Genomic DNA, 57671 nt, shown 5'->3' with positions numbered 1-57671 from the left:
ACATCAAGCTCCAGCAGCCGGGGCGGTTTGCCCGCATCGTCGAACAGGTCCGAATGATCGGGCGCGAGCGTCGGCATGTCGTGTTCTGGTCCCTTGGTTCCCAGTCCTTCCGGTTCCGCAACGGTGCCCCGGCGATCCCGGCCATGTCAACGGTGGAGTGGAAGAAAAGGAGAACATTGCAGCGGTGATTCGCGAATGGAACGGCTTCCGCCCGATCTGCCGCAGCATGGAGTACTCCCATCGGCCAAGTGCGCTGAAATACTCGATGTCCACAAAGCTTCATCGCACGGTCACCGTTTTGTTAAACGATCGTTCAAAATCCATTCGGCTGGCGCAACGAAACGTAACTCAGTAGAAAGGGTTGAAGCAGAGCCGAGGAATTGATCCGGCGTCTGTTGGGAGGTCGGTCGATGTCACTTGCTGAACGCAAGCTTTTTGTCGAGCGCTGGATTCGCTCACCCCTTAAGGTCGCATCGGTAACTCCAAGCGGTCCCGAACTGTGCCGTGCCCTGGCGAAGGCCGCCCAATGCGGTCCCGACCGCCGCGTGGTTGAACTTGGCCCCGGAACCGGCCCCGTCACCTCCGCCCTGCTCGGCCATGGCGTCACTCCCGGCAATCTGCTGATGGTCGAGTTGGACCCCGCCTTCGTCGACCATCTGTCGGTGCTGCATCCGGATGCGACTGTGGTGCGCGGCGACGCGACGCGGGTGCATCGGATCGTCCAGGCCCATGGTTGGGAGACCTGCGACGCGGTGGTGTCGGGCCTGCCGCTGATCGCCATGCCGCTGTCGGTCCAGGCGCGGATCGTGCGCGGCGCCTTTTCCGTGCTGGCGCCCGACGGGGTTTTCGTGCAATTCACCTACGGCCCCTTCGCCCCGGTGAACCCGGAGTTGATCCGGCGGCTGCGGCTGAAGCCGCGGCGCCATGCCTGGATCGCCCGGAACCTGCCGCCGGCGTCGGTGTGGACCTTCCGCCGGCTGCCCCAATGAGTCATTTTGACCGCTGAACCTGTCCTGGTATCCAACCTGTTGGACGAGGCGCGCGCCCTGATCGACGCGCGCCGTTACCGCCCCGCCCTGCGCCTGTTGCGCAGCGACGCCATTCCCTACGGTCTGGAGCGGCTGCATCTGTTCGGGTTGGCCCTTCTCGGCCACCGCGACGCCCCGGCGGCCATCGCCTGCCTGCGCCGGGTGCTGGCGGACCGTCCGGGCGACGCCGAGCGCCTCGCCGCCCTGGCGCAAGCCCATCAGGCCGAAAACGCCCCCTTCCCCGCCGTCCGCTGGTTCGAGCGTGCGGTTCGAGTTTCCCCTGGCTGCCCACCCCTGACGGCGGCGCTGGCCGGCGCGCTGCGCCGCGACGCCCGTTATGACGACGCGCTCGTCCTGGCGCGCAAGGCGCTGGCAAGCGGCGATACCTCCCCGGACATCCGGTACGAGGCGGCGATGGCCGCCGCCTATCTCGGCTGCGACGGCGAATCGCTGGCCCATTTCGATGCGCTGCTGGCCGACGATCCCGAACATGCGGCCGCGTGGTTCGGCAGCCATGCACAGGCGCTGCACGGTCACGGCTCCGACGAGGCGCTACGCCGCCTGCGCCGTGCGACGCGCTGCGGCGGGGCCAATGGGAAATACTGGGGCTATCTCGCCGCCACCCTGCGGCTGCTCGGCCGCGATGCGGAGGCGGATGCGGTCCAGGCCGCGGAGATCGGCGACAACCCGAAGCGCCGGCCGCTGCCGGACGGGGCCAGGGCGCTGCTGCCGAAGCTCTCATCCGACTTCCGCCTGTTCGGCAACAGCGGCCGGCTGCTGCGCCATGCGCTGGCCTGCGCCACCACGCCCGGTCTGGTGCTGGAGTTCGGCGTGCGGCGCGGCACCTCGCTCGACCACATCGCCGACGCCGCCGGCCAGGAGGTCCACGGCTTCGATTCGTTCGAGGGGCTGCCGGAGGGCTGGGTGAATTCCCCCCGCGGCGTGCTGACCACCGGCAGCCAGCTGCCGCCGGTGCGCGACAACGCCCGCCTGCATGTGGGGTGGTTCGAGGACAGCCTGCCGCCCTTCCTGGCGGCTCATGCGGGGCCAGTGCGGTTCGTGAATGTGGACAGCGACATCTACGCGTCGGCCCGCACGGTGCTGACCGCGCTGGCGGGCCGGGTGCGGCCGGGGACCGTCATCGTGTTCGACGAGTATATCGGCAATCGCAGCTGGCGCGACGACGAGTATCGGGCGTTCCAGGAATTCGCCGCGGAGAATGCGGTGCGGTACGAGTATTTTGCGGCAAGTCCCTACACCAAGCAGGTGGCGGTGCGGGTGTTGGGGGTTGGACGCGCGGGTTAGGTGCTGCGGCGGTGGCCCCCTCCCCATCCCTCCCCCGCTTCGCGGGAGAGGGGGTAGGACGCTTGCGGAAGTGATGTAGAGGACAGCGGCAGTCCTCTCTCCCGCGATCGGATCGGCCTTCGGCCGACCGAGGGCGGGGGAGGGTTAGGGAGGGGGCAAAACCTCCCGCGCCGCTGAAATCACCTCACCCCGCCGCCTTCACCTGACGGCGGCGCGCATGCAGGACCGGCTCGGTGTAGCCGTTCGGCTGGACACGGCCCTTGAACACCAGATCGCAGGCGGCCTGGAAGGCGATGCTGCCGTCGAAGTTGCCGGCCATCGGCTTGTACAGCGGGTCGCCGGCGTTCTGCTTGTCGACGACGGCGGCCATGCGCTTCATGACCTCCATCACCTGGGCTTCGGTGCAGATGCCGTGATGCAGCCAGTTGGCGATGTGCTGGCTGGAGATACGCAGGGTGGCGCGGTCTTCCATCAGCCCGACATCGTGGATGTCCGGCACCTTGGAACAGCCGACGCCCTGGTCGATCCAGCGCACCACATAGCCGAGGATGCCCTGGGCGTTGTTCTCCAGTTCCTCCCGGATCTCGTCCTCCGACCAGTTGGGGCGGTCGGCGAGCGGGATGGTCAGGATGTCGGACAGGGCGGCGGCCTGACGCTTGGCCAACTCGTCCTGCACCTCGGCCACGTTCACCACATGATAGTGGGTGGCGTGCAGCGTGGCGGCGGTCGGCGACGGCACCCAGGCGGTGTTGGCGCCAGCCTTCGGGTGGCCGATCTTGGCGACCAGCATGTCGGCCATCTTGTCCGGCATGGCCCACATGCCCTTGCCGATCTGCGCGCGGCCCTTCAGACCCGCCTTCAGGCCGACATCGACGTTGTTGTCCTCATAGGCCGAGATCCACTTGGTGGCCTTCATCGCCGCCTTGCGGACGACCGGGCCGGCCTCCATGGAGGTGTGGATCTCGTCGCCGGTGCGGTCCAGGAAGCCGGTGTTGATGAACACCACGCGGTCCTTGGCGGCGCGGATGCATTCCTTGAGGTTGACGGTGGTGCGCCGCTCCTCGTCCATGATGCCGACCTTGAGGGTGTTGCGGGCCATGCCCAGCAGGTCCTCGACGCGGCCGAACAGCTCGTCGGTGAAGGCGACCTCTTCGGGGCCGTGCATCTTCGGCTTCACGATGTAGACCGAGCCGGCGCGGCTGTTGCGCAAGCCCCCATCGGCCTTCAGATCGTGCAGCGCGATCAGCGAGGTGAAGACACCGTCCAGGATGCCTTCCGGCGCCTCGCTGCCGTCGGACAGCTTGACCATGTCGATGGTCATCAGGTGGCCGACGTTGCGGACCAGCAGCAGGCTGCGGCCGTGCAGGGTGACGCTGCCGGTCGGCGTGGTGTAGGTGCGGTCCGGGTTCAGCTTGCGGATGACGGTCTTGTCGCCCTTGGGGAAGCTGGCCTCCAGCGTGCCCTTCATCAGGCCCAGCCAGTTGCGGTAGGCGACGACCTTGTCCTCCGCATCCACGGCGGCGACGGAATCCTCGCAATCCTGGATGGTCGACAGGGCGGCTTCCAGCACCACGTCGGCGACGCCGGCCGGATCGTCCTTGCCGATCACGCTGCCGCGGTCGATGCGGATCTCGATGTGGGTGCCGTTCTGCACCAGCAGCACGGCCGACGGCGCCGAAGCCTCGCCCTGCCAGCCGACGAAGGCGGCCTTGTCCTTCAGGCCGGTCTTGCCGCCGGTCTTCAGCGTCACCGCCAGCGCCTCGCCCTCGACCGCATAGCCGGTGGCGTCGGCATGGCTGCCCTCGGCCAGCGGAACGGCGTCGTCCAGGAACTTGCGCGCCCAGGCGATCACCTGCGCGCCGCGGGCGGCGTCATAGCCGCCGGCCGCCGGAGTGCCCGGAATGGCGTCGGTGCCGTACAGCGCGTCGTACAGGCTGCCCCAGCGCGCGTTGGCGGCGTTCAGGGCATAGCGGGCGTTGGTGATCGGCACCACCAGCTGCGGGCCGGCGAGATAGGCGATCTCCGGATCGACGTTGCCGGTGCCGACGGCGAAATCACCGCCCTCGGGCACCAGATAGCCGATCTGGCGCAGGAAGGACTCGTATTCGGCCTGATCGAAGACCTTGCCGCGACGGGCGGCGTGCCACGCGTCGATCTGCGCCTGCAGGCTGTCGCGCTTGTCCAGCAGCGCCCTGTTGCGCGGCGCCAGCTCGTGCAGGAGCTGGTCGAGGCCGGTCCAGAGACGGTCGGCGTCGACACCGGTCCCCGGCAGCGCCTCGTCATTGATGAAGTCGTACAGCGGTTGGGCGATTTCGAGGCCGCCACGGCGGATCCAGTTGCTCATCTCGTTGCGTGTCCCATTCTCTTGCGCTCGGTTCGCAGACTCCTCTCCGGGAGTCTTGGTTCATCGGTTATCGCGTCTTCCGCGCGAGCCGGTCAACACAATGTCGCACCGCAGCGTATGGAGAAATGGTAGCAGACGGCAGGTGTCCGCCGGGCCCGGTCAGGCCAGCAGATCGAGGGCCGCAGCCGGTTGGGCAATGGAGGCGACCGGCGACGACACGCCCGGGATCTCCGCCGCGTCCGCATCGCCGCCGCCCAGCAGCCCGGCCGCGCCGAGCGCCTCGCCGGACCCGAAGGCGGCGGCGCGCAGGGCGTTCACCTCCTTCTGGGCGGCTTCGACCATCTTGTCGTCCGCCTTGAAGCCTTCGCGACGCTCCCGCCGCCGCTTTTCCGATTCCTCCAGCATGTTGGCGGCCTTGGCCTCTCCGATGATGCGCTTGGAGGTGGCGAGCACGCCCTCCACCCGCTGGCCGAAAGCATCGGCCTCGCGATAGCGCGACATCTTCATGGCGTTGTCGGCCATCATCTGCTGGATCATCGGACCGTGGCCGCTGGTTGGTCTGCCGGCCGCCACGCCATTTCCGGTCATCCCACCGGCGCCGAGACCGGACAGAACATCCTCGACCAGCCGGGCAATGTCGTCGGGCAGTTCGCCGTCCTGGGACGCGGTTTGGGCAGCGGACTCGGCATCGGCCGCGGCACCGGCTGCCATAAGGTCGGCGGTTGTTTCGGCCGCGTTTTGGACGGCGCTTTGGGCCGGAACTCCCTCCCCCGCCGAAATGTCGACGGTCAGCGTCAGTTCGGTCTGCTGCAGAGTCAGGCTGGTGGTGCTGCGCGTGATGGTGGTCTCGCTGGACAGCATCGTTCCGCCGGCCGCGGCGGCGCTGTCGCCGGGCAGACCCAGTTCCGCCGCGGCCTTGATGCCGGCGCCGTACTCCTTGGCAGCGCGCCCGGCCTCACGCGCCAGCAACGCGGCTTCGCGCGCCAAGGCCGCCAGCTTCTGCGCATCGCCCTGGGCGAAGCGCATCGCCAGCTTCAATTGCTCAATTTTGCGTTCGACCTGCTCCAGCCGGGCCGCTGCGGCCTCCTTGGGCCCGCCGACACGCCGCGCCTCCTCCAAGGCGGCCCTGGCGGCGGAGTTGTCGCTCTGCCATTTGGCCGATGGCTGGGTCATGGCATGCGCACGCTCCGCCTTCTGGGCGAGCTGGCCCTTGGCGTCTTTCGCCTCCAGCTCCTTCTCCCAGGGCTTCTTCGCCTGCTGCAGCCGGAAAAGGCCGGACTGGCCGTCCGCCACCACGCTGAAGACGCTCATGCCGCCACCCTCCGGCCCGGCCGAACCAAGTTGTTCGCGGCAAAGTTTAGCACAATCGCCGCAACTGTCCATTTCGCGCAGCCCCTGCGTGGAACCCCAAGGCTTGGCTGGTGTTTCACTTCCCGACACCCGATTCCGCAACGGGCGGTGCGAAACCGCAGGCGCGGAGCCGCGGAATACCGGAATCCCGAGGAGGAAAGACACGATGCCGAACCGCGACATGACCGGCACCGGCGGAACGACCCCGACCGGCTCCACCACTGGACATTCGACCGCCGGCAGCAGCTCCACCACCGCCAACACCCCGTCGGGCGGGCGCGGCAGCGTCGAGGACATCAAGAAGACCGTCAACCGTGCCGCCGACGACGCCATGGAGACCGGCCGCGAAACGCTGGGCCAGGCCCAGGGCCGCATCCGTTCGCTGCTGGAACAGCAGACCGGCCGCGCCGCCGACCAGCTGGGCGGCGTCGCCAACGCCCTGCACAAGGCCGCCGAGCAGCTCAACCAGGAGAATGGCGGCGTGGTCGCCGATTACGCCGTGCAGGCGGCCGACCGTGTGGAGCGCGTCGCCGACATGCTGCGCGACGCCACGGTCGACGACATCGTCGGCGAGGTGGAAGGCTTCGCCCGCCGCCAGCCGGAGGTGTTCATCGGCGCCGCCTTCGCCGTCGGCTTCCTGGCCGCACGCTTCATCAAGAGCTCCGGCGAGCGCCGGATGCACCGCGCCTCCACCTCGTTGCGCGGCAATGCCCACCCGTCGCAGTCCGTGCGCAGCACCCGCGGCACCGCCTATGACGTTGGCCGCGACCGCGGCCGCGACATGAACCGGGACTCCGACCGCACGCCGAGCCGCGGCATGGCCGGCGGCATCGCCGAGTCCGTCAGCCGCGGCACGCCGTCCCACAGCGCGGACACCCCCAGCACCGGTTCCACCAGCGTCAACACCGGCAGCCTGACCGGCCGCATGGAGTCGGAGCGCGGGGCGGAGCGCCTGGGTGAGCCGAAGCCGGCTGCCGCCGGCCGCATCGGCATGCCGCTGTCCACCGCGCCGGCCTCCGTCACCGGCCGCACCGCGTCGCCGTCGGCCGACACGGCGCTCGGCACCAGCACGGTCAGCACGCCCGCCGGCGTGACGGGGACGACCGGCAGCGCCGGCAGCTCCGTGAATGCCGGCACCACCGGCGTCGGCACCACTGGCGTCGGCGGCACCGGCAACACCACCGGCACCAGCGGAACCCAGGGCGGGGCCGCCGGCACCACCTCCTCCACCTCCAAGCCGCAGGGACAGCGTCCATGAGCGCCGCCGAGAACCGCTATGACGAGCCGCGGGATCCGCGGCAGGACCGGCCGCTCGCCGGCCTGTTCGCCGATCTCGCCCGCGAATCCGCCAACCTCGCCCGATCCGAGATCGCGTTGGCGAAGGCCGAGTTGACCGACAAGGCCACCGAGGCCGCCGGCGGCGTGGCCTTCATCGCCGTCGGCGGACTGGTCGCCTTCGCCGGCGTCCTGGTCCTGCTTGCCGCTGCGGTTCTCGGCCTGTCCAACGTCCTGGCCCCATGGCTGTCAGCGCTGATCGTCGGCGTGGTGGTTCTGGCGGTGGGCGGCATCCTGGCTTACGTCGGCAAGAACCGGCTGAGCCCCGCCAACCTCCGCCCCCGCCGCACCATGAACACGCTGGAAGACGACAAGCGTTGGGCCAAGTCCCAGCTTGCCCGCTAGGGGCCGGCCGATGGCGGACGACAAACGCACTCCCGCGGCCGGGCAGGCAGCCACGCCGCAGGATCTCGACGCCCTGGAGGGCGACATCCGCGCCAGCCGCGCGCGCATCGGCGGCACCGTCGATGCGCTGCGCGACCGCACCGCACGTCTGCGCGGCAGTCTGGCGCGGTGGTCGCCCCAATCCCTGATGGAGAACACCATGAAGCACACCTATACGCCGGCGACGCCGGAAACCCCGTCCCAGCGTTCCCACCAGCATCAGTCCGACCGTTACGAGAGCGGCCAGACCGTCCACTACAAAGGGTCGCGCTCGCGCTCCGCTTCGGACGGCTCGATGCTGAGCAGCGTCACCAGCAACCCGATCCCGCTCGCCCTGGTCGGCATCGGGCTGGGCTGGCTCGCCCTGTCCAGCACCGGCTACGACCGCCGCATCGCCCGGTCCAGCACGGTTCGGTCGGCACGCCACCGCATGGGCGACGCCGTCGATTATGCCCGCGAGTCGCTGAGCAGCGCATCCGACAGCGTGCGCAGCGCCGCCAGCTCCGCCTATGATAGCGCGTCGGGCGCGGTCGGTTCTGCCTACGACAGCGCCTCGGGCACCGTCAGCGGGATGATGGGCGGTTCGGACGACGATCATGCCTCGGGCCGGGGCGACATCCATGGTCAGCGGCAATCGCAGGGCAACGCCGGCCGCGGCATGTCGCGTCTCTCCTCCATGGCGCCGTCGACCGATCATCTGCGCCACCGCGCCCATGACATGACGACCGGCTTCTGGGACCTCGTGGAGGATCACCCGATCGTCGCCGGGGTCATGGGTGTCGCACTGGGCGCGGCCATCGGCGCCGCCCTGCCGGGCACCCGCTATGAGAAGCAGTGGGTCGGCGAGTATGCGGACGAAGCGACCGAGCGCGCCAAGGCGATCGCGATGGACGCGCTCGACCGCGGCACCCGCGCCGCCCAGGCCGCGGCACAGACCGTTGTCGAGTCGGCCAAGGAGGACGTCCGCGAGGTCGTTTCGGAAGCCACCAACGCCGCCCGCGAGGAAGTCAAGAAGCCGGGCTGATCCCCGCTTCCTAACCGAACCGGACCGACCCCGCGCCCTTCCGGCGCGGGGTTTTCCGTTTCCCCACCCAGATTGCGGCAAACCGCCGCACCATCGCCAACGGGCGCCGCCTTGGCTGTAGCGTGATGGATGGAGCGACGCTATAACCAAGCAGGCTTGATGGGTATTCCCGGCGGATCAGCCATGCACAGGCGCCAAAGCCGCGGAAACCCTGCACTTTAATCGACAAACGCCCCTTGCCCCCAGGATCAATCAGGACTAAATTGGTCCTGTATTCGAAACCGGGGTGAAACGGGGTGCGGTCATGATCCGGCTGAGCAAGCTGACCGACTATGCCATCGTCGTGTTGAGCGAGATGGCGCGGCAGGTGGGTGCGGTCCATACCGTCGCCCATCTGGCCGATCGCACCGGCGTGCCCGCCCCGACCGTCGCCAAGCTGATGAAGGCGATGACCCCGGCGGGCCTCACCACCTCGCAACGCGGTGCTGCCGGCGGTTATGCGCTGAGCCGCCCGGCCGATGCAATCTCCATCGCGGAAATCATCACGGCGCTCGACGGTCCCATCGCGCTGACCGCCTGCGTCGACGGCGCCGACAGCCAATGCGGGGTGGAGCAACTTTGCCCCATGCGCGGCGGTTGGGAAAAGGTGAACCGCGCTATTCGCGGCGCGCTGGAGGAGGTGACGCTGGCCGACATGATGGCCCCCATCACCTTCCCGGCCCCGGCAGCCGCAACGAACTCCACAGCCGCCCAGCCGGCCCGCCCTGCGCACTGAACGGCGCGCACCGAACAGCATTCTTGAGAAGGACGAGGCAAAGCCATGGCCGCCCAACCGGAAACCGTCGAGCAGGTCCGCGCCGTCACGGAGCAGAAGTACAAGTACGGCTTCACGACCGACATCGAATCCGACGTCGCGCCGAAGGGCCTCAACGAGGACATCGTCCGCTTCATCTCCGCCAAGAAGGAGGAGCCGGAGTGGTTGCTGGAATGGCGCCTGAAGGCTTTCCGCGTCTGGCAGACGATGGAGGAGCCGCAATGGGCCGCCGTCAGCTTCCCGCCCATCGACTATCAGGACGCGCATTACTATGCCGCGCCGAAGAAGAAGGCCGGTCCGAAGTCGCTGGATGAGGTCGATCCCGAACTGCTGAAGACCTACGAGAAGCTGGGCATCCCCTTGCGTGAGCAGGAGATCCTGGCCGGCGTCGAAGGGTCGGAGGGCAAGAGCCCGGCCATCGCCGTGGACGCCGTGTTCGACAGCGTGTCGGTCGCCACCACCTTCAAGGCGAAGCTGGAGGAGATGGGCATCATCTTCTGCGCGATCTCCGAGGCGGTGCAGAAGCACCCGGAGCTGGTGAAGAAGTATCTCGGCTCGGTGGTGCCCTATACCGACAACTACTATGCGACGCTGAACTGCGCGGTCTTCACCGATGGCAGCTTCGTCTACATCCCCAAGGGCGTGCGCTGCCCGATGGAGCTGTCTACCTATTTCCGCATCAACCAGGCCAACACCGGCCAGTTCGAGCGGACGCTGATCATCGCCGACGAAGGCGCCTACGTCAGCTATCTGGAAGGCTGCACGGCGCCCCAGCGCGACGAGAACCAGCTGCATGCCGCGGTGGTCGAACTGGTGGCGATGGACGACGCGACCATCAAGTATTCCACCGTCCAGAACTGGTATCCCGGCAACGCCGAGGGCGTCGGCGGCATCTACAACTTCGTGACCAAGCGCGGCGCCTGCCGCGGCAGGAACTCCAAGATCTCCTGGACGCAGGTGGAAACAGGCTCCGCGATCACCTGGAAGTATCCGAGCTGCATCCTGCAGGGTGACAATTCGGTGGGCGAGTTCTATTCGGTCGCCATCACCAACAACTTCCAGCAGGCCGACACCGGCACCAAGATGATCCACATCGGCAAGAACACCCGCTCGACGATCGTGTCGAAGGGCATCTCGGCCGGCAAGGCGCAGCAGACCTACCGCGGGCTGGTGAAGATCCTGCCCAAGGCAGAGGGTGCGCGCAACCACACCCAGTGCGACAGCCTGCTGATCGGCGACAAGTGCGGCGCCCACACGGTCCCCTACATCGAGAGCCGCAACCGCTCCGCCCGCATCGAGCATGAGGCGACGACGGCGAAGATCAGCGAGGACCAGCTGTTCTACTGCCGCCAGCGCGGCATTTCGGAGGAAGACGCGGTGTCCCTGATCGTCAACGGTTTCTGCAAGGAGGTCCTGAAGGAACTCCCCATGGAATTCGCCGTGGAGGCGCAGAAGCTGGTGGGCATCAGCCTGGAAGGCAGCGTGGGGTAGGAAAGCCGCACTCCGTGGGAACGTCATCCCCGCGAAGGCGGGGATCCAGGCGTTCGCATGAAGGACCTAAGCGGAAGGCCTGGATGCCCGCCTTCGCGGGCATGACGGGAAGAGGAAAGAAGGGGTTGTCGGGATGGAGGAACGTTTCTTCGTCTACATCCTGGCTAATCGGAGAAACGGAACCTTGTACGTCGGTGTCACATCGAACCTCGGACGCCGGATGATGGAACACCGGGATGGCATCCTTCCGGGCTTTACCGACCGATACGGTGTCAAGCGCCTTGTCCATGTGGAGCCCTATGCCACCGCCGAGGAGGCCATCACACGCGAGAAGAGGCTGAAGAAGTGGAACCGGGATTGGAAGATCCGTCTGATTGAGGAACACAACCCCGACTGGGCGGATCTTTACGAGAGGCTGAACGCATAGGCGAGTTCCCCGGCAGGCCACGTCATCCCCGCGAAGGCGGGGATCCAGGCTTGGCACAAGGGGCACCCCCAGGACGCCTGGATCCCCGCCTTCGCGGGGATGACGGCCGACCAAGTGTTGATGTGGACTTAGGAAGAGAACGCGCGGAACCGGACGTGCCGGCAGCCAGAAGACGACAACGAGGCGAAGACGATGATCGAAATCAAGAACCTGCACGCCACCGTGGACGGCAAGGAAATCCTCAAGGGCGTCGACCTGACGATCCGCCCGGGCGAGGTCCATGCCATCATGGGTCCGAACGGCGCCGGCAAGAGCACCATGTCCTACGTGCTGGCCGGCCGCGACGGCTATGAGGTCACGGAAGGTTCGGTCACCTATTACGGCAAGGACCTGCTGGCGATGGAGCCGGAAGAGCGGGCGGCCGAGGGCGTCTTCCTGGCCTTCCAGTATCCGGTGGAAATCCCCGGCGTCGGCAACACCACCTTCCTGAAGACCGCGATCAACGCCATCCGCAAGCATCGCGGCGAGAAGGAACTGGACGCCATGCAGTTCCTGAAGCTGATCCGCGCCAAGACCAAGGCGCTGGGCATGTCCGACGAGATGCTGAAGCGTGCGGTCAATGTCGGCTTCTCCGGCGGCGAGAAGAAGCGCAACGAGACGCTGCAGATGGCGGTGCTGGAGCCGAAATTCGCCATTCTCGACGAGACCGACAGCGGCCTCGACATTGACGCGCTGAAGATCGTGGCGGAGGGCGTCAATGCCCTGCGGTCGCCGGAACGTTCGATGCTGGTCATCACCCACTACCAGCGCCTGCTCGACTACATCGTTCCCGATTATGTCCATGTGCTGGCCGCCGGCCGCATCGTGAAGTCGGGCGGCAAGGAACTCGCTATGGAGCTGGAGAAGAACGGCTACCGCGACTTCGGCGCGAGCGAGGCTGCCTGATGTCGGCGCAACATCCCTCCCCCCTTCATCCCATGACCTACTCGACGCGCGGTGCCGATCCGGCGACGGCGCCGGCCTTCCTGGCGCCGCTCGACCGGATGGGCTCCGGCCTGCCGGGCAGCGGCCTGTCCTGGCTGACCGACCTGCGCACCGCCGGGCGTGAGCGCTTCGCCGCCGTCGGCCTGCCGACGATCAAGAACGAAAGCTGGCGCTACACCAACCTGCGCGACCTCGCCAAGGTCAGCTTCCAGCCGGCCGCCCCGGCGGCGGCGGCCATCGACCTGCTGCCGACCGTGCGGGCCGAAGGGCAGGACGGTCCGCGTCTGGTCTTCGTCGACGGCCGTTTCCGCGCCGACCTGTCGTCCGTCGAAGGCTTGCCGCCGGGTGTGGAATTGCTGAGCCTCGCCGCCGCGCTGACCAGCCACGCGGGCCTGCTGGCCGACCACATCGGCCGCCTCGCTGCTGCGGACGACCGGCCGCTGGTGGCGCTGAACAGCGCCTACCTCGCCGACGGTGCGGTCCTGCATGTGCCGGCGGGCGTACAGGTCGAACGGCCGGTCGAGCTGGTCTTCGTCTCGGTCGGGTCGGAGGCGCAGGCGACCAGCTGCCATCCGCGCAGCCTGCTGATCGCGGAGGCCGGGTCGAAGGCGGTGGTGGTCGAACACCATGTCGGCCGCGGCGCCGGCACCACCCTGTCGAACCACGTCACCGAGGTGTTCGTCGGCGAAGGCGCCACGCTGCACCATTACAAGTCGCAACGGGAAGGCGGCGGCGCCATCCACCTGTCGCACATCGCGGCGACGGTGGCGACCCGCGGCTGCTACGACAACTTCATCCTGACGACCGGTGCCAAGCTGTCGCGCAACGAGGTGGTCAGCCGCCTGGACGGGACCGAGGCGCGGACGCATGTCAGCGGCGGCTATCTGGTCCGCGGCACCCAACATGCCGACACCACCACGGTGATCGTCCATGCCCAGCCGAACGGCACCAGCCGCGAGGTCTACAAGGGCGTCATCGACGACACGGCGCGCGCGGTGTTCCAGGGCAAGATCACCGTCTGCCCGGATGCGCAGAAGACCGACGGCTACCAGCTGAACCGGGCGCTTCTGCTGTCCGACGGGGCCGAGATCGACAGCAAGCCGGAACTGGAAATCCATGCCGACGACGTGAAGTGCAGCCACGGCTGCACCGCGGGCGAACTGGACGACGACGCGCTGTTCTACCTGCGCGCCCGCGGCATCGACCGCGACACCGCCCAGGGCCTGCTGATCGGCGCATTCCTGTCGGAATCCCTTGAGGAGATCGCCGAGGAGTCGATCCGCGACGCCTTCCAGGGGATCATCGCCGGCTGGCTGGAGGAGCAGAAGTAACCATGTCCGATGCCATCCTGAACCAAGCCTACGACGTGCAGCGGGTGCGGGAGGATTTCCCGATCCTCGCCCGCAGCGTCCACGCCAGGAAGGGAAAGCCCGGCAAGCCGCTGGTCTATCTGGACAGCGGGGCGTCCGCCCAGAAGCCGCGTCAGGTCATCCAGGCCATGACCCGCTTCCTGGAGGAGGACTATTCCAACATCCACCGCGGCGTTCATTTCCTGTCGCAGACCGCCACCGACCAGTTCGAGGCAGTGCGGACCAAGGTCGCGCGCTTCCTGAACGCGCCGAGCGACCGCTGCATCGTCTTCACCCGCAGCTCGACCGAGGCGATCAACCTCGTCGCCAGCAGCTATGGCCGCAGCTTCCTGAACGAAGGCGACGAGGTCATCCTGTCGATCATGGAGCATCACGCGAACATCGTTCCGTGGCAGTTGCTCCAGGCCGAGAAGAAGATCGTCATCAAGGTGGTGCCCTGCGACGAGGACGGCGTCCTCGACATGGATGCCTACAGGGACCTGTTGTCCGACCGCACCAAGCTGGTGGCGATCACCCACTGCTCCAACGTTCTCGGCACCGTCACCCCGGCGAAGACCATCGCCAAGCTGGCGCATGAGCGCGGCATCCCGGTGCTGTTCGACGGCAGCCAGGCGGTGGTTCATGGCACGGTGGACGTGCAGGACATCGACGCCGACTTCTACGTCTTCACCGCGCACAAGCTCTATGGCCCGACCGGTCTCGGCGTGCTGTACGGCAAGTACGACCTGTTGAAGAAGATGCCCCCCTACCAGGGCGGCGGCGACATGATCGAGAGCGTCAGCTTCGAAGGCACCACCTTCAAGGCGCCGCCGTCGCGCTTCGAGGCCGGCACACCGCCGATCACCGAGGTCATCGGGCTGGGCGCCGCCATCGACTATGTCGAAGCGCTGGGCCGCGACGCCATCGCCGCGCACGAACACGATTTGCTGCAGTACGCGACGCAGCAGCTGTCGCAGATCGACGGCCTGCGCATCGTCGGCACCGCGCCCGGCAAGGGGCCGATCATCTCCTTCGCGCTGGAGGGCGTGCACCCGCACGACGTCGGCACCATCGTCGACCAGTATGGCGTCGCCGTGCGCGTCGGCCGCCATTGCGCCGAGCCGCTGGCCGAGCGGTTCGACGTCGGGCCGACCGTCCGCGCCTCTTTCGGCCTGTACAACACGCGGGAGGAAGCCGACGCCCTCGTCCAGTCCCTCCAGGCGGTCAAGGAGTTCTTCGGAGCATGATGGACGATCTGCGCGAGCTGTATCAGGAAGTGATCCTGGACCACGGCAAGAATCCCCGCAACTTCCGCCATCCCGACGACTCCAACCGCGAGGCGAAGGGCGAGAACCCGATGTGCGGTGACCGCTTCATGGTCTACCTGACCCTGAAGGACGGGGTGGTCGACGACGTGGCCTTCCAGGGTCGCGGCTGCGCCATCTCCACCGCCAGCGCCTCGATGATGACGGAGCTGGTGCGCGGCAAGACGGCGGCGGAGGCGGAGACGCTGTTCCACGCCTTCCACGAGCTGTGCACCCAGGACGAGCCCGACATCCCCGAGGGTGTCGACGACGAGACCATGGAAAAGCTGATGGTGATGTCCGGCGTGCGCCAGTTCCCGGTGCGGGTGAAGTGCGCGACGCTGGCCTGGCACGCGATGAACGCGGCACTCCACGGCGAGGCTGCGGCCTCCAGCGACCAGTATTGAGGGAAGGGGGATCGAAATGCCCGATGAAACCCTGACGCAGCGCCCCATTGCTCCGAATCAGGCCGCTCCCAACCCGGCCGAAGCCGAGGCGCAGTTGAAGGCCGATGCGGCGACCGAGGCTTCCGAGTCCAAGGACTTCGCCCCGATGCCCCAGCCGCCCGAGGGTTACGACCCGCGGGAGGAGATCATGGATCGCGTCGTGGCGGCCATCAAGACCTGCTACGACCCCGAGATCCCGGTCGATATCTGGGAACTGGGCCTGATCTACCGTGTGGACATGGATGGCCAGCGCAATGTCGAGATTGATATGACGCTGACCAGCCCCATGTGTCCGGTGGCCGGCGAACTGCCCGAGCAGGTCCGCCAAGCCGTGCTGGGCGTCGAGGACGTCAACGAGGTCAAGATCGAACTGGTGTGGGAGCCCCCGTGGCACCAGGGCATGATGTCCGAGGAAGCCCGCCTGCAACTGGATATGTTCTGAGCCGTATTAGGAGACCGTCACCATGGCCCGCCCCCTGCCCAAGGCGCTCACGATCACCGACGCCGCCGCGGAGCGCGTCAAGGCGCTGATGTCCAAGGCCACCGACGACATGGTCGGCCTGCGCATCGGCGTGAAGGCGCGCGGCTGCTCCGGCCTCAGCTACGACGTTCAGTATGCCAAGGAAAAGATGAAGTTCGACGAGGTGGTGGAGGACAAGGGCGTCACCATCCTGATCGACCCGGCCGCCGTCATGTTCCTGATCGGCAGCGAGATGGACTATGTCGACGACAAGTTCCAGACCGGCTTCGTCTTCAAGAACCCCAACGAGAAGGGCCGCTGCGGGTGCGGCGAGAGCTTCCACGTCTGAGGTCCGGTAGAGCCTCCACCGCTGCTCGCGGCGGTGGAGGAAACATTGTTATAAATCCCCCGCAATTTTGACTCATACCCGCGCTTGCGCTATGGTGATCGCATCGCCACGCAAGGTTGGGGGTGTGAGATGGTGCAGAGCGTTTACAGCAACGCCTGGGCGACGCTGACCGGCAAGTCCACCACAACCGCAGCGACCCAGTTGTTTTCAAGCAAGACCTCACCCTCCCATTCGTCGGCCGCACCGGCGGCATCGGCCGGCGACACCGTCTCCGTCAGCAAGCTTGGCAAAGCTCTGACCGGGATGGCGGCGAAAGCCTTCGAACATCTCGACTCCGACAGCAAGAAGCAGTTGGAAAGCTTGGTGGAATCCGGCCGCGTATCGGCGGATGACGCGGTGAAGGGACTGCGAACCCTGGCGAAGAATGCGCTGTTCAACCGTTTCGCAACCGAGGGCGGCCATAGTGCTGAAGAGCAGCAGATGGCTGAACGCATGAAGGTACTGCGCGAACAGAACGCCGCCGCGGCCAAAGCGGCCGAGAATCCGGACCATTGGGCGGCGCTTGAGGATCTCGACCGGTTGGGCGAAGCCCAGAAAAGCGGATCGGTCAGCCAGGAGGAAGTGAGCGCCATGCACCGCTCGATCTCCGAGCGCCTCAAGGGATTTGGACAATCCGGTAAGCTGCGGTTCTCCCAAGAGGAGGGCACTTTGATGGGGTCGGTCTTCACAAGCAAAGCCAACCGCTTCGCCGATCTCGACCTTGGCGAAGACGATCACGAAACCAGCGCCACGACCAACAAGATCCAGAGCGACGATGAGATGGCGGCCGCTGAACGGCTCTTCGCCGCCGGCTTCAAACTCGAGAACAACGCAATGGCGCGCTTTGCCGCCGATTACGACATTCCAGGCCTGGGCAAGGGAACCATGCCGGCATGGCACAGCTTCACGCCGATCAGCCGGTGAGCGTCCCCAACTCAGTTTCTGGAAATAAGAATCGTTCGCATTCTAAGGTCAGTGCGGCTATACCGATGTAACTGGCATCCCAGGCGATGAGCCCACGGATGCCGGTTCCTTCGCATCCGCCATTCCGCGCACCCGTGACCGATACGCTCCGCCCTGCCCTAGCCAACGACCTCCTTTTCTGGCGCGCCCGATGACCGGCGCTGTCGGCACCTGGGCGCGCAGGATCGCGGAGTTGTTCGATGCACACCGGCTGCGGGTGGAGCGTGCCATCGCGCGGCGGACCGGCGATCCGCAAACGGCTGGCGATCTGGCACAGGATGCCTTCCTGCGGCTGGCCCGCCTGCCCGATGGCGAGGCGGTGCAGAACCCGGCCGGTCTGCTCTATGTGGTGGCCGACCGCATCGCGCTCGACCATTGCCGCGCCGCCAAGCGCCAGCGCCTGCGCGAGGCAGGGCCGCCCGACGACGATCTGCCCGCCGCCGGACCCGGCGCCGATGCCGTGGTGGAGCGGAACCAGACCATGGCCCGGCTGCGCGGCGCCATCGATGCCCTGCCGCCCAAAACCCGCGAGGTCTTCCTGCTGTACCATGTGGAAGGCCTGCCCTACCGCGCCATCGGCGAGCGGCTCGGCATTTCCCCGCGCACCGTGGAGTACCATCTGCGCACGGCGCTGGAACAGTGCCGCGCCCACATGAGGCGGCGCCCGCCGCGATGATCGGCAGAGCCCATTTCCCGGCAGGTCATTTTCTTTGAGGGATCGGCCTCCGCAGGTCGTCTTTCCAAACACGAGGCAACAGGAGCTTGCGGCAAGACGCGATGGATCACCGGGATGAACAGAACAGGAAACCGGCAGACGGTGAGCCGGCAGACGGCGGACCTGATGAGGACCGGCTGTTCTCGGAAGCCAACGCGTGGTTCTTCCGCCTGCAGTCGGACGACCTCAGCCCGGCAGAGCGCGTCGCCTTCGCCGAGTGGCTGGCCCGCAGCCCGGCTCATGCCCGCGCCTGGAGCGAACTGCGAACCCTCCTGCATGACCTGAAGGAACCCGCCCGCGCCGCCTATGCCGAAACCCGCATCGCGGCACCCCGACGCCCGGCGGCGGCGGTCGGTGTGCGGCGCTTCGCGGCGGCGATGGCGGTCATGCTGCTGGTCGGCGGGTTCGGCGTCTGGCGCGGACCGACGCTCTACCAGAATGCCGTTGCGGATCAGGTGACCTCGACCGGGCAGAGGCGGACATTGCCCCTGCCCGACGGCTCTACCGCCGAGATGAACGGCGACACCGCTCTGGCACTCGACTTTCAGAATGGGGCAAGGCGGGTCCGGATCCTGCGCGGGGAGGCATGGTTCCACGTCACTCGCGATCCCGACCACCCATTCGTCGTCGATGGCGGCGCGGGTGCCGCCCGCGTGCTGGGCACCCAATTCAGCGTCCGGCGCGAGGACGACCGCACCACTGTTACGGTCGGCGAAGGGCTGGTGGAGGTCGCTGCCCATCCGAACGCCGACAACCACGCACCTTGGCCCGGCAGCGTCCGCCTGCGCCCCGGTGAAAGCGCGGAGGCCGGCCCCCACGGCCTGACCGATCCACGGGCGGCGGATCCCGCCGTCGCCTTCGCATGGCGCCAAGGCCAGATCGTCTTCCGCCAGCAGTCGCTCGCCTCGGTCATCACTGCGCTGAACCGGCAATGGCCGGGCCGTGTGGTCCTGCTGAACGACGAGGCGGCGGAGCGCGTGGTCTCCGGCGTCTTCGCGCTCGACCGGCCGGACGCCGTGTTCGATGCGCTGGAGCGCGGCCTCGGCGTGCGCGCCACCCGCATCACCCCCTACCTGACACTGCTCCGCTGAAAAAAACTTGGTGGACTGAAAAATACTTCCCAGGGATCTCCGTCCGCCCATCGTCATGTCCGGGAAAGAAGAGAATGAGACGCAGTCGCAGAAAGTGGCGCGGTCTCTCACCGGATGACAGAGGCGAGCGATGGCATCGGCAAAGTTTGGAATGACGGGTGTGACGATCGGGCGCCGGGGCAGCGTCCAAGGCGGCTTGTTCGGCCGCAGGTTCCTTGGACGGCTTCTGGCGACGACGGTGCTGATCGCGCCGGGGCTTCTGCTGTCCACCGTCCCGGCGGCGATGGCGCAGACGAACCCGGCAGGTGCGGTGACCTTCGCCATCGCGCCGCAATCGGTGGACGGGGCGCTCGCCGCCTTCTCCGCCGCCACGCGCATCCAGGTGCTGAGCCCCGGCGCGGTGACGCAGGGCGTCAACTCCCCCGGCGTCAGCGGCTCGATGTCCGCGCGCGAGGGGCTGAACCGCCTGCTGTCCGGCACCGGGCTGGCCGCCCGTTTCCTCAACACCGACACCGTGACGGTCGAGCGCGTGGCCGCTGGCGGCGCCGTCCAGCTCGACCCGGTGCAGATCGAAGGCAGCCGGGCTGCGACCGGTCCCGGCGCCCTGCCCCCTGCCTATGCCGGCGGTCAGGTGGCGCGCGGCGGGCGCATCGGCGCGCTGGGCAACCAGGACGCGATGGATGTTCCGTTCTCCGTCACCGGCTACACCGCCGAGACGATCCGCAACCAGCAGGCGGATACCATCGCCGACGTGCTGGCCAACGACCCGGCGGTGCGCAGCAGCCTCGGCTACGGCAACTTCGCGGAGAGCTTCGTCATCCGCGGCTTCCAGCTGGCGGGCGAGGACCTGTCGATCGACGGACTCTACGGAACCGCACCGCGCCAGATCGTCGCCACCAACATGTTCGAACGGGTGGAGGTGCTGAAGGGTGCCAACGCCTTCCTGAACGGTGCGGCCCCCAGCGGGTCCGGCATCGGCGGCGGCGTGAATCTGGTGCCCAAGCGGGCGGAAGACGAACCGCTGACCCGGCTGACCGCCAGCTATGCCATGGACAGCCGGCTCGGCCTGTCCGCCGATGTCGGCCGCCGGTTCGGCGACGCCAACCAGTTCGGCGTGCGCGTCAACGCCGCGGTCCGCGGCGGCGACACCGCCATCGACGACGAGGAGCGGACGCTGAAGCTCGGCTCCCTGGCGCTGGACTATCGCGGCGAGCGCGCCCGCGTGACGCTCGACGTCGGCACCCAGACCCAACGGGTGGAGCAGGGCCGCCCCGTGGTCTATTTCGGCAGCTTCGTCCCGGCGGTTCCGTCGGCTTCGCAGAACTACGCGCAGCCCTGGAGCTATTCGCAGATGCGCGACACCTTCGGCCAAGTGCGCGCCGAATACGACATCCTGCCCAACCTGACCGCCTATGGCGCCTTCGGCATGCGCAGCATGCGCGAGGACGGCGACTATGCGTCCCCCACCATCACGCGGGTCGACGGCACCGGCACCGTCAGGCGCCTGACCGTCCCGCGCGAGGATTTCACCAGCACCGGTCAGGCCGGCATTCGGGCCGACCTGCACACCGGTCCGGTCAGGCACCAGTTGAATGCCGGCGCCTCCGCGCTGCGGACGACGAACAACAACGGCTTCGAATTCGGCACGATCACCGCCGTCAACCTCTACGACATGGTCGGCTTCCCGCGCCCGGCGACGACATCGGCCAGCGGCATGGTCGGCGATCCGCCGAAGGTCAGCGAGTCGGTGCTGCGCAGCGTCTATGCGTCGGACACGCTGTCGATCCTGGACGACCGGGTGATGGTGACGGTGGGCTTGCGCCAGCAGAACATCCAGGTCCGCGGCTACAACAGGGCCAACGGCGCCCGCACCTCCGATTACGACCAGTCGGCGCTGACGCCGGTGGTCGGGCTGGTGGTGAAGCCGATCAAGGAATTGTCGCTCTACGCCAACCGGATCGAGGGGCTGGCGCAGGGGCCGACCGCACCCTCCACGGCGGCCAATGCCGGAGAAATCTTCGAGCCCTACCGCTCGGTCCAGTACGAGGTCGGCGGCAAGCTGGACTTCGGCAGCTTCGGCGGCTCGCTGTCGCTGTTCCAGACCACCCAGCCCAGCGGCGTCACCGACGCGTTCACCCGCATCTACAGCGTGTCCGGCGAACAGCGCAACCGCGGCATCGAGCTGATGCTGTACGGCGAACCGGTGCAGGGCGTCCGGCTGCTGGGCGGCGCCACCTTCATCGATCCGGAGCTGAGCAACACCGGCAGCGCCGCGACCGAGGGCAAGGACGCCGTCGGCGTGCCGCGCCACCAGTTCAACGCGAACGTCGAATGGGACCTGCCCTTCCTCCCCGCGTCATTCCCCACCGTGACGCTGACCGGGCGCATGATCCACACCGGGTCTCAGTATCTCAATACCGCCAACACGCTGAAGATCCCCAGCTGGACCCGCTTCGACATCGGCGCGCGGATGATCACCGACATCCAGAACCGTCCGGTCACCATCCGGGCGGCAGTGGAGAACGTGACCGACAAGGCCTATTGGGCGTCGGCCTATGGCGGCTATCTGAGCCAGGGCGCTCCGCTCACGGCCAAGCTGTCGCTGTCGGTCGATTTCTGAACGGCGGATGTCTGATCTGCCATGGCATGACGGCGGCATGAGAGGCTCCCGATGACCAACCGAACCATCCGGATCTGGACGCTGATCCACAAATGGACCAGCCTGATCTGCACGGTCTTCATGCTGCTGCTGTGCCTGACCGGCCTGCCGCTGATCTTCCATGACGAGATCGAGGCGCTGACGGAGGAAGACAACCTTCCGCCCATGCCGGCCGATACGCCCTTGAAATCCTTGGACGACGCCGTTGCCTCGGCACTGGCCACCTATCCCGGCGAGCGCCCGTTGTTCCTCAGCTTCGATGTTGACCGGCCGGTGGTGAACGTCACGACCGGACCCGGCGCCCGCCCGCCGGTGTCGCAGATGCACATCTCCGCCATAGATCTGCGCACGACGCGGATTCTGGCCGACCTGAACGACGACCAGGGCTTCATGCATGTGATGCTGCGCCTGCATGTGGACATGTTCGCAGGCCTGCCCGGCGAGCTGTTCCTCGGTTTCATGGGGTTCCTGCTGTTCCTCGCCACCCTGTCGGGCGTGGTGATCTATGCCCCCTTCATGCGCAAGCTGTCTTTCGGCACGGTGCGGGCCGGGCGCAGCAGGCGGCTGAAATGGCTCGACCTGCACAACATGCTGGGCATCGTCACGCTGATGTGGGTGGTGGTGGTCGGGCTGACCGGCGTCATCAACACCCTGTCGGTGCCGCTGGTCGCCTATTGGCGCGCCAACGAGCTGGCGGCGATGATCGCCCCTTATCAGGGCAAGCCGGTGCCGGAACGCTTGGCCTCCGTCGACGCGGCCGTCCGCACGGCCATGGAGGCCGCGCCCGGCATGCGCCCGCAGTTCGTCGCCTTCCCCGGCGTTCGCTTCTCCAGCAACCATCATTACGCGGTGTGGCTGAAGGGAGCCACGCCGGCCACCAGCCGGATCCTGACCCCCGCCCTGATCGACGCGGAAACCGGGGCCTTCACAGACATGCGCTCCATGCCCTGGTACATGCTGGCGCTGCGGCTGTCGCAGCCGCTGCATTTCGGCGATTACGGCGGGCTGCCGATGAAGATTCTGTGGGCGGTGCTGGACGTGCTGACCATCGTCATCCTCGGCAGCGGCCTGTATCTGTGGGTCGCGCGCCGCCGCGGCGCCCAGGATCAGGCCGGCGCGGCCCACAGCCTGCGCGCCGTCGCCGGGGAGGCCGCGGAATGAAGCCGCGTACTCGCCGCCCCCTGATGGCGATCTTCGCCATTCCCACAGCAATCGCGCTCGTCACCACCGCCGGTTTGGTCACCGCCCTGCTGGACGACGGGCTGGTGGACGCCGTGTCCTGGGCGGCTCTGTCCGTCCCCGTGCTGGCCGCTGCGTGGTGCTGGCGGAGACGCGAGCGTTGAAGCGGCCATCTACGACATGGGGTTGGCGGGCGGCTTCGGTATTTCCGGCAGGGGGATGAATTCGCCACTGTCCAGGTCCGGCAGTTTCATCCGGCCGGCGCGCCAGTCGGCCTTGGCCTGCTCGATCCGCTCCTTCGACGAGGACACGAAGTTCCAGTCGATAAAGCGCTGCCCCAGTGGTTCGCCGCCGACGGCCATGACGATGGAGTGCGTGGAGGCGGTCAGCACCGCCGGATGGCCGGGCGCGAAGACGGCCATCCGTCCCGCCTCGAAGCGCTGCCCCTCGGCCTCGACGGAGCCTGCCACCACATAGGCGGCCCGTTCCCATCCATCCGCCGGCAGTTCCACCCGGGCGCCGGGGGCGAGATCCCAATGGATGTAGAACAGCGGCGAATGGGTCTTCACCCCCGCTCTGGCCCCGAACGCCTCGCCCGCCACCAGCCGGCCGCGCACGCCGCCCTGCTCGAAGACCGGCAGGTCGCCGGTGCCGTAATGGCTGAAGGCGGGGTCGGTCTCCTCATCCGATTCGGGCAGGGCGACCCAGGCCTGGATGCCGTGCATCCGTCCACCCTCCATCCGGGCGCGCTCGAAGCGTTCGGAATGGGTGATGCCGCGGCCGGCGGTCATCCAGTTCACCTCGCCCGGCCGGATCGCCTGTTCGGAGCCTACGCTGTCGCGGTGCATGATCTCGCCCTCGAACAGGTAGGTGACGGTGGACAGGCCGATATGCGGGTGGGGGCGCACGTCGACGTCGCGCGGCAGCCCGGGCTGGAAATCGACCGGCCCCATATGGTCGAAGAAGACGAAGGGGCCGACCATCCGCCGCTGAACGAAGGGCAGGACCCGCCCCACCTCGAATCCGCCCAGGCTCTTCCGGCGTTGATCGATGACCAGTTCCAGCATCGGTTTTCCTCCCGGCGAATGGTGTGGCGGCCCGATTTGCGTTCAGGCGTTCGGATTGCGTGGCACGGTCTGGATGACTTCGAATCCTTCGAATTCCGGCGGCCCGACATACAGGGGCTTGCTGGTGCCGGCCTTGCCGTGGGCGGCGCGGAAGGCCTCCGACCGCGTCCAGTCCTGGAAAGCGGCTTCCGAGTCCCAGACGGTGTGGGAGGAGTAAAGCCTGTATTCCTCCCGGTCGGGTCCGCGCAGCATGTGGAATTCCACGAATCCCGGAACCTTGTGCAGATGGACCTCGCGGTTCAGCCAGACCTCTTCGAACTCCTGCTCCGCCCCGTGGCGGACCTTGAAGCGGTTCATCGCGATGAACATGCGGTTTTCCTTCCCGGCATTGTCTGTAAGCATGGCCTTGGCCCCGACCTTGACCAGGATAGAGGTTGGGACCGCCGCCCGGCAATCAACCCGGCCTGACACCGACAGTCTTCCCGATTGCTTACGATCCGTTAATGCAAAGAAGCTCTAATATGAGAAAAGAGGTATAATGGCTGCCGGCCGGATCGGCCGAGCACGCAGCCCCGGGGGAACGGCATGACCGGAACAAGCGTAGCGCAGACGGCGGCGGACAGGTTCCGCTCCAAGCCGCCCGGCACCATTTCGACCATTCTCACCCTGGCCGTTCCCTTCCTGCTGGTCCTCGAAGCGACGTGGCTGACCGGCCCGGTCGATCTTGCCCATTACCTGCCTCTGCACACCTTCTTCGAGATTTTCGCCATCGCCGTGGCTGCCCTGGTCTTCGCGATCGGCTGGCATTCCCACACGGATGAAACGCCGCCGGCCCTGCTGGCCCTGTCTACCGGCTTTCTCGGGGTCGCGCTTCTGGATTTCGGACATCTGATGTCCTATGCGGGAATGCCCGATTTCGTCACCCCGTCCGGGCCGGAGAAGGCGATCGCCTTCTGGCTCGCCGCCCGTGGGATGGCGGCCGCGGCACTCCTGCTCGCCGCCGTCCTGCCCTGGCGCCCCGGGTCGGCGGCGTTGCGCTTTCCGCTGATCGGTGCGGTGCTTGCGATCACCGCTGCCGTCTTCTGGGTCGTTCTGTGGCATCCCAGCCTGCTGCCGCGCACCTTCATCGCCGGCGAGGGGCTGACGCCATTCAAGATCGCGGTCGAATACGGGCTGGTCCTGCTCTATGCCGGTGCCGCCCTGATCTTCCACAGGCGGCGGCGCGAGGCGCGCACGCTGGACGTCCACCGCATGGTGATCGCCGCCATCGCCATCGCGATCAGCGAACTGTGCTTCACGCTCTATTTCAGCGTCTACGACCTCGCCAACGTGGCCGGCCACATCTACAAGGTCATCGGCTATTGGTCCCTGTACCGGGCGGTGTTCGTCACCGCGGTCCATCACCCCTACGAGGCGCTGCACCAGTCCGAGCGCGACCTGTGGCGGGAGAAGGAGCGGGCGCGCGTCACCCTGCTGTCGATCGGCGACGGGCTGATCGCGACCGACACCGCCGGGCGCGTGACCCTGATGAACCCGGTGGCCGAGCGGCTGACCGGCTGGAGCGGCGGCGAGGCGGTCGGCCGACCGGTGACCGACGTCTTCGACATCGAGAATGCCGAAACCGGGGAACGGGTTCCGGTGCCGGTCCAGCAGGTGTTGGAGAACGGCCAGCTGGTCGGGCTCGCCAACCACACGGTGCTGGTGGCGCGCGGCGGACGCCGCAGCCACATCGCCGACATGGCCTCGCCGATCCGCGACCGCGACGGGACCCTGCACGGTGTGGTCATGGTCTTCCAGGACGTGACCGAAACCTATGCCAGCCGCGAGGCGCTGAAGGACAGCCTGTCGCTCAATACCGGCATTCTCGAAAGCGCCGCCTGCGGCATCATCGCCACCACGCTGGACGGCATCATCCGCGTCTTCAACCGCGAAGCGGAGCGGATCTTCGGCTATCCGGCCGACGAGATGGTCGGCACGGCGTCCCTGCCGCGCCTCTACGACGGAGAGGAGCTTCGCGCCCATGCCGACCGGCTTGCCGCGGAGCTGGGGCGCGCGACGCCTGCGGGCTTCGAGGCGCTGGTCGCCCGCACCCGCGACGGCGGCCTGCCCGATTCCGGCGAATGGACCGGACTGCGGAAGGACGGCGCCCGCGTCGCCCTTTCCGCCGCCACCAGCGTACTGCGTGACAGCGGTGGGGCGGTGCGCGGCTATCTGACCGTGGTGATGGATGTCACCGAGAGGAAGCGGGCGGAACGGCAGATCGAAAGCCTCGCCTACTACGACCCGCTGACCAACCTGCCGAACCGGCGCCTGCTGCTGGAACAGCTGGACGGCCAGCTGCGCACGGCACGGCAGAACGGACGGTGCGGCGCCTTGATGTTCCTCGACCTCGACGACTTCAAGGGGCTGAACGACGCCCGCGGCCATGTCGCCGGCGATACGCTGCTGCGCGAACTGGCGGCCCGGCTGAACGCCACCCTGCGCCGGGACGATCTGGTCAGCCGCCTGAGCGGAGACGAGTTCGTCATCCTGCTGCCCGACCTGGGTGCGACGCCGGAAGAAGCCTCCAAGGTCGCATGGCGGGTGGCGGAGAAACTACGACTGGCCGTCGCCCAGCCCTTCCGCCTGGACCGCTATGAACACAGCATCTTTGCCAGCATCGGCCTGACCGTCTTCCCCAAGACGGCGGAGGAAACGGTCGAGGACCTGCTGAAACAGGCCGACACCGCCATGTATGCCGCCAAGGACGGCGGACGGAACACCATCCGCGACTATGATCCCGCAATGCTGGTGGACGCCCAGGCTCGCTTGGCGCTGCAGCAGGATCTGCGCAAGGCGGTGGATGCCGGAGAGTTCACGCTGTTCCTGCAGCCGCAGACCAGCGCCGACGGCACCCTGGTCGCGGCCGAGGCGTTGATCCGCTGGCAGCATCCGCAGCGTGGCTTCGTGGCGCCCGGCGCCTTCATCGCGGTGGCCGAGGAATCGGGCCTGATCCTGCCGCTGGGCGACTGGATCCTGATGGAGGCCTGTCATGTCCTGCGCCGTCTGGCCGATGCGGGCAGCAGCTGCCACCTGTCCATCAACATCAGCCCGCGCCAGTTCCGCCAGCAGAATTTCTGCGCCGGTGTCATCGCCGCGGTCCGCGCCAGCCGCATCGACCCGCGCCTGCTGACGCTGGAGATCACCGAGGGGATCGCCATCGACGACTGTGCCGACACCGTCGCCAAGATGTCGGAACTGGCGGCGGTCGGGATATCCTTCTCGTTGGACGATTTCGGCACCGGCTTCTCGTCGCTGTCCTACCTGAAACAGCTGCCGGTGGGAGAGCTGAAGATCGACCGTTCCTTCGTCCAGGATGTGGACCGCAACAGCCACAACGCCGTGCTGGTGGAAACCATGCTGTCGATTGCCAGCCGGCTTGGACTGAAAGCGGTGGCGGAGGGGGTGGAAACCGCAGCGGAGCGGGATTTCCTGCGCGACCACGGCTGCGCGATCTTCCAGGGCTACTACTTCGACCCGCCGATGCCCGTCGACGACTTCATGCGCAAATATATCCAGCCAGCCGAGCGGGCCGTTAGCGAAGAGCCGGCGCTCGCCTGAAGCCGTGAAGCGTGAAGAGGCGGGGGGAAGCCGCTTGGACCTCCCCCGAACCGGCATGCCGGTTACTTCTGGGCGACCATCTTGGGCTGGCCGTTGCTCCAGACATACATCACGTAGTTCGGCTTGGTGATGTCGCCCTTCTTGTCGAACTCGACCGGGCCGACGACGGTGTCGTAGTTGCCGGAATGCAGCGCGGTCGACAGCTTCTTCCCGTCGGGGCTGCCGGCCTTCTGCAGGCCCTGCGCGATCACCTGCACCGCGGCGTAGCTATAGAAGGCGAAGTTGCCCGGCTCCGGCAGGCCGGCCGCCTTGAAGGAGGCGATCAGTTCCTGCGCCTTGGGATCGCTGGCGGCCGACGGGCTGTCGGTGTACAGCGTGCCCTCGCCCGTCTGGCCGGTGATCGCCCAGTATTCCTGGTTGTTCAGGCCGTCGCCGGCGATGAACTGCGGCTTCAGCCCCTGTTCCTGCGCCTGACGGACGATCAGCCCCAGTTCCGGGTGATAGCCGCCGTAATAGACGGCGTCGATCTTCTTGTCCTTCAGGCTGGTGATCAGCGCCGAGAAGTCACGCTCGCCGGCCGTGACGGAACCGCGGTAGGCGACCTTGCCGCCGGACTTCTCCAGCGTCTCGACCACGACGTCGGCCAGCCCCTTGCCGTAGGCCTGCTTGTCGTCGAGCACTGCGACGTTCTTGCCCTTGAAGGTCTCGGCCAGATACTTGCCGGCGACCACGCCCTGCTGGTCGTCGCGACCGCAGACGCGGAAGATGTTCGGGTGGCCCTTGGAGGTCAGCAGCGGGTTGGTGGCGGTCGGGGTGACCATCACCACGCCTTCCTCCTGGTAGACGTCGGCGGCCGGGATGCTGGCGCCGGAGCACAGATGGCCGACGACCGCCGCGACCTGGTCGCGGACGAACTGGTTGGCGACCGCCACCGCCTGCCGCGGATCGCAGGCGTCGTCACCCACCTTCAGCACCAGCTTCTGGCCCAGCACGCCGCCCTTGGCGTTGATGTCCGCGATCGCCTGCTTGGCGCCGTACACCGACTGCTCGCCCAGCGCCGCCACCGGACCGGTGGTCGCCGTGCCGAGTCCGATGACGATGTCCGCCTGCGCCGTGCCGAAGCCGGCCAGCAGTGCCGTCGCGCTGACGAAGGAAAGGACGGTGAGACGCATTTTATTTCTCCTGGGATGACCATTTTGCGCCGGCCCACGACCAACGGCCCCGGCACAATCCCATTTCTGACCCAAGCGACAGGATTTTGAAAGCGCGATCATGGATGTCGCAGCGCTTCGATCACCCCCGCGACCGTTCGTCGCCCTCCGCAACGTGTCTCACTATTTGGCACCATGCAAAACTATTTGACACATCTTGGGACATGCGCGAGCATTCGAAAAACAACGGTAACAAACAAATCATGGGCGGAATCATCCAAGCGACCGAGCAGGAGGCGGAGGCCGGCAAGCCGCAGGCCACCGGAACCCAAACCCTGCTGCGCGGACTGGCTTTGCTGGAATGCGTGGCCGCCGGCGTCGGCGACGTGAAGGGAATCGCGGCCCGGCTGGGCACCCCGCGCAGCACCACCCACCGCATGCTCGTCAGCCTCGTGGCGGAAGGGTATCTCCATCACATCCCGTACAAGGGCTATCTGCTGGGCCCGAAGCTGATCCAGCTGGGGATGAAGGCGCTGGAGCAGCGCCCCCTGGTCGCCGTCGCCCGCCCGCATATCGAGGCGCTGGCACAGGCCACCGGCGACACCGTCCATCTCGGCGTCGAGGACAACGGCGAGGTCTTCTATCTCGACAAGATTCCCGGCACCCGGGGGCTGGAGATGCGGTCCCGCACCGGACAGCGCATGCCCATCGCCTCCACCGGACTGGGCAAGGCGCTGATGCTGGGCATGGCGCCTGCGCGCTGGGCATCACTGCACACGCTGCTCTGCTCTCCCGACGCGCCGGCCGACCGGCCGCGTCCCGCAGACTGGCCGCAGTTCCAAAAGCAGCTGGACCGCTACGTCGCCCAGGGCTGGGCGATGGATTTGGAAGAGAACGAACTCGGCATCCGTTGCGTCTCCGCACCGGTACGCGACGGCCGGAATCTGGTGGTGGCGGCGATCAGCGTCGCCAGCGCTGTCCCCTACATGCCTGACGACCGCATGGCCACTCTGGGACCGCTGGTCCGTGCCACGGCGGACGCGATATCCAAGGATCTGGGATGGATCGCACCATAACCTCCTCCGCCGACTCCCCCACCGCACCGGCGCTGATCGCGCTGGACTGGGGGACGTCGAGCCTGCGCGGCTTCCTGATGGACGGCGGCGCGCGCGTGCTTGCCGAACGGGCGTCCGCCCACGGCATCCAGAACCTGCCGCAGCCCGGCCCCGCCGGATTCGACGCCGCCCTGGCCGCCCTGTGCGGGGACTGGCTGGATGCGCATCCCGGCCTGCCGGTGGTGGCGGGCGGCATGGTCGGCAGCGCCCAGGGATGGGTCGAGGCGCCCTATGTCACCACCCCGGCCGACGCGACGACCCTGGCCGACCGTGCGGCGCGGGTGGAGACGGCGGCCGGCCGCCGCATCCTGATCGCCCCCGGCGTTCTGCACGACGCGGCCGGCGCGCCCCCCGACGTGATGCGGGGAGAGGAAATCCAGATCGCCGGGGCGCTGGCCGAGAATGCCGACTGGGCGCGAAACGCCTGCATCGCCATGCCCGGGACCCATTCCAAATGGGTCCGCGTCACCGATGGGCGCATCGCCGCCTTCTCCTCCTACATGACGGGGGAGCTGTTCGCAGTCCTGAAGACCCATTCGCTGCTCGGCCGCCTAATGCCCGCCGACCGCGAGGCATCGCCCGAGGATGAGGCGGCGGCCTTCGCCGTCGGAATCCGCGCCGCGCAGTCCGCCGGTCCCGGCGACCTGCCCCACCAGCTGTTCGCGACCCGCACGCTGGGCCTGACCAGGCGCATGCCGGCCGAGGCGCTGGCGCATTACCTGTCGGGCCTGCTGATCGGGCACGAGCTGCGCTCCGGCCTCGCTTTGCTGGCGGAAATGCCGGCGGGCACGCCGCTGCTGCTGATCGGCGCCCCGGCTCTGTGCAGCCGTTATGGCCGCGGGCTCGCGGCCTTCGGCGTCACGCCGGCGGCACAGCTGGGCAATACCGCCCCGCGCGGCCTGTTCCAGTTCGCCGCCGCGGCCGGGCTGCTTGCCACCGGCACCACCCCCAGCACGATGAGCGCGCCATGACCGAGCTTTCGCTTTCCGCCCGCTTCGATGCCGCCTTCTCCGCCCTGCCGCTGGTCGCGATCCTGCGCGGCCTGACCCCGGCGGAGGCGGAGCCGGTGGCGGCGGCACTCTACGAGGCGGGATTCCGGCTGATCGAGGTGCCGCTGAACTCGCCCGATCCCTTCGACAGCATCGCCACCATCCGCAACAGCCTGCCGTCCGACGCGCTGGTCGGGGCCGGCACGGTGCTGACGCTGGACGCCGTGGACCGGCTGTCCGCCATCGGCGCCGATCTGGTGGTGATGCCGCATGCCGACACTGCGATCATCCGTGCCGCGAAATCGCGCTCGATGGTCTGCACCCCCGGCGTCGCCACCGCGACGGAAGCCTTCGCGGCGATCGCCGCCGGGGCCGACGCGCTGAAGCTGTTCCCGGCCGAGCAGATCGCCCCGCCCGTGGTGAAGGCCCTGCGCGCGGTGATCCCGCACAGCGTGCGGCTGCTGCCGGTCGGCGGCATAACGCCCGACACCATGCAGCCCTTCCGCACCGCCGGCGCCTCCGGCTTCGGGCTGGGTTCGGCGCTCTACAGCCCCGGCCTGCCGGCGGCGGAGATCGCGGCCCGCGCCAAGCGCTTCGCCCAGGCCTGGGCGGAGGGATCGTCAGGCCGCTGATCACCATCCCTTTCTTGATCGTCGCCTTTCAACGACCGGCGCACAAGCCGGCACACCCAGAGGGAATGCCATGAAGGTCTCTACCCGCCTGACCCGTACCGTTCTGACGGCCGGCCTGTCCGCCGGCATGCTGTTCGCCGGAACCGCGACCATCACCGGCGCCGCCCTGGCCGCCGAATATCCGGCGAAGCCGGTCGAGCTGATCGTCCCCTATGCCGCCGGCGGCGGCACCGACCTCGTCGCCCGTGCCTTCGCCGATGCGGCCAAGAAGCAGCTGCCTCAGTCGATGGGCGTGGTGAACAAGACCGGCGGCGGCGGCGCCGTCGGCCTCACCGAGATCATGGCCGCCCGTCCCGACGGCTACAAGATCGGCATGGGCACGGTGGAGATCACCCTGCTGCCGCATATGGGCGTCGCCCGCTTCACGGTGGAGGACTTCACTCCGATCGCCCGCCTGAACGCGGAGCCGAGCGCCATCACCGTCAAGGCCGACGCGCCGTGGAAGACGGTGGAAGAGTTCCTGGAGCATGCCAAGGCCAATCCGGGCAAGGTGCGCATCGGCAACTCCGGCACCGGCGCCATCTGGCACCTCGCGGCCGAGGCGCTGGAGGAGAAGTCCGGCACCACCTTCAACCATGTGCCGTTCGACGGCGCCAACCCGGCCGTGACCTCGCTGCTGGGCGGCCATATCGAAGCGGTGTCGGTCAGCCCGGCCGAGGTGTCGAGCCAGCTCGCCGCCGGCCAGCTGCGCATGCTCGCCGTGATGGCCGAACAGCGCAGCAAGACCTTCCCCGACGTGCCGACGCTGAAGGAGAAGGGCATCGACCTGTCCGTCGCCACCTGGCGCGGCATCGTGGTGCCGAAGAAGACGCCGGCCGCGGTGGTCGACACCCTGCGCACCGCCAGCAAGGCCGCAGCGGAAGACCAGGCCTTCCGTGACCAGCTGGCCAAGATGAACCTGACCTGGGCCTATGCCGACGGTCCGGAGTTCGGTCAGGTCATGCAGAAGGACAACGCCTTCTTCAAGGACCTGATGACCAAGCTGGGCATGGCGAAGTAACGCCGGACCGACGCCGTTCCCGGCGGTCGGCCTCCGGGAACGCCTTCATCGGTTGAGGAGACCGGACCATGAGCAACGCACCCGCAGGGGGCGAAGGCCCCGGCTTTGGCAATGCCATGCCGCTGACGACCAAGATCGCCAACCTCGTGATCTCCGTCGTGCTGATCGCGATTGCGGCCTCGGCCATCGCCGCGACCGGCGATTTCCCGAAAAGCATGCTGGCGGCCGATGTCGGCGCCGCCCGCTTCCCGATCATCCACGCCGGCGCGCTGATCGTGCTGTGCCTGATCCTGATCGCCAACACGCTGCGCACCCCCACCGCCCCGGCAGCCACCGGAGAGGCGCCGGTCGGGATCGCCGGCTATGCCGGCGTGGCGCTGGGCATGCTGGCGACCGCCGGCTGCATCGTCGCCATGGAGTATGTCGGCTATGGCGTGGCCACCGCCGTCTACATGGCCGTGATCATGGCGCTGATGGGGCAGCGCAGCCCGGTCTGGAACCCGGTGCTGGCGGTCGGCGTGACGGCGATCGTCTACGGCGTCTTCCACTATGCGCTTCAGGTGCCGTTGCCGGTGGGGAGCCTGTTCGAATGACCGCCCGCGCCCGTTTCATGGCCGCACCGTACGTCGTGGAGGACCGCCGCCATGCATGAATTCGATCTTCTGATGAACGGCTTCGCCATGCTGGCGGCGAACCCTCTGGCGCTGTTCCTGGCGCTGGTCGGCGTCACGCTCGGCATCATCATCGGCGCCCTGCCCGGCCTGACCGCGACCATGGGTGTCGCCATCCTGCTGCCCTTCACCTTCGGCATGGATCCGGTGTCGGGCCTGCTGATGATCTCCGGCGTTTTCTTCGGCGGCGTCTATGGCGGGTCGGTGACGGCGATCCTGCTGCGCATTCCGGGCACCCCGGCCGCCGCCGCCACGGCGATGGACGGGTTCGAACTGACCAGGAAGGGCATGGCCGGCGTGGCGCTGGGCACCGCGACCCTGTCCTCCTTCCTCGGCGGCACCGCCAGCATCATCGTCCTGATCTTCCTTGCCCCGGTCCTGGCCGGCTTCGCGCTGAAGTTCAGCGCGTCGGAGAGCTTCGCGCTTGCCGTCTTCGGCCTGAGCATCATCGCCAGCATTTCCGGCCGTTCGGTCATCAAGGGGCTGATCGCCGGCTTCCTGGGACTGCTGATCGCCACGGTCGGCATGGATCCGATGGATGGGTTCCCCCGCTTCACCGGCGGCTATACCGAGCTGTTCAACGTTCCCTTCATTCCGGTGATGATCGGCCTGTTCGCCGCCGCCGAAGCCTTCAAGTCGCTGGAGGACCCGAAGGTCCGCCTGGGCATGGCCGCGGCGCTGGGCCGCATCATTCCGGAATGGGCGACCTACCGCCGGATGCTGGGAACGGTGGGGCGCTCCACCGGCCTCGGCGTGGTGATCGGCATCATCCCCGGTGCCGGCGCCGACATCGCCGCCTATGTCGCCTACAACGAGGCCAAGCGGTTCAGCAAGACGCCGGAGAATTTCGGCAAGGGCGAACTGGCCGGCGTCGCCGCCTGTGAAGCCGGCGCCAACGGCTGCACCGGCGGCGCGCTGCTGACCATGCTGACGCTGGGCATTCCGGGCGACGCCGTCACCGCGGTGATGCTGGGCGCCCTGACGCTGCAGGGGCTGCAACCCGGACCGCTGCTGTTCAAGGAGCATGCGGACCTGGTGTTCACCCTGTTCGCCGGCATGCTGTTCTGCTACGTCGGCATGCTCGTGATCGGGCTGGGCTTGCTGCGCGTCATGGGCCGCGTCCTGCAGATGCCGAAGTCGGTGCTGACGCCGGTGATCCTGGTCCTGTGCGTGGTCGGTACCTATGCCATCAACAACAGCCTGTTCGACATCGGCATCATGCTGGCGGCCGGCATCGCCGGTTACTTCATGCAGAAGTGGGACTTCCCGGCATCGCCGGTGGTGCTGGCGCTGATCATGGGCCCGATGGCGGAGGCCAACTTCCGCCGCGCCCTGTCGCTGTCGGGTGGAAGCTACGACTTCCTCTACACCCGGCCGATCACCGTGGTGCTGCTGACCATCGCCATCCTGACCCTGTTCCTGCCGCTGGTGAAGCGCTGGCGCAGCCATCGGGCGGAGACGCGGCAAACCGGCGCCGCCAGTTCCCTGAATCAAGCCTGACCATAAGGAAAGACAGAGCCATGTTCGACGATCTGAAGGGCCGCCGCGTCCTGATCACCGGTTCGACCCAGGGGATCGGTCTGGCCGCGGCGCAGGCCTTCGCCCGCCACGGCGCAAAGGTCGGCATCAATGGCCGCAAGGCGCCGGCCGATCTCGACTCCACCCTCAAGGCGATGGAGTCGGCGGGCGGCGAGGCGGCCTTCTTCGCCGGGGATCTGTGCAGCAGCGCCGCCTGCAAGGCCGTGGTGGACGCCTTCGTCGAGCGGTTCGGCGGCATCGACGTGCTGATCAACAATGCCGGCGGGCTGGTCGCCCGCAAGCCGCTGGAGGAGATCGACGACGAGTTCTTCGACGCGGTCACCGACCTGAACGCCCGTTCCGCCCTGATGACCACCAAGCATGCCCTGCCCCATCTGCGCCAGTCGGCCAAGGACAGCGGGCAGACGGCGTCCGTCATTCTGGTCGGGTCGGTCGCCGGCTATACCGGCGGTGGGCCGGGCGCCGGTCTGTATGGCGCGGCCAAGGCGTGGCTGCACAACATCCAGAAGAACTGGGTCGCCTTCCACACCAAGGAGGGCATCCGCTTCAACACCGTGTCGCCAGGCACCTTCGACACCGCCTTCCATGCCGACAAGGACGAGGCCGCCAAGGCCCGCGTGTCGACCGGCATCCCGATGGGCCGCTTCGGCAAGCCTGAGGAATGCGCCCCGACCTTCCTGTTCTTCGCCTCCCATGGCTGCTCGGGCTATATCACCGGGCAGGTTCTGGACGTGAACGGCGGCCAGTTCATGCCGTAAGGGCCCGACCGGCAGGGGACTGCAGGACAAGCGCCGTTTCCCGCTGTTGTCGGATGACACGGGTAGGAGATGGACGACCATGGCCTCGCAGATTCCCCTGTCGGAAGACAGCAGCGCGATCGATCCGGCGCTCGACGCGCTGCGCAGCGACCATACGCACGAGATCGCACCCGACCTCGCCTATCGGCGGCTCGGCATCGTCAATGTGGTGTTCTGGGGTCCGCCGGGCGCCGGCGACCGCGAATGGGTGCTGATCGATGCCGGGCTGATGGGCACCAAGGGTTTCATCCGCAGCGCTGCGGCGGAGCGGTTCGGCCGCGACTCCCGCCCCGCCGCCATCGTCATGACCCACGGCCATTTCGACCATGTCGGCGTGCTGGAGGATCTGGCGGAGGAGTGGGATGCCCCGGTCTACGCCCACCCGCTGGAACACCCCTATCTGAACGGTCAGGCCGCCTACCCGCCCGGTGACCCGTCCGTCGGCGGCGGAGCGATGGCGGCGCTGGCACGCTTTTACCCGCGAAAGCCGGTGGATGTCGGATCGCGCCTGCGCGCATTGCCGGAGGACGGGTCGGTGCCGGTCATGCCGGGCTGGCGCTGGGTCCACACGCCGGGGCACAGCGTCGGCCATGTCTCCTTCTGGCGGGAGCGCGACCGCTCGATGATCGTCGGCGACGCCTTCGTCACCACGGGGCAGGAATCGGCCTACGCGGTCGCCGTGCAGCGGGCGGAGATGCACGGCCCACCGATGTATTTCACTGTTGAATGGGACAAGGCGCGGGAATCCGTCGCCCGCCTTGCAGCACTGGAACCGGAACTGGTGATCACCGGCCACGGCGAACCGATGCAGGGGGCGGAAATGCGCGCCGCGCTGCACCGGTTGGCGAAGGAGTTCGACAGCATCGCGATTCCACGCCAGGGCATCTATCTGGAAAAGCCGGCACGGGCGGAGGATGGGACCGCCTATTGCGGACCGGAAGGGTGAGTTTATGTGCTTGGAATAAAGACACCAGGGCACACTGCCCCGGCTTTCGCGTGATGAGCCGCGGCAGGTGCCCAGGGGCCAAGTGGACGACTATCCGATCCGGAGCGCCGGTCTTTGCCTCAGGCGTATTGCGCAACGCCATTGCCGAGCGACCAGTTCTCTTTCGCCACTTCGACGATGTTGACGAACACGTCCTGCGGCCGAATGCCGGGGTCTTCGCCGAGCAGTTCCACGATCCGCGCGAACAAAGCCTTTTTCTGTTCCACAGTGCGGGTATTGTTCGCCGTGATCTGGATGTATACGAGGTCATCTCCTCGTGATACGCCAAGATAAGATGAGCTGTAGCGGAAATTCACTGCATCATGCTCGGTGATGGTCATGAACTGATCGTCTTCCGGCACGTTGAAGGTTTCGTGCATCGCGCGGTAAAGGCCGTCGAAGATTGCCTGCCGGTAGGCCTCAGACTTTCCAGCGCGCAGGGAGATGTGAACGAGCGGCATCGTATTTCCTTTCGATGATGTCGTCGTTCAAAATAGCCGTGGCGCAGTCATTTCCATATGCTATGATTTCTTATATATAAGATAACGGTTAGAAATGATTGACCAACCTCTCGACCTCGATGCGGTTCGGGCCTTCGTGCGCATCGCCGAACTGGAGAGCTTTACGCGCGCGGCCGAAGCCATGCGGACGACGCAAGCGGCGGTCAGCCTGAAGCTGAAACGTCTCGAGGACAGACTGGGGTGCCGCCTGTTCGAGCGGACGCCACGGTATGTACAGTTGTCGCCACGCGGCGCAGCCTTTCTCGATCACGCTCGTGACCTGCTGGAGGCGCATGATCGCGCGCTCGCCTCGCTGAGTGAGAGGCGCCAGCGCATCGCCATCGGCATCAGCGACCATGTGGCGGGGCCGGAGCTTCCCGCCCTGATCGCCCGGATGAACGCGCAGGATCCGCAGTTGGTGATCGAAATCCGGATCGGATCGTCCGGGGACCTGCTGCAGAGCTTCGACCGACGGGAACTCGACAGCGTCATCGTCCGCCTGCATGCAGGGCGCAACGACGGCCAACTCCTCACCGAAGAACAGTTCGGCTGGTTCGCGGCGCCAAGCTGGCAGCATCGGGCGGACGAACCTCTGCCAATCGCAACCATGGCCGAGCCTTGCGGGGTGCGGGCGTTGGCCGGGCAGCTTCTCGACACGGCCGGAGTCCCTTGGACGGAGATTTTCGTCGGCGGCGGCGTGACCGCGGTGGCGGCGGCCGTCACGGCCGGGCTCGGCGTCGCGGCATTGTCCCCGCGCATGGTGCCGTTCGGTGCCGTCGACGTCGGTCCCAGACTAGGGCTTCCGACCCTGCCACGGCTGCCCGTGGTCTTGCATACCAGGGTGAAGGATGGACGACCGCGCGAGGCGCTCGCCGGACTGGCGGCCGCGTTCAGGAGTGCGGTGCGAGGCTGATGCTCCCAAGCAAAAACCCCCGCCGGATCGCTCCGGCGGGGGTTTTCGTCAGTGACCGCTGTGTCCGGCTATCAGGCCGGGATGGCGACCTTCTCCGCGACTTCCTGGAAAGCCGGAATCTGGTCGAAGTTCATGTAGCGGTAGACGTCGGCAGCGGCCTTGTTCACCACGCCGACCTGGGCCAGATACTCCTCGTTGGTCGGGATCTTGCCCAGCAGCGCCGCGACGGCGGCAAGTTCGGCCGACGACAGGTAGACGCGGGTGTCGATGCCCAGACGGTTCGGGAAGTTGCGGGTCGAGGTCGAGATGGCGGTCGAGCCCTTGCGGATCTGCGCCTGGTTGCCCATGCACAGGCTGCAGCCCGGCATCTCCATGCGCGCACCGGCCTTGCCGAGGGTGGCGTAATAGCCTTCCTCGGTCAGCATCATCGCGTCCATCTTCGTCGGCGGGGCGATCCACAGGCGGGTCGGGATGTCCGACTTGCCGTTCAGAATCTTACCGGCGGCGCGGAAGTGGCCGATGTTGGTCATGCAGGAGCCGATGAACACCTCGTCGATCTTGTCGCCGGCGACCTCGGACAGCGTCTTCACGTCGTCCGGATCGTTCGGGCAGGCCAGGATCGGCTCCTTGATGTCGGCCAGATCGATCTCAATCACCGCGGCATACTCGGCGTCGGCGTCGGGCTTCAGCAGCTGCGGATCGGCGATCCACGCCTCCATCGCCTTGATGCGGCGCTCCAGGGTGCGCGCGTCGGCGTACCCGTTGGCGATCATCCACTTCATCAGCGTGATGTTGGAGGTCATGTACTCGATGATCGGCTCTTTGCTGAGCTGCACGGTGCAGCCCGCCGCAGACCGCTCGGCCGAGGCATCGGACAGTTCGAAGGCCTGCTCGACCTTCAGTTCCGGCAGACCCTCGATCTCCAGGATGCGGCCGGAGAAAATGTTCTTCTTGCCCTTCTTCTCGACCGTCAGCAGGCCGGCCTTGATCGCGTAGAGCGGGATGGCGTTGACGAGGTCACGCAGTGTGACGCCCGGCTGCATTTCGCCCTTGAAGCGGACCAGGACCGATTCCGGCATGTCCAGCGGCATGACGCCGGTGGCGGCGGCGAAGGCGACCAGACCGGAACCGGCCGGGAAGCTGATGCCGATCGGGAAGCGGGTGTGGCTGTCGCCGCCGGTGCCCACCGTGTCCGGCAGCAGCAGGCGGTTCAGCCAGGAGTGGATGACGCCGTCGCCCGGACGCAGCGCGACGCCGCCGCGGGTGGAGATGAAGTCCGGCAGCTCGTGGTGCATCTTCACGTCCACCAGCTTCGGATAAGCGGCGGTGTGGCAGAAGGACTGCATCACGAGGTCGGCCGAGAAGCCCAGGCAGGCCAGATCCTTCAGCTCGTCGCGGGTCATCGGGCCGGTGGTGTCCTGCGACCCCACCGTGGTCATCTTCGGCTCGCAATAGGTGCCCGGACGGACGCCCTTGCCTTCCGGCAGACCGCAGGCGCGGCCGACCATCTTCTGGGCCAGCGTGAAGCCCTTGCCGGTGTCGGCCGGGGATGCCGACTGGCGGAACAGGGTCGACGGCGCGAGGCCCAGCGCCTCGCGGGCGCGGGCGGTCAGGCCGCGGCCGATGATCAGCGGGATGCGGCCGCCGGCACGCACCTCGTCGAAGATCACCTCGGACTTCACGGTGAACTCGGCGATGACCTCGCCGTTCTTCAGGGCCTTGCCCTCATAGGGGCGCAGCTCGATGACGTCGCCCATCTCCATCTTGTTGACGTCCAACTCGATGGGCAGGGCGCCGGCGTCTTCCATCGTGTTGTAGAAGATCGGGGCGATCTTGGTGCCGAGGCAGACGCCGCCGAAGCGCTTGTTCGGGACGAACGGAATGTCCTCGCCCGTGAACCACAGCACCGAGTTGGTGGCGGACTTGCGCGAGGAACCGGTGCCGACCACGTCGCCGACATAGGCGATCAGGTTGCCCTTCTTCTTCAGCTCTTCCAGCTGCTTGGTCGGGCCGCGCTGGCCCGGCTCGTCGGCCTCGATGCCCGGACGCGGGTTCTTCAGCATGGCGAGCGCGTGCAGCGGGATGTCCGGGCGGCTCCAGGCATCCGGGGCCGGCGACAGGTCGTCGGTGTTGGTCTCGCCCGACACCTTGAAGACCGTCAGCGTCATCGACGCCGGGACTTCCGGACGCGAGGTGAACCACTCCGCATCGGCCCAGGACTGCAGCACCGCCTTGGCGTTGGCGTTGCCCTTGTCGGCCAGTTCCTTGACGTCATGGAAGAAGTCGAAGACCAGCAGGGTCTTCTTCAGGCCCTCCGCGGCGGCGGCGCCGCATTCGGCATCCGACAGCAGGTCGATCAGCGGCTGCACGTTGAAGCCGCCGAGCATGGTGCCCAGCAGTTCGGTGGCCTTGACCTTGGAGATCAGCGGCGAGCTGTCATTGTCCTTGGCGACGGCGGCCAGGAAGCCGGCCTTGACGCGGGCGGCGTCATCGACGCCAGCGGGAACGCGGTGGGTGATGAGGTCGAGGAGGAACGCCTCCTCGCCAGCCGGCGGGGCCTTCAGCAGGTCGATCAGCTCCGACGTCTGCTTCGCGGTGAGGGGCAGGGCCGGGATTCCGAGGGCGGCGCGTTCGGCCGCGTGCTGGCGGTAGGCTTCGAGCACGGCAGGGTTCCTCATAAATGAAAGGCCGGCCCTTGGATGGGAACCGTGAGACGGCCCGCTTGAACTCAGGTCGGGTTTATATGCCCGCTTAAATGAAAGTGCAAGGGGGCGCCCCGCTTACGTGAAGCGGACAGGACGAAATGGCCTCTGCTTCTGCACTGGTATTACCGGTGCTTGGTATGACCACTTCTTTGCCCCGGCTTTATTTCAGCGCGGTTGCCTGCTCCGGCGTCAGGACGACGATGCCGTCCTCGTCGGCGAACAGGATGTCGCCCGGCTGGATGACCGCGCCCGGCAACTCCACCGCCACATCGACCAGCCCCTGGTCGCGCCGGGTCGAGGCGCGCGGAATCGACGCCAGCGCCTTGATGCCCAGCGGCAGGGTCGCCAGCTCGGCCACATCGCGGACGCAGCCCCAGATCACCACGCCGGCCCAGCTGTTCTTGACCGCGGAGGCGGCGATCATGTCGCCCATCAGGGCGCAACGCAGGCTGCCGGCGCCGTCCACCACCAGGACACGGCCGACACCGGGGGTCGCCAGCAGTTCCTTGACGCGGGAATTGTCCTCCAGGCACTTGACGGTGACGACCTCGCCGCTGAAGCGGGTGACGGCGCCGAAGTCGCGGAAGCCCGGCAGGACATAGCGGGCGGCATCCTTGAAGCGGTCGAACAGGTCGCAGGTGGGGACGAAATTCTGGCCGGTGGACATGGCTTGCGGCTCCGCAGCGTCGACGTTGCAGGGATTTCTCCCTCCACCTCTTGCGCCAAAGGCGAGCGGGAGGCAAGACCCGCAATCGGCCGCTGCCGGCGGCCGGCGTTCATGCCGCAGGAGGCTTGCCGAACGTGCAATCGTCGGACCGGCGACGCGCCCCCATATTCGGACAAGTGCCCCCGTTTTTCGGGCAAGTGCAAAGAGAAAGAACGGTACCCCGTATGAAAACGCCGAAAATACCGGCCGCGTCGGCCGGCGCACTGACCCTGATGCTTGCCGCCTGCGGGTCCATCGCTCCGCCGCCGGTCGCCACCCCCGACCCCGCCGTGCTGGCCGCGCTGGACCGCAACGCCTCCAACAGCTGCAACCCGTCGGTGGCGTCCGTCCTGACCGGTGCCCGCATCCCGGCCTCGGACATCCGTGGGCTCAGCTACGGCATCTACCGTGACGAGTTCCGCGACATCATCGTCCGCTGGGATGCCTGGGTGTACCTGAACAGCCAGCCGGGCGCGGTGGTGGTTACGGTCGACGAGGACTGCCGGCCGATCCAGATCTATGCCCGTGGGGGAGCGAAACTGCCGGGCGGACGCTGAATGCCTGCCCCGAGGCCGCATTTCCGTGGCCGCCTCGCCCACCGGCAGGCGGCTCCACGGGGATGGCTTCGGTCTGCATACCATCGCCGGCGAATCTCTGACCTGTCTTAACTTTGGCACGCCGATATTTAGTGACCCTGGATTTCGCAACCCCGGAGCTATCGCTTCTAATTATAAGTTTTATTTACGGAACTTCTTCATATAATCATATGTTTTATTTAAGATGGCCGAATTTCACCTTGACGCGTGAATTCGATGTGAGCTAATCATAATCCCATATTCCGTTTGTGGTCATGCTGACCACCACCGCCTGCGCTCCGCATCGCCTCGATCCGCTCGTCGGCCGATCTTCGTCGATGGCCGCAGGCCTCCCGCGACGACGGCTTGCGCCCCGGTGTCGTGATGCGGCCGGAGCAGGCGGCGGAACGGGACCGGCCAGTCGGAAAATGGAGCCACGTCAGGGGGAAACATGACGGAGCAGGGATCGACGCGCGCGGTCGGAATGGCCGCGATCTTCGTGGCTGCCATCTTGTTCGGTGCCGCAGGCGCGGCGGCGAAGGTGCTGTTCGTCTCCGACATGTCGCCACTGGACCTGACGGCGATCCGCAGCTTCGTGGCCTGCGCCGTCCTGGGGCCGATCATGATCCTCCTGCCGGGCCGGCCGTTCCACGTCCCGCCTGCTGCCCGGCGGATGACGGTGGCGGCGGGCGTCATGTTCGTCGTCGTGAACGCCACCTTCTATCTGGCGATCGACATGATGAACGTCGCGGCGGCCATCACGCTGGAATACACATCGCCCTTCTTCGTCCTGGTACTCGGCGCGCTCCTCGGCACCCGGCGCATCGGCCTGCGCGACTGCGCGATCGTCACGCTCAGCCTTGTCGGCTGCTTCCTCCTGACGGGGGGCGGCGGCGAGTGGGTCAGGCTTTCCGCCGGGCTGGCCGTCGGACTCGCCTGCGGGTTCGCCTTCGCCGTCTTCAACATGATCGGCAACGCCTGCAAGTCGCGGGGTATCGGCGCCACGACGCTGACCTTCTGGAATTTCGCAATTTCCTCGCTGATCTGGGCCGCCGCCCTGCCCTTCCTCGGGGTGCACAGGCTGGAACCGACTGCGGAGATGATGGCCTATATCGGGTTCATCGCGGTGGTCGCCACCATTCTTCCCTATTGGCTGCTCCTGTTCGGCCTGCGCCATGTCGATGCGCTGCCGGCGACTGTGATCGGGTTGCTCGACCCGCTGGCGGCCGGTCTCATGGCTTATGTCCTGCTGGGAGACACGCTGACCCCCGCCAACATGGTGGGCATCGCGCTCGTCTCCCTCTCCGTCATCTTCGTGACGCTTTCGGAACGGCAGACGAACTGCGCGCCGGCCAAGTCGCCCCGCGGCCTTGCCGAAGGCGTCCCTCAGCTGGAGGCAAACAATGGTTGATCGGGAACCAGCGTTCCCAACGCCGCCGGGTTGATGCTCTGGAACGTCGCCGACGCGGTGTTCGAGATTGCGCGCAGCGCCGACCATGCCAGCCTGGACATCGTCGAGGTCAGCCCTCCGCTGGACGCCGGCGGGATCACCGCCCAATCCGCGGCCCATCTGGTGATGAATTTCCTGGCCGGAAGGGCGGCCCGCCTCCGGCAGGGCTGATCCGGTCGCCTATCTCTCCGTCGCCTTTTCCGACACATGGGCATCCACGGCGCGGTCGTGTCGCTTGAGACGCTCCTGCAACGTGTCGCCCATGCGCAGGGCCACGGCGATCGACAGGATGTCGCCCAGCACCAGATGCGCGATGCGGACGGTCATGGGAGAGTGGATGTCGAAGTCGTCGGCGATGTCGGCCACGAGGCTGACCGTGGCCATCTCCGCCAGCGGCGTGCCGGAGCGGGTCAGGGCGATCACGTCGGCGCCGGCCTTGCGGGCGTTCTGAACGGCGTCCAGGATGTCCCGGGTCCGGCCGGTGCTGGACACCGCGACCACCGCATCGCCCTGCGTCAGCGTAAGGGCGGACGCGAAATAGATGTGGGAATCGGTGTAGGCGACGGTGGGGATGCCCAGCCGGAAGAACTTGCGCTGGATGTCCTCCGCCACCGTGCCGGAATTGCCGGACCCGTAGAACTCGATCCGGCGCGAAGTCGCCAGCACGTCGGCGGCGCGGTCCACCGCATCGGCCGGCAGGTTGTTGCGCACCTGCATCAGCGTGGCGATGGTCCGGTCGAACAGCTTGCCGGCCAGCACCGCCCCCGGCACTCCGCCATCCGCATTCAGTTCTCCATCCACCGACAGGTCCTGATGCAGGAAGGGCATGCCGCCGGCGATATCCTGCGCCAGCTTGATCTTGAACTCACGGAAGCCTCGGCATCCCAGCGCCGAGCAGAAACGCGCCACCGTCGGTTCGCTGACCCCCACCCGCTCCGCCAGTTCGGCCATGGACAGGTTGATCACGTCGCCCGGATGGGCCATCGCATAGTCGGCCAGCTTGCGTTCGGAGGGGCGGATCTGGTCGCGGACCGCCGCGATTCTCGCCAGCATCTGGGGTGTCTCCCTTCTGATTGTGCGTCAGCCTAGCACATGTAGCAAAGCTACATATACAGCGCTGCGAACGACCGAATCCATCGCACACCGGTTAGCCAGTTTCCAAGGATTTCCAATCTGCTGCGCCCTGCCCTGCGACAAAATGTCGAGCCTGCGCGCCTTGTTCGGAGGCCCGCCAGGGAGTATGTAGTAAAACTACAGGGCGGGACACAACGGTGTCGGTATCCGGGGTTTGAAGGCCGGATTGACGCGATGGCCCCCGCCCTGAAAATATGACGTGTATCAACGATTCCGGCGCCCGATGCGCCTATGGTTTCAATCGCTCCGCTTGCTCGCGGGCCCCACACGACCGCCGACACGGCCCCTGACCGCGCCGACGTCTATAGCTCTAAGGAGACATCATGGACACCCTGCTGATGGACGGACTTGCCCAGGCCCCGGAGCAGCAGTCCGCCGCCGACCCCTGGCGCGGTTTCGCCCCGGGCGTCTGGCGCCGATCGGTCGACGTCCGCGATTTCATCCAGCGCAACCTGCAGCCCTATGAAGGGGACGCGGGCTTCGTCGCCGGTCCCACCGCCCGCACCACCGCGCTGTTCGCCAAGGTCACCGACCTGCTGAAGCAGGAACGCGCCGCGAAGGGCGGCGTTCTGGATGCCGACACCGAAATCTTCGCCTCGATCACCTCGCACGACGCCGGCTATATCGACCGCGAGCTGGAAGTGATCGTCGGCCTGCAGACCGACAAGCCGCTGAAGCGCGCGATCATGCCGTTCGGCGGCTGGCGCATGGTCAAGACCGGCCTGGAGGCCTACGGCTACACCCCGTCGCCGAAGCTGGAGGAAGTGTTCCCGTCCTTGCGCAAGACGCACAATGACGGCGTGTTCGACGTTTACACGCCCGAGATGCTGCGCTGCCGCAAGTCGGGCGTCATCACCGGCCTGCCGGATGCCTACGGCCGCGGCCGCATCATCGGCGACTATCGCCGGCTGGCGCTGTACGGCGCCGATTTCCTGATCAAGGACAAGAAGGCCCAGCTGGCCTCGCTGGAAGTCAGCCGCATCGATGAGGACGTGCTGCGCCTGCGCGAGGAGATCTCCGAGCAGATCCGCGCGCTGAAGGAGCTGGTCCAGATGGCCGCCTCCTACGGCTTCGACGTCAAGCGGCCGGCCGCGACGGCGCGCGAGGCGGTTCAGTGGACCTATCTGGCCTATCTGGCGGCGGTCAAGGAAGCCAACGGCGCGGCCATGTCGCTGGGCCGCGTGTCCAGCTTCCTCGACATCTATATCGACCGCGACCTGCGCGACGGCGTCATCACCGAGGCCGAGGCCCAGGAGATGATCGACCACTTCGTCATGAAGCTGCGCCTCGTCCGCTTCCTGCGCACGCCCGAATACGACCAGCTGTTCTCGGGCGACCCGACCTGGGTGACGGAATGCCTGGGCGGCATGGGGCTGGACGGCCGGACGCTGGTCAGCAAGACCAACTTCCGCATGCTGCAGACCCTGCACAACCTGGGCCCGGCGCCGGAGCCGAACCTGACGGTGCTGTGGTCGGAGAAGCTGCCGGAAGGCTTCAAGCGTTTCTGCGCCGACACCTCGATCAGGACCTGCTCGGTCCAGTACGAGAACGACGACCTGATGCGCGGCTATTGGGGCGACGACTACGGCATCGCCTGCTGCGTGTCCGCGATGCGCATCGGCAAGCAGATGCAGTTCTTCGGCGCCCGCGCCAATCTGGCCAAGACGTTGATGTACGCCATCAACGGCGGCAAGGACGAGGTTTCGGGCGAGCAGGTCGGCCCGGCCTTCGCCCCGATCACCGGCGACGTGCTGGACTATGACGAGGTCATGGCCCGCTTCGAGCCGATGATGGAGTGGCTGGCCAAGGTCTATATGAACGCGCTCAACGCCATCCACTACATGCACGACAAGTACATGTACGAGCGGATGGAGATGGCCCTGCACGACCGCGACATCCTGCGCACGATGGCCTGCGGCATCGCCGGCCTCAGCGTGGTGGCGGACAGCCTGTCGGCGATCAAGCATGCCAAGGTGAAGGTCATCCGCGACGAGAACGGTCTCGCCACCGATTTCGAGATCGAGGGCGACTATCCGGCCTTCGGCAACAACGACGCCCGCGTCGACGACATCGCGATCTGGGCGGTCGAGCGCTTCATGACGGCCCTGCGCAAGCAGAAGCCCTACCGGAACGCGTTGCCGACCCAGTCGGTGCTGACGATCACCTCCAACGTGGTCTACGGCAAGAAGACCGGCAACACGCCGGACGGCCGCAAGGCCGGCCAGCCCTTCGCGCCGGGTGCCAACCCGATGCACGGGCGGGACAAGAAGGGTGCGGTCGCGTCGATGGCCAGTGTCGCCAAGCTGCCCTACGCCCATGCGCAGGACGGCATCAGCTACACCTTCACCATCGTCCCCGGCGCGCTCGGCCGGACGGAAGACGAGCGCGTGGACAATCTGGTCGGCATGCTGGACGGCTATGCTTCCCAAGGCGGCCACCACATCAACGTCAACGTCTTCGACCGCGAGACGCTGCTGCACGCCATGGACCATCCGGAGCTGTATCCGCAGCTGACCATCCGGGTGTCCGGCTATGCGGTGAACTTCATCAAGCTGACGCGCGAGCAGCAGCTCGACGTCATCAGCCGCACGTTCCACGACAAGCACTGAGGGACATCCCCTCCTGCCTTAAGCGAAAATCCCCTCTCCCCCCCGCTCACGCGCAAACTTCGTTTGCGCTGACGCGACAGGCGGACCTCCGGTCCGCCGAAAGCGGGGAGAGGGTTAGGGTGAGGGGGAAGCGTGGCGGCCCTTTTACCGAGAATCCACCCGGTGCATCCCCCTCACCCCGACCCTCTCCCCGGGGGAGGGAGAGGGGGCTTTATCCGCATGTCCCGTGACTTACATGCGTGGGGCGCAGAGTTTTCAAATTGGATCCCTGAAGTATGACACAGCCCATTCTCCAAGCCCGCCCCGGCTCCGTCTCAGGATGGATCCACTCGGTCGAAACCGGCGGCACGGTGGATGGGCCGGGGATCCGTTATGTACTGTTCATGTCGGGCTGTCCGCTTCGCTGCCTCTACTGCCACAATCCCGACACCCAGCACATGCATGACGGGACGCGGACGTCCTCCGCCGAGGTGCTGGACGACATCAAGCTCTATGCCGAATTCCTGAAGCGGGCCCATGGCGGGCTTACGCTGAGCGGCGGAGAGCCGCTGGTGCAGCCGGAATTCACCGCCGCGATCCTGCGCGGGGCGAAAGCGATGGGTATGCACACCGCGCTCGACACCTCCGGCTTCCTCGGCAACCACGCCGACGACCATCTGCTTGAGGACGTTGACCTCGTCCTTCTCGACATCAAGGCCTTTTCCGAAAAGACCTACCGCCATCTGACCGGCGTTCCGCTGCGCCCGACGCTGGAGTTCGCCGAACGGCTGGCCGGGCTGAACAAGCGCATTTGGCTGCGCTATGTGCTGGTCCCGAACCTGACCGACGACGCGGCCGAGATCGACGGGCTGGCCGATTTCGTGGCCGGGCTCGGCGTCGTCGACCGGGTCGACGTGCTGCCCTTCCATAAGATGGGCGAGCACAAATGGAAGGCGCTCGGCCGCAAATACATGCTGACCGACACCGAACCGCCCTCGCGCGAGTTGGTGGAGCGGGTGCGCGGGCAGTTCCAGGCGCGGGGGCTGCGGGCCGACTGATCCCGCCAGCCCCCTTTGACGCTCAGGCCGGGCGGATCGCCTGCGCGAAGGTGAAGAGCATGGCCGGATCGACCGCCTTCTTCACCTGGGCCAGCTTGGCGAGGTTCTCGCCGTAATAGGCCCGCTGCCAATCGGCCAGCGACGGGTCGGGGAAGTTCTGGAAGGCGCCGGCCGCCCTGGTGCGGCGGTTGACGTCGTCGTAGAAGCGCTGCTGCCACTCCAGCGCCTGCTCGATCAGCAGGGCCGAATCCGTCGGCCGCCACCAGTTGGCCTCGATCGAGAACAGCCAGTCATAGCCGCGGTGGACATAGGCGGTCTCGGTCGGGCCGACCCGGTTGATGGCGCCGCCGACCTGGAAGAACTTGAAGGCCACCGGCATTGAGGTGGCGGGCATCCTCCCCGCCCAGTCGAACATCGCGGCGATGGCCTCGTCGCCGATCTCCGCCGCCTTCATGTAGCTGGACTTTTCCTGGTAGTAATAGGGGAAGGTCGTCTCGACCAGGAAGTCCTGTGCCGCCCAATAGGGTACGTCCTCCATCACCGTCGACTTGGACCAGTCGATCCACTCCCACGTGGATTTGAAGATCTCCTTCAGCGTCATCTTCGATTTGTGGAGCTGGCCGAGGATGGAGACGCTGACCGGCACCTTGTCGCACTGCTCCTGCCGGCTGGGAATGGTGACGTTGATCTTGCTGCCGAAATCGTCGGGCGCGGCCGTCAGTTCGGTCAGCAGAAGCTTCAGCACCTTCGGCAGCTTGTCGGTCCAGGTCAGGTTGAAGACCGTCACCGCCTCCGCCGGCCGGGTTTCCAGGGTGAAGGAGGTGTTGATGCCGAAATTGCCACCGCCGCCGCCGCGGCAGGCCCAATAGAGGGCGGAGTCGGTATTTGCATCGGCGTTGACGTGGCTGCCGTCGGCGGTCACCAGCTCCGTCGCGCGCAGCAGGTCGGAGGCCATGCCGTACTTGCGCATGTTGAAGCCGATGCCGCCGCCCAGCAGGAAGCCGGCGGCACCGACCGAATCGCAGCGCCCATGGGTGATGGTGCGGCCCAGCCGTTCCATCTGCTTGTAGACGGCGGAGTTGAGCGTGCCGCCCAGGACCTTGACCAGCCCGTCCTTGCCCGGCAGCAGTTCCGCCCCCGCCATCTTGGTCATGTCGATCAGCAGGCCGGGCGTGGTGGAGAAGCCGGCGTAGCTGTGGCCGCCGGAGCGCACGGCGAAAGGCATGGCCTGCTGCTTCACCCACTGGACGCAGGCCTGGACATCCTCCGGCCGCGAGCACCGGGCGATACCGGCCGGCAATGTGGCACCGTAGCGCAGGTTGTTGGGCCGGCAGACGTCGGCGAAGAACGGATCCTCCGGCCGCAGCACCCCGCCCTTCACCGCCTTCGCCAAGTCGGACCAGGCCGAGGGCGGCGGGCAGTACGCCCCACCCGCCTCCGCCGCGAAGGCGGAACCCGGCATCAGCCGAACCGCGGCGGCGGCGCCGGCGAAACGGCCGGCCCCGACAAGGAAGTTGCGGCGGGATGAGTGCAGTCCGAGCGCCATGAGCCAATCCACCCTGTTTTGCGGGTTGTGTTTAAGGTTGCTTATTATCCTAATGATAACAAGCAGCGTCAACCACACCCGCAGACAGGCATAGAAAAGACTCTCTCGCCTCTTGCAGTATGGGGCGTTCCCCGGCCTCCTACCCCTTCCCCACCGGCCGGGTGCTGCCGCGGATCACCAGCTCGCATTCGAGGTTGTGGTGCTGGGGCGCAGTGCGCGCTCCATCCAGTGCCGCGAGAATTTGCGTCGCGCTGAGGCGGCCGATTTCGCGCTGGGGCGGGCGGACGGTCGTCAGCGGCGGCGGGCAGGAGTTGCTGAAGGGCAGATCGCCGAAGCCGACCACCGCCAGATCGTCCGGGACCCGCAGGTCGCGGCGGGTCACCTCGAACAGAACGCCCAGCGCCAGCGCGTCGTTGGAGCAGACCACGCCGTCGATGTCAGGGTGGCGCGTCAGGATCTCGTCGATCAACCAGCGGCCGACCTCCGTCGTGGCGGCATCGGGCACGGTGAAGTCGATGGGGTCGTGCAGGCCCCGCCGCATCACCTCCGCCTCATAGCCGTCGGTGCGGCTGCGCACGCGCAGGTCCTGATGGGCGGCGGCGCCGATATAGGCGACCTTGCGGCTGCCCTGGTCGTAGAGGTGGCTGGTCTGCATGCGGCCGACCTCGAAATGCGAGAAGCCGACGCTGATGCCGATGGCCTCGCCGGGATGGCTGGGCATGTCCCACATCTCCACCACCGGCACCCCGCAGGACGCCAGCATGGCGCGGGTCCGCTCGGTGTGGTGGAAGCCGGTCACCACCATCGCCGCCGGCGACCAGGCGAGGAAGGCGCGGATCAGGCTCTCCTCCTCCTCCGGGCTGAACTCGCTGACGCCCAGCAGGGTCTGGTAATGCGCCGCCTGGAACATGCCCTGCAGCGTGTTGTAGGTCTCGGCGAAGAAGGAATTGAGGATGGAGGGCAGGATGACGCCGACGGTGCGGCTGCGCGCCGCGGCGAGGCTGCCGGCAACCAGATTGGGCACATAGCCCATCTCGTCGATGACGCGGGCGATGCGCTCGGCGAGATGGCGGGACACCGCCCCCGGACGGCGGAGATAGAGCGACACGGTGCTGGGCGACACGTCGGCGGCGTTCGCCACGTCGGTCATGGTCACCCGTTGGGTGCCGCGGCGTGTCCGCTTCCTCGATTCGGTCGTCTGCATCGTCGGTCTTCCTCACGCATCGTAAATCGCCGCCCGTCAGTGGCGGGTCGGCAGGTCTGCGAGAGCCAGCACGGACAGGGATTGGATCGCGTCATGGACGAGCTGATAGGCCGCTTCGATCCGGCAGAGCGCCTGATCGCATTCGTCCTCGTCGCCGCTGTCGCGGGTTTCCTGCCGGACGGCACGGAACAGGGTCAGCGCCTGCCGTCCGATCGTCCTGTGGCTCGCCCACAGGCCGCAATCTTCCTGCAGAGCCAGGGGGATATGCAACAGGCGATGGCGAAGCACCGCCGCGTCGAGCTCCAACTCGGCAATGCGAAGGGTCAAGGTCGGTGTCATCGAAGCCGTGCCTTGCGGGGCGCAACCAAACGGCCACGCCCCGCTCTGCAATCATGCGAGCCGGATCAGCCGGCAACCAGATCGGCCATGGCGGCCTTCATGCCTTTCGCCTCGATCGCGGCGAGACTGTCGGCGACGCGGGCGGCCAGGCCGGGGATGGCGGTCAGGTCTTCCTTCCACAGCCGGACATCCGACAGGATCGCGACCACCAGCGCCCGCAAATCATTGGCATTGGCCGCCCAGGCGGCGCGCATGGTGGCGATCACCTCGGCATTGTCGCTGATCGGGTAGGATCCCGCCTCGCGCTCGCCAGTGTAGGCGCCGTTGATGACGGAGCCGCGGTAGAAGCGCAGCAGCGCCGCCAGCGAGAAGGACAGGCCGGCCGGAGCCTGCCCGTTGCGGGCGACCGCGTCCTTCAGGCTGGGCAGCACGCGCACTTGCCACTTCGACACCGAGTTGAGCGTGATGGAGATCAGCTCGTGCCGGATATAGGGGTTGCCGAAGCGCTCCATGATGGTGCGGGCATAGTCCTGCCGTTCCGCCTCGGGCAGCGGCACGTAGGGAACGATCTCCTCGAACATCACCTTGTTCAGATAGGCCGACACGGTGGGGTCGTCCATCATCGACTTGACGGTGTCCAGCCCGGCGCAATAGGCGGCCAGCGCGCTGGAGGTGTGAGCGCCGTTCAGGATGCGGACCTTGCGGGTGCGGTAGGGCTGCAGGTCGTTGGTCCAGACCACGTTCAGGCCGGCCTTGTGCAGCGGCAACTCCTCGGCCAGATGGGCCGGTCCCTCGATCACCCAGACATGGAAAGGCTCGGCGGCGACGGCCAGCCGGTCCTCATATCCCCACTTGGCGCTGAGCGCAGCGGCCTCGTCCTTCGGATAGCCGGGGACGATGCGGTCGACCAGCGTGTTCAGGAAATGGTTGTGCGTCTCCACCCAGTCGGCGAAGCCCGCCTCCAGCCCCCAGCGCTTGGCATGGGCCAGCACGATGCGCTTCAGGTTGGCGCCGTTGGCCTCGATCAGCTCGCAGGGCAGGAAGACGAGGCCGCTGTCGGCGCTGCCGCCCAGCGCCTTGTAGCGGGCATGCAGCAGAGCCGCGACCTTGGCCGGGAAGCTGTCCTGGCAGGTGCCGGGGGTGTAGGGCTCCTCGCGGTCGGCGATGCCGGCCTCGGTCGTGTTGGAGACGAAGAAGCGCAGAGCCGGCGAGGAGGCCAGCTCCACCATCCGCGCCCAGTCGGCATAGGGGTTCAGCGCTTCGGACACGCAGGAGACGACGCGGCGGGATTCGACCTCGCGCCCGCCCTCAATGCCGCGCAGCAGCACCGTATAGAGGTTGTCCTGCGCCTTCAGCAGGTTGGCGATGCCCTGGTCCAGCGGCTGGGCGATGGCGACACCGGCTTTGGTCAGCCCCTGGCCGTTGGCGACATCGACCATCCAATCGACGAAACCGCGCAGGAAATTGCCGTCACCCACCTGGAGGATGGTCACGGGCAGGGTCGGCGCGCCGCCGGTATGGGCGACGTCGAACGCGCCGCCGGCAAGCTGGTCACGGGTCAGGGAACGCATGACTGGGCATCCTTACAGGAGCAGAAAGGCTGGGCCGGCGCCATCGGGACAGGCACGGGCGATGGGTTCAATATACTAATATATTAATCTCGGGCGCAAGGGGAAAAGGGTGCGGCAATTGTGGTTGGGAGGTATTGCGGGACTGCCCCCTCCCCATCCCTCCCCCGCGTTCCGCGGGAGAGGGGGTAGGACGCTTGTCAGAGTGCAGTGGTTGCCAAAGCGACGACAGTCCCCTCTCCCGCGATCGGACCGGCCTTTGGCCGGCCGAGTGCGGAGGAGGGTTAGGGAGGGGGCGTCCGCAGCAACTACTCCTTGAACCCGGCCATATGCTCGAACAGGTGGCGCTTGCGGCGGATCTCCGCCTCGGCCTCGTCCAGCAGGGCGTGGTAGCGCTCGGGGTTGCTGCGTTCCACCGCGCTGAAGCGGGACTCGCCCGCCATGAACGCGGCGAGGCCGGCGGAGGGGGCGCCGCTGTCCAACTGCAGGGCGGTCTTGCCGTCGGCAAGCCGGCGCGGATCGCGGCGGTAGAGCGACCAGTGGCCGCTGTCCACCGCCAGCTTCTGATGCTCCAGCCCGTGCGAAAGTTCGAAGCCATGGGCGACGCAATGGCTGTAGGCGAGGACCAGCGACGGGCCGCGGTAGGCCTCCGCCTCCATCAGGGCGTTCAGCGTGTGGCTGTCGCGGGCACCGAAGGCGGTGCGGGCGACATAGACATGATCGTAGGCCATGGCCATCAGCCCCAGATCCTTCTTGGCGGCGGACCGGCCAGCGGTGGCGAACTTGGCGGAGGCGCCGATCGGCGTCGCCTTCGACTGCTGGCCACCGGTGTTGGAATAGACCTCCGTGTCCATCACCAGGATGTTGACGTCGCGCCCGGACGCCAGCGCATGGTCGAGCCCGCCATAGCCGATGTCGTAGGCCCAGCCGTCGCCGCCGACGATCCACACGGATTTGCGGACCAGATAGTCGGCCAACTGCTCCAGCCGGCGGGCCAGCGGGTCCTTCACCGCGGCAAGCTGCCCCGTCAGGGCGGCGACGCGGCCGCGCTGGGCGGCGATGCCGGCCGAGTCGGACTGGTCGGCTTGCAGCAGTTCCGTCACCAGACCGGGCTCCAGTTGGGCGGACAGAAGCGCCAGGGTATCGCGCGCCTGTTCGGCCATCTGGTCGATGGCGACGCGCAGGCCGAGCCCGAACTCCGCATTGTCCTCGAACAGCGAGTTGGCCCAGGCCGGACCGTGGCCGGTGGCGTCGGTGGTGTAGGGGGTGGTCGGCAGGTTGCCGCCGTAGATCGACGAGCAGCCGGTGGCGTTCGCCATCACCATGCGGTCGCCGAACAGCTGGGTCAGCATCTTGATATAGGGCGTCTCGCCGCAGCCGGCGCAGGCGCCGGAGAACTCGAACAGCGGTTCCAGCAGCTGGGTGTGCTTGACGGTGGCCGGCACCGACTCGCGCGGGATGGCCGGCAGGCTGCGGAAGAAATCGAAGGCCTCCTGCTCGCCGGCCAACGCCTGGATCGGCCGCATTTCCAGCGCCTTGCGGCCGGACCCGCCCTTCTCATGGGCCTTGTCATGCGCCGGGCAGGCGGCGACGCAGAGCGTGCAGCCGGTGCAGTCGGCGGGCGACGCCTGCAGGCGATAGCGCCCGCCGGGAAACTCGCGGCCCTTGTAGGGGATGGTCTCGAAGCCGGCCGGCGCGTCGGCCAGCGCCGACTCCGGAACCACCGTGGCGCGGATGGCCGCGTGCGGGCAGACCAGCACGCATTTGTTGCATTCGATGCAGAGATCGGCGTTCCAGCCCGGCGCCTCCGCCGCGATGCTGCGGCGTTCATATTTGGAGGTGCCGGTCGGCCAGGTGCCGTCCACCGGGAAGGCGGACACCGGCAGCCGGTCGCCATGGCCGGCGATCATCATGGCGGTGACGCGCTTGACGAAATCGGGCGCCGTCTCCGGCACCGGGGCCGGCCGGTCATGGTCGGCGGTGACGTGATCGGGCACCGGCACGGCGCGGAGATGGGCGAGCGCCTGATCGACGGCGGCGATGTTGCGCCTCACCACCTCCTCTCCGCGGCGGGAGTAGGTCTTTACGATGGCGGCCTTGATGCCGGCGATGGCGTCCTCGACCGGCATTACGCCCGACAGGGCGAAGAAACAGGTCTGCATGATGGTGTTGACGCGGCGGCCGAGCCCGACCTCGCGCGCGACCGCGCCGGCGTCGATGGCATGGAGCGACAGCTTGCGCTCGATGCAGATGCGCTGCACCTCCGCCGGCAGTGCGTCCCACACCTGTTGCGGCGTGCCGGGGGCGTTCAGCAGGATGGTGGCGCCGGGGGCGGCCATCTCCACCACCTCCACCCGCTCCATCAGCGGCAGATGGTGGCAGGCGACGAATTCCGCCTGACCGATCAGGTAGGGCGCATGGATCGGCTCCCTCGCGAATCGCAGATGCGACACGGTGGTTGAACCGGACTTGCGGCTGTCATAGACGAAATAGGCCTGGGCGTGGCCGCCGGTTCCGGATTTGGCGGTGCGGGCCTGGATGATCTTGATCGAGTTCTTGTTGGCGCCCACCGTGCCGTCGGCACCGAGCCCGAAGAAGACCGCGCGGGAAACGCCCGGCTCCTCCATGCCCCAGGCCGGATCCCAGGGGATCGACCGGTGGGTGACATCGTCGGTGATGCCGACGGTGAAGCGGCGCTTCGGACGCTCCCGCTTCAGCTCGTCGAACACGGCCTTCGCCATCGCCGGGGTGAACTCCTTCGACGACAGACCGTAGCGGCCGGCGATCACCATGGGCTCGGCAAGCGCCGGATCGGCGGCGCGGGCTTCCGCCAGCGCGGCGACCACGTCGAGATAGAGCGGGTCGGCGACGGCGCCCGGCTCCTTGGTGCGGTCGAGCACGGCGATCCGCCGGACGGTTGGCGGCAGGGCCGAAACGAAGTCGGCGATGGCGAAGGGGCGGAACAGGCGGACGGTCAGGCAGCCGACCCGCTCCCCCTCCGCCACGAGTCGCCGGACCGCGCCGGCGCAGGTCTCGGCACCGGAGCCCATGACCACCACCACCCGCTCCGCCTGCGGATGGCCGGCATAGTCGAACAGGCGATAGGCGCGGCCGGTGCGCGCCGCCAGCTGGTCCATCATCTCCTGCACGATGGCCGGGCAGGCGTCGTAATAGGGATTGGCGGCCTCGCGCGCCTGGAAGAAGACGTCCGGATTCTGCGCGGTGCCGCGGACGACGGGATGGTCCGGCGTCAGGCCGCGGCGGCGGTGGGCATCGACGCAGGCGTCATCGACCAGAGCGCGCAGATCCTCGTCAGACAGGGTCTCGACGCAGTTGAATTCGTGCGAAGTGCGGAAGCCGTCGAAGAAATGCAGGAAGGGCACCCGCGCCCGCAAGGTCGCGGCATGGGCGACCAGCGCCATGTCATGCGCCTCCTGCACGTTGGCCGAGGCCAGCATGGCAAAGCCGGTCTGGCGGCAGGCCATCACGTCGGAATGGTCGCCGAAGATCGACAGCGCATGGGTCGCCAGCGTGCGGGCCGCCACATGCATGCAGAAGGGCGTCAGTTCCCCGGCGATCTTGTACATGTTGGGGATCATCAGCAGCAGGCCCTGCGACGCGGTGAAGGTCGTCGCCAGCGCGCCGGCCTGCAGAGCGCCATGGACGGCACCGGCCGCACCGCCCTCCGACTGCATCTCCACCACGTCGGGGACGCTGCCCCACAGGTTGGGACGGCGCGCCGCCGACCATTCGTCGGCAAACTCCCCCATCGGCGAGGACGGCGTGATGGGGTAGATCGCGATCACGTCGCTGGCGCGGTAGGCCACCGATGCAGCCGCCTCGTTGCCGTCCATGATTCGGGCGGAAGACGGCGCGGAGCGCGATGCGGCCCGGGTGGATGCGGCCTCAGTGGATGCTGTGGGCGTCGGGGTGTTGGTCATGCCGGAAAAGTCCTCTTGCGTGGCGACGGTCGTCTCCGTGGGGCGTCTTTGACGGACAAGGCCGGCGGTGGCGGAAGCCGGCGGAAAACGCTGCAAGAAACGGCGGTCGACCGGGGAAAAGGGTCTGCTTCCCGATGGGTCGACGCAATGACACGTGTCAGTCCGCAGCGGATTTTCCGCCCGCCGCCGCTCTGCGCTGCACAACGGTCTGATATATTACTTTTGCAAGGAAGGTCTCAATTTGTCGCACCGCAACATGCGCCGCCGCCCAGGCGTGTCATGGGGAATCCCCGGTGCAGGTACGCGAAGCCGGCGGTCCGCGTGGATGTCCAGCGCGCACAGCCCATTGATCCAGATCATTTATCGCTGCCGGCTGCCATGGCCTCCTACATGCGGATGCGGAAGGCCGACCGTTCTTTCGCAGAAATCCGAACCGAAAGACCAGCCTCTCAACCCCTGGAAAAGTTGCGTTGCAGCAAAGAAAAGGCCGCCGGCACCGGTCCTGATTACGCTGCGACTGCGAAGAGATCAGCGCGCCGCAACATTGGCCTGCGACATTTTCGCTAAGGCCGAAGCAGGGCCCGGAAAACCACTTGATGCCTTCACTGATATATTAATATAACGCCTTCAACGCTGCTTCCGCCCTCTTGAAATCATGCGGAAGCGCACCCGTCGCCCGGCACCGAACACCCGCTGGCATGGCATCCCGGCCAAGGAAAGCCGCCCAGGGCCTGTACGTGCGCACCGGCGCCTGCCGAAGCAGGCTTGTGAGGAAAGAATGAAGAAGATCCGTGGTTT

At 67.1% G+C, this 57671-nt stretch carries 49 protein-coding genes and 1 pseudogene (1 of these 50 running past the window's edge); 35 read left to right on the top strand and 15 right to left on the bottom strand.

Features of this window, described 5'->3' with window-relative positions; all coding sequences use genetic code 11:
• On the bottom strand, positions 1–77 hold the beginning of the coding sequence (locus tag VD964_RS18420; RefSeq protein ID WP_324869969.1) for a ParB/RepB/Spo0J family partition protein. The gene continues 745 nt to the left of window position 1, outside the view; 77 of the gene's 822 nt are visible here — the first part of the coding sequence; it begins with the start codon at positions 75–77; its stop codon lies off the left edge, out of view.
• 468 nt (positions 78–545) lie between these two features.
• Between VD964_RS18420 and VD964_RS18415 the strand changes: the two genes are divergently transcribed.
• Positions 546–989, top strand: coding sequence for a class I SAM-dependent methyltransferase (locus VD964_RS18415; RefSeq protein WP_324869968.1), 444 nt, complete (start codon positions 546–548; stop codon positions 987–989).
• A 6-nt stretch (positions 990–995) separates the two neighbouring features.
• Positions 996–2333: a class I SAM-dependent methyltransferase gene (locus VD964_RS18410; protein WP_324869967.1), complete on the top strand. Its 1338-nt coding sequence runs from the start codon at positions 996–998 to the stop codon at positions 2331–2333.
• A gap of 184 nt (positions 2334–2517) precedes the next feature.
• Here VD964_RS18410 and VD964_RS18405 read toward each other — a convergent pair whose 3' ends face one another.
• Positions 2518–4677 carry a malate synthase G gene (locus VD964_RS18405; RefSeq protein WP_324869966.1) on the bottom strand — a complete coding sequence of 720 codons (2160 nt, stop codon included), beginning with the start codon at positions 4675–4677 and terminating at the stop codon, positions 2518–2520.
• Between the two features lie 159 nt (positions 4678–4836).
• Complete coding sequence (locus tag VD964_RS18400; RefSeq protein WP_324869965.1) at positions 4837–5988, bottom strand: hypothetical protein; 1152 nt, start codon at positions 5986–5988, stop codon at positions 4837–4839.
• Positions 5989–6193: 205 nt separating this feature from the next.
• Between VD964_RS18400 and VD964_RS18395 the strand changes: the two genes are divergently transcribed.
• The 18 genes from VD964_RS18395 (at position 6194) to VD964_RS18310 (ending at position 23204) form a co-directional block, all read left to right on the top strand.
• Positions 6194–7285: a hypothetical protein gene (locus VD964_RS18395; RefSeq protein ID WP_324869964.1), complete on the top strand. Its 1092-nt coding sequence runs from the start codon at positions 6194–6196 to the stop codon at positions 7283–7285.
• Entirely contained in the window at positions 7282–7707 is a 426-nt protein-coding gene (locus VD964_RS18390; protein ID WP_324869963.1) for a phage holin family protein, read from the top strand. The genes VD964_RS18395 and VD964_RS18390 overlap by 4 nt, the downstream gene beginning before the upstream one ends.
• Positions 7708–7717: 10 nt before the next feature.
• Complete coding sequence (locus VD964_RS18385) at positions 7718–8770, top strand: hypothetical protein (RefSeq protein ID WP_324869962.1); 1053 nt, start codon at positions 7718–7720, stop codon at positions 8768–8770.
• Positions 8771–9074: 304 nt separating this feature from the next.
• Positions 9075–9545 (top strand): SUF system Fe-S cluster assembly regulator, encoded by a 471-nt coding sequence (locus tag VD964_RS18380; RefSeq protein WP_324869961.1) that lies wholly within the window; start codon positions 9075–9077, stop codon positions 9543–9545.
• 45 nt (positions 9546–9590) lie between these two features.
• The gene (sufB, locus tag VD964_RS18375; protein WP_324869960.1) at positions 9591–11075 is read left to right on the top strand and encodes a Fe-S cluster assembly protein SufB; all 1485 of its coding nucleotides are present in this window, start codon (positions 9591–9593) and stop codon (positions 11073–11075) included.
• A gap of 133 nt (positions 11076–11208) precedes the next feature.
• Positions 11209–11502, top strand: a complete 294-nt coding sequence (locus VD964_RS18370) for a GIY-YIG nuclease family protein (protein ID WP_324869958.1) — start codon at positions 11209–11211, stop codon at positions 11500–11502.
• A 192-nt stretch (positions 11503–11694) separates the two neighbouring features.
• Positions 11695–12447, top strand: coding sequence for a Fe-S cluster assembly ATPase SufC (sufC, locus tag VD964_RS18365; protein ID WP_324869957.1), 753 nt, complete (start codon positions 11695–11697; stop codon positions 12445–12447).
• The gene (gene sufD / locus VD964_RS18360) at positions 12447–13817 is read left to right on the top strand and encodes a Fe-S cluster assembly protein SufD (protein ID WP_324869956.1); all 1371 of its coding nucleotides are present in this window, start codon (positions 12447–12449) and stop codon (positions 13815–13817) included. Before sufC ends, sufD begins: the two co-directional genes overlap by 1 nt.
• A 2-nt stretch (positions 13818–13819) precedes the next feature.
• Positions 13820–15082, top strand: coding sequence for a cysteine desulfurase (locus VD964_RS18355; protein WP_324869955.1), 1263 nt, complete (start codon positions 13820–13822; stop codon positions 15080–15082).
• On the top strand, positions 15079–15546 hold the full coding sequence (sufU, locus tag VD964_RS18350; RefSeq protein ID WP_324869954.1) for a Fe-S cluster assembly sulfur transfer protein SufU: 468 nt from the start codon (positions 15079–15081) through the stop codon (positions 15544–15546). The genes VD964_RS18355 and sufU overlap by 4 nt, the downstream gene beginning before the upstream one ends.
• A gap of 16 nt (positions 15547–15562) precedes the next feature.
• Positions 15563–16027: an iron-sulfur cluster assembly protein gene (locus tag VD964_RS18345; RefSeq protein WP_324869953.1), complete on the top strand. Its 465-nt coding sequence runs from the start codon at positions 15563–15565 to the stop codon at positions 16025–16027.
• A 22-nt stretch (positions 16028–16049) separates the two neighbouring features.
• On the top strand, positions 16050–16394 hold the full coding sequence (locus VD964_RS18340; RefSeq protein ID WP_098738185.1) for a HesB/IscA family protein: 345 nt from the start codon (positions 16050–16052) through the stop codon (positions 16392–16394).
• Positions 16395–16523: 129 nt separating this feature from the next.
• Positions 16524–17357, top strand: coding sequence for a hypothetical protein (locus tag VD964_RS18335; protein ID WP_324869952.1), 834 nt, complete (start codon positions 16524–16526; stop codon positions 17355–17357).
• Between the two features lie 190 nt (positions 17358–17547).
• On the top strand, positions 17548–18072 hold the full coding sequence (locus VD964_RS18330) for a sigma-70 family RNA polymerase sigma factor (RefSeq protein WP_324869951.1): 525 nt from the start codon (positions 17548–17550) through the stop codon (positions 18070–18072).
• Positions 18073–18173: 101 nt separating this feature from the next.
• Complete coding sequence (locus VD964_RS18325) at positions 18174–19202, top strand: FecR family protein (protein ID WP_324869950.1); 1029 nt, start codon at positions 18174–18176, stop codon at positions 19200–19202.
• Positions 19203–19353: 151 nt separating this feature from the next.
• Complete coding sequence (locus VD964_RS18320; RefSeq protein WP_324869949.1) at positions 19354–21822, top strand: TonB-dependent receptor; 2469 nt, start codon at positions 19354–19356, stop codon at positions 21820–21822.
• Between the two features lie 51 nt (positions 21823–21873).
• Positions 21874–23022: a PepSY domain-containing protein gene (locus VD964_RS18315; RefSeq protein WP_324869948.1), complete on the top strand. Its 1149-nt coding sequence runs from the start codon at positions 21874–21876 to the stop codon at positions 23020–23022.
• The gene (locus VD964_RS18310; RefSeq protein WP_324869947.1) at positions 23019–23204 is read left to right on the top strand and encodes a hypothetical protein; all 186 of its coding nucleotides are present in this window, start codon (positions 23019–23021) and stop codon (positions 23202–23204) included. The genes VD964_RS18315 and VD964_RS18310 overlap by 4 nt, the downstream gene beginning before the upstream one ends.
• 9 nt (positions 23205–23213) lie before the next feature.
• Here the strand turns inward: VD964_RS18310 and VD964_RS18305 are convergent, their stop codons facing one another.
• Complete coding sequence (locus VD964_RS18305; protein WP_324869946.1) at positions 23214–24107, bottom strand: pirin family protein; 894 nt, start codon at positions 24105–24107, stop codon at positions 23214–23216.
• A 42-nt stretch (positions 24108–24149) separates the two neighbouring features.
• Positions 24150–24476 carry an antibiotic biosynthesis monooxygenase gene (locus VD964_RS18300; RefSeq protein ID WP_324869945.1) on the bottom strand — a complete coding sequence of 109 codons (327 nt, stop codon included), beginning with the start codon at positions 24474–24476 and terminating at the stop codon, positions 24150–24152.
• Positions 24477–24692: 216 nt separating this feature from the next.
• Here VD964_RS18300 and VD964_RS18295 point away from each other — a divergent pair, with 216 nt between their 5' ends.
• Positions 24693–27707 carry a bifunctional diguanylate cyclase/phosphodiesterase gene (locus VD964_RS18295; RefSeq protein ID WP_324869944.1) on the top strand — a complete coding sequence of 1005 codons (3015 nt, stop codon included), beginning with the start codon at positions 24693–24695 and terminating at the stop codon, positions 27705–27707.
• 62 nt (positions 27708–27769) lie between these two features.
• Here VD964_RS18295 and VD964_RS18290 read toward each other — a convergent pair whose 3' ends face one another.
• Positions 27770–28879 (bottom strand): branched-chain amino acid ABC transporter substrate-binding protein, encoded by a 1110-nt coding sequence (locus tag VD964_RS18290; RefSeq protein WP_324869943.1) that lies wholly within the window; start codon positions 28877–28879, stop codon positions 27770–27772.
• Between the two features lie 242 nt (positions 28880–29121).
• Between VD964_RS18290 and VD964_RS18285 the strand changes: the two genes are divergently transcribed.
• The 8 genes from VD964_RS18285 to VD964_RS18250 all read left to right on the top strand — a co-directional run bounded on the left by VD964_RS18285 (position 29122) and on the right by VD964_RS18250 (position 36607).
• Complete coding sequence (locus tag VD964_RS18285) at positions 29122–29934, top strand: IclR family transcriptional regulator (RefSeq protein WP_324869942.1); 813 nt, start codon at positions 29122–29124, stop codon at positions 29932–29934.
• The gene (locus VD964_RS18280) at positions 29919–30944 is read left to right on the top strand and encodes a 2-dehydro-3-deoxygalactonokinase (RefSeq protein ID WP_324869941.1); all 1026 of its coding nucleotides are present in this window, start codon (positions 29919–29921) and stop codon (positions 30942–30944) included. The genes VD964_RS18285 and VD964_RS18280 overlap by 16 nt, the downstream gene beginning before the upstream one ends.
• Positions 30941–31594, top strand: coding sequence for a 2-dehydro-3-deoxy-6-phosphogalactonate aldolase (locus VD964_RS18275; RefSeq protein ID WP_324869940.1), 654 nt, complete (start codon positions 30941–30943; stop codon positions 31592–31594). Before VD964_RS18280 ends, VD964_RS18275 begins: the two co-directional genes overlap by 4 nt.
• A gap of 70 nt (positions 31595–31664) precedes the next feature.
• Positions 31665–32654: a tripartite tricarboxylate transporter substrate binding protein gene (locus tag VD964_RS18270; protein WP_324869939.1), complete on the top strand. Its 990-nt coding sequence runs from the start codon at positions 31665–31667 to the stop codon at positions 32652–32654.
• Positions 32655–32722: 68 nt separating this feature from the next.
• Positions 32723–33247 carry a tripartite tricarboxylate transporter TctB family protein gene (locus VD964_RS18265; protein WP_324869938.1) on the top strand — a complete coding sequence of 175 codons (525 nt, stop codon included), beginning with the start codon at positions 32723–32725 and terminating at the stop codon, positions 33245–33247.
• A gap of 51 nt (positions 33248–33298) precedes the next feature.
• Entirely contained in the window at positions 33299–34825 is a 1527-nt protein-coding gene (locus VD964_RS18260) for a tripartite tricarboxylate transporter permease (RefSeq protein ID WP_324869937.1), read from the top strand.
• A 20-nt stretch (positions 34826–34845) separates the two neighbouring features.
• On the top strand, positions 34846–35622 hold the full coding sequence (locus VD964_RS18255) for an SDR family NAD(P)-dependent oxidoreductase (protein WP_324869936.1): 777 nt from the start codon (positions 34846–34848) through the stop codon (positions 35620–35622).
• 79 nt (positions 35623–35701) lie between these two features.
• Entirely contained in the window at positions 35702–36607 is a 906-nt protein-coding gene (locus VD964_RS18250; protein ID WP_324869935.1) for an MBL fold metallo-hydrolase, read from the top strand.
• Positions 36608–36726: 119 nt separating this feature from the next.
• On the opposite strand, the gene VD964_RS18245 is transcribed toward VD964_RS18250, so the two are convergent.
• Positions 36727–37107 carry a tautomerase family protein gene (locus VD964_RS18245; RefSeq protein ID WP_324869934.1) on the bottom strand — a complete coding sequence of 127 codons (381 nt, stop codon included), beginning with the start codon at positions 37105–37107 and terminating at the stop codon, positions 36727–36729.
• Positions 37108–37201: 94 nt separating this feature from the next.
• On the opposite strand from VD964_RS18245, the gene VD964_RS18240 reads away from it, so the two are divergent.
• Positions 37202–38059 carry a LysR family transcriptional regulator gene (locus VD964_RS18240; RefSeq protein ID WP_324869933.1) on the top strand — a complete coding sequence of 286 codons (858 nt, stop codon included), beginning with the start codon at positions 37202–37204 and terminating at the stop codon, positions 38057–38059.
• Between the two features lie 71 nt (positions 38060–38130).
• On the opposite strand, the gene acnB is transcribed toward VD964_RS18240, so the two are convergent.
• On the bottom strand, positions 38131–40722 hold the full coding sequence (gene acnB, locus VD964_RS18235; protein ID WP_324869932.1) for a bifunctional aconitate hydratase 2/2-methylisocitrate dehydratase: 2592 nt from the start codon (positions 40720–40722) through the stop codon (positions 38131–38133).
• 202 nt (positions 40723–40924) lie between these two features.
• Positions 40925–41431, bottom strand: a complete 507-nt coding sequence (rraA, locus tag VD964_RS18230; protein ID WP_324869931.1) for a ribonuclease E activity regulator RraA — start codon at positions 41429–41431, stop codon at positions 40925–40927.
• Between the two features lie 224 nt (positions 41432–41655).
• Between rraA and VD964_RS18225 the strand changes: the two genes are divergently transcribed.
• From VD964_RS18225 to VD964_RS18215, 3 genes and pseudogenes are all read left to right on the top strand, one after another.
• Entirely contained in the window at positions 41656–42027 is a 372-nt protein-coding gene (locus VD964_RS18225; protein ID WP_324869929.1) for a hypothetical protein, read from the top strand.
• 469 nt (positions 42028–42496) lie between these two features.
• Entirely contained in the window at positions 42497–43456 is a 960-nt protein-coding gene (locus VD964_RS18220; RefSeq protein WP_324869927.1) for a DMT family transporter, read from the top strand.
• A 15-nt stretch (positions 43457–43471) separates the two neighbouring features.
• Positions 43472–43666: pseudogene (locus tag VD964_RS18215) on the top strand (arginase family protein); the annotation flags it as partial.
• Between the two features lie 9 nt (positions 43667–43675).
• On the opposite strand, the gene VD964_RS18210 reads toward VD964_RS18215, so the two are convergent.
• Positions 43676–44548 carry a MurR/RpiR family transcriptional regulator gene (locus VD964_RS18210; protein WP_324869926.1) on the bottom strand — a complete coding sequence of 291 codons (873 nt, stop codon included), beginning with the start codon at positions 44546–44548 and terminating at the stop codon, positions 43676–43678.
• A 419-nt stretch (positions 44549–44967) separates the two neighbouring features.
• Between VD964_RS18210 and pflB the strand changes: the two genes are divergently transcribed.
• Together pflB and pflA are read left to right on the top strand one after the other, a co-directional pair.
• Positions 44968–47238: a formate C-acetyltransferase gene (gene pflB, locus VD964_RS18205; RefSeq protein WP_414637200.1), complete on the top strand. Its 2271-nt coding sequence runs from the start codon at positions 44968–44970 to the stop codon at positions 47236–47238.
• Positions 47239–47513: 275 nt separating this feature from the next.
• Positions 47514–48275 carry a pyruvate formate-lyase-activating protein gene (gene pflA / locus VD964_RS18200; RefSeq protein WP_324869923.1) on the top strand — a complete coding sequence of 254 codons (762 nt, stop codon included), beginning with the start codon at positions 47514–47516 and terminating at the stop codon, positions 48273–48275.
• Positions 48276–48297: 22 nt separating this feature from the next.
• Here the strand turns inward: pflA and VD964_RS18195 are convergent, their stop codons facing one another.
• The 5 genes from VD964_RS18195 to nifJ form a co-directional block, all read right to left on the bottom strand.
• Positions 48298–49821 carry an FAD-binding oxidoreductase gene (locus VD964_RS18195; RefSeq protein WP_324869922.1) on the bottom strand — a complete coding sequence of 508 codons (1524 nt, stop codon included), beginning with the start codon at positions 49819–49821 and terminating at the stop codon, positions 48298–48300.
• Between the two features lie 139 nt (positions 49822–49960).
• Positions 49961–51025, bottom strand: a complete 1065-nt coding sequence (locus tag VD964_RS18190; protein WP_324869921.1) for a LacI family DNA-binding transcriptional regulator — start codon at positions 51023–51025, stop codon at positions 49961–49963.
• 36 nt (positions 51026–51061) lie between these two features.
• A complete protein-coding gene (locus VD964_RS18185) occupies positions 51062–51352 on the bottom strand; it encodes a hypothetical protein (protein ID WP_324869920.1) in 291 nt (96 codons plus the stop codon).
• A 77-nt stretch (positions 51353–51429) separates the two neighbouring features.
• Complete coding sequence (locus VD964_RS18180) at positions 51430–52935, bottom strand: tagaturonate reductase (protein ID WP_324869919.1); 1506 nt, start codon at positions 52933–52935, stop codon at positions 51430–51432.
• Positions 52936–53240: 305 nt separating this feature from the next.
• Positions 53241–56786: a pyruvate:ferredoxin (flavodoxin) oxidoreductase gene (nifJ, locus tag VD964_RS18175; protein ID WP_324869979.1), complete on the bottom strand. Its 3546-nt coding sequence runs from the start codon at positions 56784–56786 to the stop codon at positions 53241–53243.
• Positions 56787–57671 lie beyond the last annotated feature (885 nt).

The organism is Azospirillum sp. (genome assembly GCF_035628975.1).
Classification (GTDB): domain Bacteria; phylum Pseudomonadota; class Alphaproteobacteria; order Azospirillales; family Azospirillaceae; genus Azospirillum.
The sequence above is the reverse complement of the archived record's forward strand: the minus strand, read 5'-3'. Positions and strand labels throughout refer to the sequence as shown.

Bases quoted from the DNA above. Each gene is read 5' to 3' on its own strand.
- VD964_RS18405 (WP_324869966.1), bottom strand. From the start codon at position 4,677: ATGAGCAACTGGATCCGCCGTGGCGGCCTCGAAATCGCCCAACCGCTG.
- VD964_RS18400 (WP_324869965.1), bottom strand. From the start codon at position 5,988: ATGAGCGTCTTCAGCGTGGTGGCGGACGGCCAGTCCGGCCTTTTCCGG.
- VD964_RS18395 (WP_324869964.1), top strand. From the start codon at position 6,194: ATGCCGAACCGCGACATGACCGGCACCGGCGGAACGACCCCGACCGGC.
- VD964_RS18390 (WP_324869963.1), top strand. From the start codon at position 7,282: ATGAGCGCCGCCGAGAACCGCTATGACGAGCCGCGGGATCCGCGGCAG.
- VD964_RS18385 (WP_324869962.1), top strand. From the start codon at position 7,718: ATGGCGGACGACAAACGCACTCCCGCGGCCGGGCAGGCAGCCACGCCG.
- VD964_RS18380 (WP_324869961.1), top strand. From the start codon at position 9,075: ATGATCCGGCTGAGCAAGCTGACCGACTATGCCATCGTCGTGTTGAGC.
- sufB (WP_324869960.1), top strand. From the start codon at position 9,591: ATGGCCGCCCAACCGGAAACCGTCGAGCAGGTCCGCGCCGTCACGGAG.
- VD964_RS18370 (WP_324869958.1), top strand. From the start codon at position 11,209: ATGGAGGAACGTTTCTTCGTCTACATCCTGGCTAATCGGAGAAACGGA.
- sufC (WP_324869957.1), top strand. From the start codon at position 11,695: ATGATCGAAATCAAGAACCTGCACGCCACCGTGGACGGCAAGGAAATC.
- sufD (WP_324869956.1), top strand. From the start codon at position 12,447: ATGTCGGCGCAACATCCCTCCCCCCTTCATCCCATGACCTACTCGACG.
- VD964_RS18355 (WP_324869955.1), top strand. From the start codon at position 13,820: ATGTCCGATGCCATCCTGAACCAAGCCTACGACGTGCAGCGGGTGCGG.
- sufU (WP_324869954.1), top strand. From the start codon at position 15,079: ATGATGGACGATCTGCGCGAGCTGTATCAGGAAGTGATCCTGGACCAC.
- VD964_RS18345 (WP_324869953.1), top strand. From the start codon at position 15,563: ATGCCCGATGAAACCCTGACGCAGCGCCCCATTGCTCCGAATCAGGCC.
- VD964_RS18340 (WP_098738185.1), top strand. From the start codon at position 16,050: ATGGCCCGCCCCCTGCCCAAGGCGCTCACGATCACCGACGCCGCCGCG.
- VD964_RS18335 (WP_324869952.1), top strand. From the start codon at position 16,524: ATGGTGCAGAGCGTTTACAGCAACGCCTGGGCGACGCTGACCGGCAAG.
- VD964_RS18330 (WP_324869951.1), top strand. From the start codon at position 17,548: ATGACCGGCGCTGTCGGCACCTGGGCGCGCAGGATCGCGGAGTTGTTC.
- VD964_RS18325 (WP_324869950.1), top strand. From the start codon at position 18,174: ATGGATCACCGGGATGAACAGAACAGGAAACCGGCAGACGGTGAGCCG.
- VD964_RS18320 (WP_324869949.1), top strand. From the start codon at position 19,354: ATGACGGGTGTGACGATCGGGCGCCGGGGCAGCGTCCAAGGCGGCTTG.
- VD964_RS18315 (WP_324869948.1), top strand. From the start codon at position 21,874: ATGACCAACCGAACCATCCGGATCTGGACGCTGATCCACAAATGGACC.
- VD964_RS18310 (WP_324869947.1), top strand. From the start codon at position 23,019: ATGAAGCCGCGTACTCGCCGCCCCCTGATGGCGATCTTCGCCATTCCC.
- VD964_RS18305 (WP_324869946.1), bottom strand. From the start codon at position 24,107: ATGCTGGAACTGGTCATCGATCAACGCCGGAAGAGCCTGGGCGGATTC.
- VD964_RS18300 (WP_324869945.1), bottom strand. From the start codon at position 24,476: ATGTTCATCGCGATGAACCGCTTCAAGGTCCGCCACGGGGCGGAGCAG.
- VD964_RS18295 (WP_324869944.1), top strand. From the start codon at position 24,693: ATGACCGGAACAAGCGTAGCGCAGACGGCGGCGGACAGGTTCCGCTCC.
- VD964_RS18290 (WP_324869943.1), bottom strand. From the start codon at position 28,879: ATGCGTCTCACCGTCCTTTCCTTCGTCAGCGCGACGGCACTGCTGGCC.
- VD964_RS18285 (WP_324869942.1), top strand. From the start codon at position 29,122: ATGGGCGGAATCATCCAAGCGACCGAGCAGGAGGCGGAGGCCGGCAAG.
- VD964_RS18280 (WP_324869941.1), top strand. From the start codon at position 29,919: ATGGATCGCACCATAACCTCCTCCGCCGACTCCCCCACCGCACCGGCG.
- VD964_RS18275 (WP_324869940.1), top strand. From the start codon at position 30,941: ATGACCGAGCTTTCGCTTTCCGCCCGCTTCGATGCCGCCTTCTCCGCC.
- VD964_RS18270 (WP_324869939.1), top strand. From the start codon at position 31,665: ATGAAGGTCTCTACCCGCCTGACCCGTACCGTTCTGACGGCCGGCCTG.
- VD964_RS18265 (WP_324869938.1), top strand. From the start codon at position 32,723: ATGAGCAACGCACCCGCAGGGGGCGAAGGCCCCGGCTTTGGCAATGCC.
- VD964_RS18260 (WP_324869937.1), top strand. From the start codon at position 33,299: ATGCATGAATTCGATCTTCTGATGAACGGCTTCGCCATGCTGGCGGCG.
- VD964_RS18255 (WP_324869936.1), top strand. From the start codon at position 34,846: ATGTTCGACGATCTGAAGGGCCGCCGCGTCCTGATCACCGGTTCGACC.
- VD964_RS18250 (WP_324869935.1), top strand. From the start codon at position 35,702: ATGGCCTCGCAGATTCCCCTGTCGGAAGACAGCAGCGCGATCGATCCG.
- VD964_RS18245 (WP_324869934.1), bottom strand. From the start codon at position 37,107: ATGCCGCTCGTTCACATCTCCCTGCGCGCTGGAAAGTCTGAGGCCTAC.
- VD964_RS18240 (WP_324869933.1), top strand. From the start codon at position 37,202: ATGATTGACCAACCTCTCGACCTCGATGCGGTTCGGGCCTTCGTGCGC.
- rraA (WP_324869931.1), bottom strand. From the start codon at position 41,431: ATGTCCACCGGCCAGAATTTCGTCCCCACCTGCGACCTGTTCGACCGC.
- VD964_RS18225 (WP_324869929.1), top strand. From the start codon at position 41,656: ATGAAAACGCCGAAAATACCGGCCGCGTCGGCCGGCGCACTGACCCTG.
- VD964_RS18220 (WP_324869927.1), top strand. From the start codon at position 42,497: ATGACGGAGCAGGGATCGACGCGCGCGGTCGGAATGGCCGCGATCTTC.
- VD964_RS18210 (WP_324869926.1), bottom strand. From the start codon at position 44,548: ATGCTGGCGAGAATCGCGGCGGTCCGCGACCAGATCCGCCCCTCCGAA.
- pflB (WP_414637200.1), top strand. From the start codon at position 44,968: ATGGACGGACTTGCCCAGGCCCCGGAGCAGCAGTCCGCCGCCGACCCC.
- pflA (WP_324869923.1), top strand. From the start codon at position 47,514: ATGACACAGCCCATTCTCCAAGCCCGCCCCGGCTCCGTCTCAGGATGG.
- VD964_RS18195 (WP_324869922.1), bottom strand. From the start codon at position 49,821: ATGGCGCTCGGACTGCACTCATCCCGCCGCAACTTCCTTGTCGGGGCC.
- VD964_RS18190 (WP_324869921.1), bottom strand. From the start codon at position 51,025: ATGCAGACGACCGAATCGAGGAAGCGGACACGCCGCGGCACCCAACGG.
- VD964_RS18180 (WP_324869919.1), bottom strand. From the start codon at position 52,935: ATGCGTTCCCTGACCCGTGACCAGCTTGCCGGCGGCGCGTTCGACGTC.
- nifJ (WP_324869979.1), bottom strand. From the start codon at position 56,786: ATGGACGGCAACGAGGCGGCTGCATCGGTGGCCTACCGCGCCAGCGAC.